This is a genomic window from Bradyrhizobium murdochi (assembly GCF_000472965.1).
GTDB classification, from domain to species: Bacteria; Pseudomonadota; Alphaproteobacteria; order Rhizobiales; family Xanthobacteraceae; genus Bradyrhizobium; species Bradyrhizobium murdochi.
Window position 1 is genome coordinate 114,587 of the sequence record NZ_AXAU01000019.1, and the last position, 43,754, is coordinate 158,340.

Annotated in this window: 37 protein-coding genes and 1 other RNA gene; 12 read left to right on the plus strand and 26 right to left on the minus strand. The window is 63.7% G+C overall.

Annotated features, from left to right (window positions below):
* Window positions 1-255 precede the first annotated feature (255 nt).
* From YUO_RS0128750 to YUO_RS41995, 6 genes are all read right to left on the minus strand, one after another.
* A complete protein-coding gene (locus YUO_RS0128750) occupies window positions 256-1,248 on the minus strand; it encodes a D-alanine--D-alanine ligase family protein (RefSeq protein ID WP_028350372.1) in 993 nt (330 codons plus the stop codon).
* Window positions 1,249-1,370: 122 nt separating this feature from the next.
* Complete coding sequence (murB, locus tag YUO_RS0128755; RefSeq protein ID WP_028350373.1) at window positions 1,371-2,291, minus strand: UDP-N-acetylmuramate dehydrogenase; 921 nt, start codon at window positions 2,289-2,291, stop codon at window positions 1,371-1,373.
* A gap of 304 nt (window positions 2,292-2,595) precedes the next feature.
* Window positions 2,596-3,999, minus strand: a complete 1,404-nt coding sequence (murC, locus tag YUO_RS0128760; protein ID WP_028350374.1) for a UDP-N-acetylmuramate--L-alanine ligase — start codon at window positions 3,997-3,999, stop codon at window positions 2,596-2,598.
* A 177-nt stretch (window positions 4,000-4,176) separates the two neighbouring features.
* A complete protein-coding gene (gene murG, locus YUO_RS0128765; RefSeq protein WP_028350375.1) occupies window positions 4,177-5,277 on the minus strand; it encodes an undecaprenyldiphospho-muramoylpentapeptide beta-N-acetylglucosaminyltransferase in 1,101 nt (366 codons plus the stop codon).
* Between the two features lie 38 nt (window positions 5,278-5,315).
* On the minus strand, window positions 5,316-6,467 hold the full coding sequence (ftsW, locus tag YUO_RS0128770; protein WP_028350376.1) for a putative lipid II flippase FtsW: 1,152 nt from the start codon (window positions 6,465-6,467) through the stop codon (window positions 5,316-5,318).
* Between the two features lie 277 nt (window positions 6,468-6,744).
* Window positions 6,745-8,187 carry a DUF5107 domain-containing protein gene (locus YUO_RS41995; protein WP_051379694.1) on the minus strand — a complete coding sequence of 481 codons (1,443 nt, stop codon included), beginning with the start codon at window positions 8,185-8,187 and terminating at the stop codon, window positions 6,745-6,747.
* A gap of 119 nt (window positions 8,188-8,306) precedes the next feature.
* Between YUO_RS41995 and YUO_RS0128780 the strand changes: the two genes are divergently transcribed.
* Window positions 8,307-8,801: a hypothetical protein gene (locus YUO_RS0128780; protein ID WP_028350377.1), complete on the plus strand. Its 495-nt coding sequence runs from the start codon at window positions 8,307-8,309 to the stop codon at window positions 8,799-8,801.
* A 42-nt stretch (window positions 8,802-8,843) separates the two neighbouring features.
* Here the strand turns inward: YUO_RS0128780 and murD are convergent, their stop codons facing one another.
* The 7 genes from murD to rsmH all read right to left on the minus strand — a co-directional run bounded on the left by murD (window position 8,844) and on the right by rsmH (window position 17,651).
* Window positions 8,844-10,244 carry a UDP-N-acetylmuramoyl-L-alanine--D-glutamate ligase gene (murD, locus tag YUO_RS0128785; protein ID WP_028350378.1) on the minus strand — a complete coding sequence of 467 codons (1,401 nt, stop codon included), beginning with the start codon at window positions 10,242-10,244 and terminating at the stop codon, window positions 8,844-8,846.
* Window positions 10,245-10,248: 4 nt separating this feature from the next.
* The gene (gene mraY, locus YUO_RS0128790; protein ID WP_028350379.1) at window positions 10,249-11,355 is read right to left on the minus strand and encodes a phospho-N-acetylmuramoyl-pentapeptide-transferase; all 1,107 of its coding nucleotides are present in this window, start codon (window positions 11,353-11,355) and stop codon (window positions 10,249-10,251) included.
* Window positions 11,356-11,512: 157 nt separating this feature from the next.
* Window positions 11,513-12,895 (minus strand): UDP-N-acetylmuramoyl-tripeptide--D-alanyl-D-alanine ligase, encoded by a 1,383-nt coding sequence (locus YUO_RS0128795; protein ID WP_028350380.1) that lies wholly within the window; start codon window positions 12,893-12,895, stop codon window positions 11,513-11,515.
* On the minus strand, window positions 12,892-14,349 hold the full coding sequence (locus YUO_RS0128800; protein WP_028350381.1) for a UDP-N-acetylmuramoyl-L-alanyl-D-glutamate--2,6-diaminopimelate ligase: 1,458 nt from the start codon (window positions 14,347-14,349) through the stop codon (window positions 12,892-12,894). The genes YUO_RS0128795 and YUO_RS0128800 overlap by 4 nt, the downstream gene beginning before the upstream one ends.
* Before the next feature lie 163 nt (window positions 14,350-14,512).
* Window positions 14,513-16,264: a peptidoglycan D,D-transpeptidase FtsI family protein gene (locus tag YUO_RS0128805; RefSeq protein WP_028350382.1), complete on the minus strand. Its 1,752-nt coding sequence runs from the start codon at window positions 16,262-16,264 to the stop codon at window positions 14,513-14,515.
* Complete coding sequence (ftsL, locus tag YUO_RS0128810) at window positions 16,261-16,653, minus strand: cell division protein FtsL (RefSeq protein WP_028350383.1); 393 nt, start codon at window positions 16,651-16,653, stop codon at window positions 16,261-16,263. Before ftsL ends, YUO_RS0128805 begins: the two co-directional genes overlap by 4 nt.
* A gap of 2 nt (window positions 16,654-16,655) precedes the next feature.
* Complete coding sequence (rsmH, locus tag YUO_RS0128815; RefSeq protein WP_028350384.1) at window positions 16,656-17,651, minus strand: 16S rRNA (cytosine(1402)-N(4))-methyltransferase RsmH; 996 nt, start codon at window positions 17,649-17,651, stop codon at window positions 16,656-16,658.
* Window positions 17,652-18,116: 465 nt separating this feature from the next.
* Between rsmH and YUO_RS0128820 the strand changes: the two genes are divergently transcribed.
* Window positions 18,117-18,983, plus strand: coding sequence for an N-acetylmuramoyl-L-alanine amidase (locus tag YUO_RS0128820; RefSeq protein WP_083754755.1), 867 nt, complete (start codon window positions 18,117-18,119; stop codon window positions 18,981-18,983).
* Window positions 18,984-19,113: 130 nt separating this feature from the next.
* Here YUO_RS0128820 and YUO_RS0128825 read toward each other — a convergent pair whose 3' ends face one another.
* From YUO_RS0128825 to YUO_RS0128840, 4 genes are all read right to left on the minus strand, one after another.
* Entirely contained in the window at window positions 19,114-19,551 is a 438-nt protein-coding gene (locus tag YUO_RS0128825) for a VOC family protein (protein ID WP_028350386.1), read from the minus strand.
* A gap of 96 nt (window positions 19,552-19,647) precedes the next feature.
* Window positions 19,648-20,883: an RNA polymerase sigma factor gene (locus YUO_RS0128830; protein WP_028350387.1), complete on the minus strand. Its 1,236-nt coding sequence runs from the start codon at window positions 20,881-20,883 to the stop codon at window positions 19,648-19,650.
* 137 nt (window positions 20,884-21,020) lie between these two features.
* Window positions 21,021-21,371, minus strand: coding sequence for a YciI family protein (locus YUO_RS0128835; protein ID WP_028350388.1), 351 nt, complete (start codon window positions 21,369-21,371; stop codon window positions 21,021-21,023).
* Window positions 21,372-21,524: 153 nt separating this feature from the next.
* Window positions 21,525-21,956 carry a PAS domain S-box protein gene (locus tag YUO_RS0128840; RefSeq protein WP_028350389.1) on the minus strand — a complete coding sequence of 144 codons (432 nt, stop codon included), beginning with the start codon at window positions 21,954-21,956 and terminating at the stop codon, window positions 21,525-21,527.
* A gap of 142 nt (window positions 21,957-22,098) precedes the next feature.
* Here YUO_RS0128840 and rnpB point away from each other — a divergent pair.
* Window positions 22,099-22,521: RNase P RNA component class A (gene rnpB / locus YUO_RS44000), an RNA gene on the plus strand.
* A 73-nt stretch (window positions 22,522-22,594) separates the two neighbouring features.
* On the opposite strand, the gene YUO_RS0128845 is transcribed toward rnpB, so the two are convergent.
* From YUO_RS0128845 to YUO_RS0128855, 3 genes are all read right to left on the minus strand, one after another.
* On the minus strand, window positions 22,595-23,323 hold the full coding sequence (locus YUO_RS0128845) for an alpha/beta hydrolase (protein WP_028350390.1): 729 nt from the start codon (window positions 23,321-23,323) through the stop codon (window positions 22,595-22,597).
* A gap of 100 nt (window positions 23,324-23,423) precedes the next feature.
* Window positions 23,424-24,389, minus strand: coding sequence for a helix-turn-helix transcriptional regulator (locus tag YUO_RS0128850; protein ID WP_028350391.1), 966 nt, complete (start codon window positions 24,387-24,389; stop codon window positions 23,424-23,426).
* A gap of 104 nt (window positions 24,390-24,493) precedes the next feature.
* Complete coding sequence (locus YUO_RS0128855) at window positions 24,494-25,210, minus strand: alpha/beta fold hydrolase (RefSeq protein WP_028350392.1); 717 nt, start codon at window positions 25,208-25,210, stop codon at window positions 24,494-24,496.
* Window positions 25,211-25,421: 211 nt separating this feature from the next.
* Between YUO_RS0128855 and YUO_RS0128860 the strand changes: the two genes are divergently transcribed.
* Both YUO_RS0128860 and YUO_RS42000 read left to right on the plus strand, forming a co-directional pair.
* Window positions 25,422-26,165, plus strand: coding sequence for a sulfite exporter TauE/SafE family protein (locus tag YUO_RS0128860; protein WP_028350393.1), 744 nt, complete (start codon window positions 25,422-25,424; stop codon window positions 26,163-26,165).
* Window positions 26,166-26,237: 72 nt separating this feature from the next.
* Window positions 26,238-27,170, plus strand: coding sequence for a DMT family transporter (locus tag YUO_RS42000; protein ID WP_051379695.1), 933 nt, complete (start codon window positions 26,238-26,240; stop codon window positions 27,168-27,170).
* Window positions 27,171-27,283: 113 nt separating this feature from the next.
* Here YUO_RS42000 and YUO_RS0128875 read toward each other — a convergent pair whose 3' ends face one another.
* From YUO_RS0128875 to YUO_RS0128885, 3 genes are all read right to left on the minus strand, one after another.
* Window positions 27,284-29,086, minus strand: coding sequence for an ABC transporter ATP-binding protein (locus tag YUO_RS0128875; RefSeq protein ID WP_028350394.1), 1,803 nt, complete (start codon window positions 29,084-29,086; stop codon window positions 27,284-27,286).
* 331 nt (window positions 29,087-29,417) lie between these two features.
* Entirely contained in the window at window positions 29,418-31,001 is a 1,584-nt protein-coding gene (locus tag YUO_RS0128880; RefSeq protein ID WP_028350395.1) for a DHA2 family efflux MFS transporter permease subunit, read from the minus strand.
* Between the two features lie 51 nt (window positions 31,002-31,052).
* Entirely contained in the window at window positions 31,053-32,351 is a 1,299-nt protein-coding gene (locus tag YUO_RS0128885) for an HlyD family secretion protein (protein WP_028350396.1), read from the minus strand.
* Between the two features lie 186 nt (window positions 32,352-32,537).
* On the opposite strand from YUO_RS0128885, the gene YUO_RS0128890 reads away from it, so the two are divergent.
* Window positions 32,538-33,179 (plus strand): TetR/AcrR family transcriptional regulator, encoded by a 642-nt coding sequence (locus YUO_RS0128890; RefSeq protein ID WP_028350397.1) that lies wholly within the window; start codon window positions 32,538-32,540, stop codon window positions 33,177-33,179.
* Window positions 33,180-33,206: 27 nt separating this feature from the next.
* Here YUO_RS0128890 and YUO_RS0128895 read toward each other — a convergent pair whose 3' ends face one another.
* Complete coding sequence (locus tag YUO_RS0128895; RefSeq protein ID WP_083754756.1) at window positions 33,207-35,471, minus strand: TonB-dependent siderophore receptor; 2,265 nt, start codon at window positions 35,469-35,471, stop codon at window positions 33,207-33,209.
* A 500-nt stretch (window positions 35,472-35,971) separates the two neighbouring features.
* Between YUO_RS0128895 and YUO_RS42005 the strand changes: the two genes are divergently transcribed.
* The 4 genes from YUO_RS42005 (at window position 35,972) to YUO_RS0128920 (ending at window position 40,804) form a co-directional block, all read left to right on the plus strand.
* Entirely contained in the window at window positions 35,972-36,388 is a 417-nt protein-coding gene (locus YUO_RS42005; protein ID WP_051379696.1) for a YunG family protein, read from the plus strand.
* 125 nt (window positions 36,389-36,513) lie between these two features.
* On the plus strand, window positions 36,514-37,197 hold the full coding sequence (locus YUO_RS0128910) for a TetR/AcrR family transcriptional regulator (RefSeq protein ID WP_028350399.1): 684 nt from the start codon (window positions 36,514-36,516) through the stop codon (window positions 37,195-37,197).
* Window positions 37,194-39,884, plus strand: a complete 2,691-nt coding sequence (locus YUO_RS0128915; RefSeq protein WP_028350400.1) for a molybdopterin-dependent oxidoreductase — start codon at window positions 37,194-37,196, stop codon at window positions 39,882-39,884. The genes YUO_RS0128910 and YUO_RS0128915 overlap by 4 nt, the downstream gene beginning before the upstream one ends.
* On the plus strand, window positions 39,881-40,804 hold the full coding sequence (locus YUO_RS0128920) for an FAD binding domain-containing protein (RefSeq protein ID WP_028350401.1): 924 nt from the start codon (window positions 39,881-39,883) through the stop codon (window positions 40,802-40,804). The genes YUO_RS0128915 and YUO_RS0128920 overlap by 4 nt, the downstream gene beginning before the upstream one ends.
* 150 nt (window positions 40,805-40,954) lie before the next feature.
* Here the strand turns inward: YUO_RS0128920 and YUO_RS0128925 are convergent, their stop codons facing one another.
* Together YUO_RS0128925 and YUO_RS45130 are read right to left on the minus strand one after the other, a co-directional pair.
* Entirely contained in the window at window positions 40,955-42,220 is a 1,266-nt protein-coding gene (locus YUO_RS0128925; RefSeq protein WP_028350402.1) for an extensin-like domain-containing protein, read from the minus strand.
* Window positions 42,221-42,605: 385 nt separating this feature from the next.
* Window positions 42,606-42,995 carry a DUF2147 domain-containing protein gene (locus YUO_RS45130; protein ID WP_083754757.1) on the minus strand — a complete coding sequence of 130 codons (390 nt, stop codon included), beginning with the start codon at window positions 42,993-42,995 and terminating at the stop codon, window positions 42,606-42,608.
* Between the two features lie 137 nt (window positions 42,996-43,132).
* Between YUO_RS45130 and YUO_RS45135 the strand changes: the two genes are divergently transcribed.
* Both YUO_RS45135 and YUO_RS45140 read left to right on the plus strand, forming a co-directional pair.
* Window positions 43,133-43,426, plus strand: a complete 294-nt coding sequence (locus tag YUO_RS45135) for a hypothetical protein (RefSeq protein ID WP_083754758.1) — start codon at window positions 43,133-43,135, stop codon at window positions 43,424-43,426.
* Window positions 43,427-43,584: 158 nt separating this feature from the next.
* Window positions 43,585-43,754, plus strand: a 170-nt coding sequence (locus YUO_RS45140; RefSeq protein WP_156908806.1) for a helix-turn-helix domain-containing protein, incomplete at its 3' end; no start/stop codon positions are given.

Consider the following 43,754-nt stretch of genomic DNA (forward strand, 5'->3'; position numbering starts at 1 on the left):
CTGGCCCAGATGACGTCTCGGCGTTGCCGGACTTAAGGGCTGACCGGAACTCGGAACAGCGCACACCCCGGCAGCCAAGCGCCACATGCGCCGCCAGCGTTAACCTTCGGACTTACTGGTAAACAAAGTGTAAAAACGCGGGGGTGCTGAAACGTTTTGGTGCGTCTTTTGAGTAGTTTGCCGGCCAACTGTTAGGATTTTGAAACAATTTTAGTGGTCGGGCCGTGTTCCCCGTTAACGACCGGCCGGGGCCGGTCACACCCGCTCCCGGCTGCGCCGTTCGGCCAAGGCGATCTGGTCACGCAGGAAATCCGGAAACTCGATCCCCTGGGCCTTGAGCGCCTTCGGGTAGAGCGAGGCCGCAGTCAGCCCGGGCAAGGTATTGGTTTCGAGGTAAACCGGCCCATTCGCCGAGACGATGAAGTCGGTCCGGGAATAGCCGCTGCAGGAGAGCGCTTTGTGCGCCCGCAGCGCGTGATCCTGCAGTTGCGCAGTGATGTCAGGAGAAAAGCGCCCCGGGCAGATCTCCTGAGTCGATTTGAGCAGATATTTGGCCGTGTAATCGAAGGTGCCCTCCCCCGGCACAATCTCGATCGGCGGCAGCGACATCACCGTGCCATCCGATTGCTCCAGCACGCCGCAGGTTGCTTCGACGCCGGCTATGAAGGGCTCGATCACATATTCTTCGATTCTAGCGGCGTTGCGGACCGCGACCAGGTCCTGGTTGGCGTTGACGAAGATCAGGCCGTAGCTCGAACCGTCTCGCGCCGGCTTTGCGATCAGCCTGCCGTATTCGGCAAACGCTGCGTCAAGGTTTTCCAGGGCGACGCCGGCCGGAGCCGCGACACCGGCAATCGCCACAAACCGTTTCGCCGCAACCTTATCAAAAGCGAGATTCGAAGACGCCGAGCCCGATCCAGTGAAGGGAATGCCGCGCATTTCGCACATCGCCTGCAGCTCGCCGTTCTCGGCACGGCCGCCGTGCAGCCCGAGCACCAGCACACGGTCTTCCGCGGTCGCCTTGTCGAGCGCCGCTTCCAGCGCGATGCCGCGATTGCCCGGCTTGAATTCATCCTCAAAGGGACGCGAATGCTCGAGCAGCGCCTTCGAACTGACCTCGTGAACGGTATCCGCCACATGCCAGAACCAGAGATCGGCTTCCGGCAACGCGCGGTGCAGCGCCTGCGCGGTCGCCACCGAAACCAGCCGCTCTTTATTGGTGCCGCCAAAGAGAATGGTCGTTCGCATGCTGCCTCGCTACCCCGCTGCTTCGTCATTCCGGGGCGATGCGAAGCATCGAACCCGGAATCTCTCTCTCCCATACCACTTCGAGATTCCGGGTTCGCGCTGCGCGCGCCCCGGAATGACGACTATGCGGAAATCCCGATCCGCTTGATTTCCCAGTGCAGCTCGATTCCAGAATTCGCTTTAACGCGCTCGCGCACGGTTTCGCCCAGCGTTTCAATATCATGCCCGGTGGCGTTGCCGGTGTTGATGAGGAAATTGCAGTGCATTTCCGAGACCTGCGCCCCGCCGACGCGAAGCCCGCGGCAACCGGCGGCGTCGATCAGTTTCCACGCGCTGTTGCCGGGCGGATTCTTGAACGTGGAGCCACCGGTCTTTTCGCGAATCGGCTGCGCGGTTTCGCGATGGCTCTGCACCTCGTTCATTCGCGCGCGAATGGTTTCGGCGTCCGTGATCTGCCCGCGAAAGCGCGCAGAGGTGAAAATGACTGAGGGGTCGACGCCACTGTTGCGGTAGACGAACTTCATGTCGGCATTGGAGAAGACATGCTTCGTGCCGTCACGGCCGATGCCGGTCGCCTCGACCAGCACGTCCTTGGTCTCGCTTCCATTGGCACCGGCATTCATCCGCAACGCGCCGCCGATGCTGCCGGGAATGCCGAAGAAGAATTCCATGCCGCCAATATTTGCGGCTGCCGCCGTTTCCGCCACGCGCTTGTCGAGCGCAGCCGTGCCCGCGCTCACGATATCGCCCTCGGGCCTGGTCTCGCCAAACGCCCGCGGCGACAAGCGGATCACCACGCCCGGCATACCGCCGTCGCGCACGATCAAATTGGAGCCGACGCCGACGACATAGACCGGCAATTCCTTCGGCAGCAGCTTTAAGAAATACGCGAGATCGTCTTCATCCGCCGGCGTGAACAACACCTGCGCCGGCCCGCCGACGCGAAACCAGGTCAATTCTGCGAGCGACTGGTTAGCCAACAGCCGCCCACGTAATTGCGGCAGCGCGGCTTTCAGATCGGGCGTGATGTCGGGAAAGGTCATGTCGCGCCAATCGCCTCGCGATATGATTTGAGAACGTATCGCGTTTCGGCTTGCACCAACGCCCGGGGCTTACCCCTCTCCCCAACCCTACCCCGCAAGGGGGGAGGGAGCCTGAACAGCGTGCTCACCTCACGGTGTCCGAAGGCTTCTCCGGAGTACTTTCCAGTTCGCGGTGGAATAGAGCAAGTGAGGGACGCGCTGGCGGCAGGGCTCCCTCCCCCCTTGCGGGGGAGGGTTGGGGAGAGGGGTGGTGGCCGCACACGCTGACGTTCATGGCTACACTCCACTGCGACAGTAGTCATCATCACCCCAACGCCTTCAATTCGCTGGGCAGTGCGTAGGCCCATTGCGTGATGTTGCCGGCCCCTAAGCAGACGACGAGGTCGCCGGGGTTGGCGATGCCGCGGACGACTTTTGCGAGTTCCGTCGAACTCGGCAGCGGAATCACCTCGCGATGGCCATGCGCGCGCAGGCCGAGCACAAAATGGTCGCGGTCGATACCTTCGATCGGCGCCTCGCCGGCCGGATAGACTTCCGCAACGATGACCGCATCGGCATCGTTGAAGCAGGTACAAAATTCCTCGAACAGCGATTGCAGGCGGGTGAAGCGGTGTGGCTGCACCACGGCGATGATCTTGCCGCCATAGGAATCGCGCGCGGCCTTCAATACCGCGGCGATCTCGACGGGATGATGGCCATAGTCGTCGATCACGGTGACGCCGTTCCACTCGCCGGTGCGGGTGAAGCGCCGCTTGACGCCGCCGAATGCCGCGATTGCCGTGCGGATCGCTTCGTCGGAGATGCCGAGTTCATGCGCCACCGCAATCGCTGCCGTCACATTCGACGCGTTGTGCCGGCCCGGCATCGGCAACACGATGTCCGTTATCTCGTGGGTGGCCTCCGTCTTGCGGTCGCGGATCGCAATCTTGAACTTCGATCCGCCGGCGATCGGCGTCAGGTCCATCAGCCGCGCATCGGCCTGCGGGTTTTCGCCGTAGGTGATGATGCGGCGATCCTCGATCCGGCCGACAATGCTCTGCACGACCGGGTGATCGATGCACATCACCGCAAAGCCGTAGAACGGCACGTTCTCGACGAAATTGCGGAACGCGTCCTGGATCGCCTCGAAGGTCTTGAAATGATCGAGATGCTCAGGATCGACATTGGTGACGATGGCGACGTCGGTCGGCAGTTTCAAAAACGTGCCGTCGCTCTCGTCGGCTTCCACCACCATCCAGTCGCCCGCTCCCAGCCGCGCATTGGTGCCATAGGCGTTGATGATGCCGCCATTGATGACGGTCGGGTCGAGATTGCCGCCATCGAGCAGCGCCGCGACCATCGACGTCGTTGTGGTCTTGCCATGGGTGCCGGCAATCGCGACGCAGCTTTTCAGCCGCATCAGTTCGGCCAGCATTTCGGCGCGGCGCACCACCGGGATGCGCTGGGCGCGGGCCGCCATCAGTTCGGGATTATCGCGCTTGATCGCGGTCGAGACCACGACCACGTCGGCGCCGTCGACATTCTCGGCGCTGTGGCCGACCGAGACCTTGACGCCCTTCTCCCGCAGCCGCGCGACATTGCCGCTTTCGGAGGCGTCCGAGCCCTGCACGGTGTAGCCGAGATTGACCAGCACTTCGGCGATGCCGCTCATGCCGATGCCGCCGATCCCGACGAAGTGAATGGGTCCGATCTCGCGCGGCAGTCTCATGAGTACGTCCTTGGCCGTCGTCGCCCGCCTTGTGCGCAATTGCGCACTGGGGCGGGGCGATCCAGTGTTCCGCGAAGCCAGTATTCCGAAGAGCCAAGGCTCAAATCAGGCGCCGCAGCTTACTGGATGCCCCGCTTTCGCGGGGCATGACAAGCGCTTTTTGGGCCGACGTGGACGTCAAGTTCCCGCCGTTTTCATCACCAAATCGGCCAGCCGTTCCGCGGCATCGAGCCGGCCGACCTGGCGGGCAGCGGCAGCCATCGCGGTCAGCCGGGCGGGCTCGGCGGCAAAGGCAGAGATCTCGGCGGCCAGCCGGTCGGGGGTGAATTCTCCTTGCGGAATCCGCAAAGCGCCGTCCACCTTCGCCAATACGCCGGCATTGGCGAACTGGTCCTGGTCGATCGCCCCTGGCAACGGCACCAAAATCGACGGCCGGCCGATCGCGGCGAGTTCCGCCACGGTGCCAGCGCCGGAGCGCGAAACCACGAGATGGCTGGACGCCAGCCGCGCCGGCAGGTCGGTAAAGAACGGCGCGAGCTCGGCCTTGATCTGGAGCCGGTCGTAGATCGCCCGCACCCGCGCCATGTCTTCCTCGCGCACCTGCTGCGTCAGGGCGATGCGGCTCCACAGCACCGGCTCGAGCCGTTCGATCGCGCCCGGCACGATGTCGCTCATCACCCGCGCGCCCTGGCTGCCGCCGACCACCAGCAAGCGCAGCGGCCCGTTCGGTTCCGGAGACGCAAACGGCTGCGCGGCGGCGGCAAGAATCGCCGGGCGCATCGGCGTGCCGACGGTAGTCGCCTTTCCCGCGAGCGAGGGATCGCGATCGAGCACGCCGGGCAGCGAGGTCGCGATCGCATTGACGCGCTTGGAGAGAAAGCGGTTGGCGCGGCCGAGCACGGCGTTGGCATCATGAATGATGCCGGGCACGCCGAGCAGCCGTGCCGCAATCAAAGGCGGCAGCGTCGGATAGCCGCCGAAACCGACCACGGCCGCGGGCTTCAGCCGCCGCACCAGGTTGAGCGCTACGACCGTTCCGTAGCCGAGCATGATAATGGTGCGTGCCAGCGACAACGGATTACGGCCGCGCACGGTCTCGCTCGGCACCACGTCGATATTGTCGCGGGTAAAGAGCCCGCTATAGCGCAGCGCGCGGGCATCTGTTGCAAGCCGCACGCGCAGGCCGCGCTTGATGAGCTCAACCCCGAGCGCTTCAGCGGGAAACAAATGGCCGCCGGTGCCGCCGGCAGCCAGCAGAATGAGAGGCGTAGTGTCCATGGCTTCAAATAGCCGACGCCGCGGCGCTAGTCACGCCCTCAGGCGTAGCCGCGCGCCACGCCGGCCGCGTTCATCGATTCCACTTCGGTGCGCGGGCGCTGCCGCGTCAGCGCCAGCATCATGCCGACGCCATAGGCCAGCGAAATGATCGACGAGCCGCCATAGGAGATGAAGGGCAGCGTCATGCCCTTGGCGGGGATCAGTTGCAGATTGACCGCCATGTTGATGGCAGCCTGCATGCCGAACAGGATCGCAAGTCCCGACGCCGCAAAGCGCGAGAACATGTCCTCGCTCGCGTAGGCCCGCGTCAGCGTGCGGATTACGACGAAAGCGAACAGCCCAACCAGCGCCAGGCACAGGATGATGCCGAATTCCTCCGCCGCCACCGCAAATACGAAATCGGTGTGGCTGTCCGGCAGGCTGCGCTTGGCGATGCCTTCGCCGGGGCCGAGCCCGAACCAGCCGCCGTTCCAGAACGCTTCCATTGCCATGTCGACCTGGAAGGTGTCGCCGGATGCCGGATTCAGGAAGCGCCTGATGCGGCCCGCGACGTGCGGAACCAGCAGATAGGCGCTGAACAACCCGGCCATCGCGACGCCGGCCAGGCCGACCACCCAGATCATCCGCATGCCTGCGATGAAGAACAGCGCGCCCCACACCATCAGGATCAGCATGGTCTGGCCGAAATCCGGCTCCATCACCAACAGCGCCACCAGCGTCAGCAGCAGCACCATCGCCATCGAGGTCGCCGGCATTTCCGGCCGCTTGGTCGATTCCGCAAACAGCCAAGCCGCCATCACGACGAAGGCAGGCTTGGCGGATTCGGAAGCCTGGATGTTGACGCCGAGCAGCGTGATCCAGCGCCGCGATCCCTTCACCTCGGCACCGAAGACGAGCGTCGCGACGATCAAGAGAACGCTCACCACGAACACCAATAGCGCAAGACGGCGGATCTGCCTGGGCGACAGGAACGATACCCCAATCAGCACCAGGAGAGACGGCAGCAGGAACAGCATGTGCCGGCTGAAGAAGTGGAACGGATCGAGCCCGATCCGCGTCGCCACCGGCGGGCTCGCCGCCAGCGACAGGATGACGCCGCCCAGCATCAGCGCCATGATCGCGCCAAGCAGCAGCTTATCCACGGTCCACCACCAGTCCGAAAACGGGGTGCGTTGGTCACGGGCGAGCATGGGCGTTCCCAAAATGGCAGAGGTAACGCCCATTGGTGGGGCAGGATGGTTTATGGGGGGTTAATGAGATGGGTAACTTTTGAGAAAGCGCGCTCTCGCGCCTCACAATAAGTCGTCATACCCGCGAAGGCGGGTATCCAGTACGCTGCGGCTTCTCGGTTCAATCACCAGCGTCTCTGGAATACTGGGTCACCAGCCGGAGCCTGTCATCGGGCGCGCATTCGCGCGACCCGTTGGCGGGTGACGACAGTTGATAGGTGGAACGAAGCGATAGCCATCATTTTATTCTTGTCTCGGCTGCGATCAGCTCTTTGCCGTCCATGGTCGTGATCGTCAGCCGCACCTGATCGCCGCTGCCGCCGGCAGGGATCGGCGCGGAAATGCGATTTCCGTTGTTCGGGTCGGCTTCCACGGTGTCGTTGAACAATATCGCATCGCCGTACTTCAACGCTACGCGCAACGGCGTGGTCGGTTCGATACTGAAGAATTGAAGATTCACGCCCGAAGCTGCAGCCGAGAAATTGACCAGGATATTCTCGTTCGCATCCGTCACGTCGCTCATGCCGACGGTCGGGCTGTAGGTCTCCGTGACAGACACTTCGCCCCGTGCGGGAAGCTTGGCGCGGTGGAAAAACTGGTCCGACACGCCCGCCCACAATTCGACGTAAGGCCGCGCTTCGCTCGGGTCCTTGCGTGCGTCGGTTTCGTTGGTGAACGACGGAAATCCCCACGTCCACATCTTCAGTCCCCGCGTGACCGTATTGTCGGCGATGCGGATGATCCCCTCCTCGTTGTCGTGATTGATCACACCCCAGAAGTTTCCGCCCTGCATATCGGGCGCCGCGTACGCGATGCCCATTGTCGGCCAGTTCTTGAAGTAGCGCAGTTTTTCGAAACGGCTCTTGCCTGGACCAAAGCTCTCATCACCTTCGGACAGATTGGCCGACCAGGCAGGCGTGCTGTAGGCCTCGATCGGCGCAATGATTTCGGCGCCGCCGGTCGTCTTGGGGTTCTTCGGGTCCGAGCCCGGCGCCAGCGTCGTGCACGTCCAGTACTCGTAATCGATCATCTGGGGTTGCGGATTTTTCAGGACCACGCGCGCATCAAGCGCGGCGCGTTTCGCTTTCAGCGTGACGTAGTAAGTCGCTTCGATACCCGTCGGCCCCTTGAGGAACTGCGTTGGTGCCGCGGAATACGCGACATCATCCTTGAGCGACATCGACACCGTCACTTCGCCGGCACTCTCCTTCACGACCTTAAAGTCCCACGGCTTCAGCCACGTCTTGCCGTGCTCGGGATCCGGGAAGGTGGGGAAGATGCCGCCATACACCATCAGCCAGTCGTAATAAAAGACGCCGGCCTTCATCCCGTAAGGCACGCCTACTTCAGTGCGATAAAGTTGTTCGTGGCCAGTCGGCTTGTAAATGATGGAAAGAATGCGTCCGCCAAATTCAGGCAACAGCGTTACCTTCAGGTAACGATTCTCGAGCACGTAGGTCCTGAACGCACGATCGACGATGGTTTTCTTGTCGAGCGACCCGTCGACGAATCCGTTCTCCGCAGAGGTCGCGTAGCTGACGGTGCTCCAGGTGATCGTGGACTCGCTGAGAGATACGGTGTCGGGCGGCGCCGAATACACGACAGCAGGAAGCGCACCGGCCGCCAATACGACGGCAACCACGAGGCTGATACGGCGATGTCGGAAAGCTTGAATTGCCATTTCCGTGGCCTTCGAACGGACCTGATACCATTCTAGAGTAAAATCTTCACCTATATGGAGGGCGTGTCCACGCAATATCTCCGAAACATGGAAATCACTCTATCTGAAGGGCTTTGACGATGGGCGACGTGACGGAGAATTTGCTTCAGAGCCGATGGTCAGAGTACCAGCGGCTGCTTGCGGTCCACGCGTCTTATGCGGCACTCGTCCGGCTGGCCGAAATGGATAATGTCCTGAGCCAAGAGGGTGCGACTTGGCCGATTCCACACAAGTGGGTAGTGATCGTTCAAAATGAGACGATACCCGATGAGTTATACAGGAAGGCCCTCGCTGAGGCGGAGCAAAATGTCTCGCGCTTGAAGCGGATACTGGGTGTCGGGACCAACTTCACGCATGAGGAGATGGTGCTCGCTATCACCCTCCGCGTTGAACTTCAGTTACTGGCTGAACTTTTATTAAAAAGACGCGGGGCAATCGAGTTTGCCCCCGATTTGGCCGACGAGGATCTCCGAGAAATTTCCAGATATTCCCAGAATGTCTCCGCATTTCGTGCCGCCAAGGCGACAGCAAAGCGAAACTGGGGGATTCCGATCCGGTCTTCTTGGTTTGAGTAAAGGGCACAGGTTTCTTCCTGCCACCCGCCAATTAAGAAGCCCTCACACCACCGGCTTCACGCCGGGCATCGCCGTCACGAGATCGCGGAACGCGGCGCCGCGGATTTCGAAATTGCGGTACTGGTCGAACGAAGCGCAGGCCGGCGACAATAGTACCACGGGATCGACCAGCCCCGACGCCTCGGCATCGCGCGCCGCGTTCGCCACTGCCACATCGAGCGTCTCCGAAATCTCGTGCGGCACGCGCTCGCCCAGCGTTCCCGCAAACTCCTGCGCGGCTTCGCCGATCAGATAGGCTTTTCGGATGCGCGGAAAGTATTCGGCGAGCCCGGTGATGCCGCCCTGCTTCGGCTTGCCGCCGGCGATCCAGAAGATGTCGGCGAACGACGACAGCGCATGGGCGGCGGCATCCGCGTTGGTGCCCTTGGAGTCGTTGACAAACAGCACGTTGCCGCGGCGGCCGACCTGCTCCATGCGGTGCGCCAGCCCTGGAAAGCTGCGCAGACCGTTTTGCAGCGTATCGGTGGAGATACCCATCGCCAGCGCGCAGGCCGAGGCGCATGCTGCGTTCTGCGCGTTGTGCAGGCCGCGCAGCGAACCGATGCCGCCCAGCCTTGCGACCTCGTTGCGCGCGCCGCCGGAGGCCTGCACGACGGTTTCGCGCTCGACATAGACGCCGTCGGGCAAGGGATTCTTCACGGAGATCCGCACCACGCGCCTTCCCGCCTGGTCGAGCCGGTCGGCGATGTTGCGACACCAGATGTCGTCAACGCCGACGATCGAGGTGCCCTGCGGCTGCACGCCGGCAACCAGCCGCGCCTTCACCGCGGCATAGTTTTCCAGCGTGCCGTGGCGATCGATGTGGTCTTCGCTGACATTGAGCAGGATCCCAACGGATGGATCGAGCGAAGGTGCCAGATCGATCTGGTACGACGACATCTCGACCACATGCACGCGTCCCATCCGCGGCGGCTCCAACGAGAGGATCGCGGTGCCGATATTGCCGCCCATCTGGGTATCGTAGCCGGCGACCTTCATCAGATGCGCGATCAGCGCCGTCGTAGTGGACTTGCCGTTGGTGCCGGTGATGGCGACGAAGGGCGCCTCGGGCGCGTGACGGCGGCGCTCCCGGCAAAACAGTTCGATGTCGCCGATCACCTCAATGCCGGCCTGCCGCGCCATCAGCACGGACCAATGCGGCGCCGGATGCGTCAGCGGCGCGCCGGGGGTGAGGACCAGGGCCGAGAAATTCGACCACGATACGGTGCGCAGATCGGCCGTGGTGAAACCAGCCTGCGCCGCCTTGGCGACATTGTCGGCGCTGTCATCGCCCGCGATCACTTCCGCGCCGCCAGCCTTGAGCGCGTGGCAACCCGCCAGCCCCGAACCGCCGAGGCCGAACACGGCGACCGTTTTGCCTGCGAAGGAAGTGATGGGAATCAAGCGATCACCGCAGCTTCAGCGTGGAGAGGCCGGCGAGTGCCAGCATCACCGAGATGATCCAGAACCGGATCACGATCTGCGGCTCGGTCCAGCCCTTCTGCTCGAAATGGTGATGCAGCGGCGCCATCCGGAACACGCGTTTTCCGGTCAGCTTGAACGATGCCACCTGCACGATGACGGAGACGGCTTCCAGCACGAACAACCCGCCAATCACGGCGAGCACGATCTCGTGCTTCACCGCGACCGCGGTCGCGCCGAGCATGCCGCCGAGCGCGAGCGAGCCGGTGTCGCCCATGAAGATCGAGGCCGGTGGCGCGTTGAACCAGAGGAAGCCGAGGCCGGCGCCAAGCACCGCGCCGCACAGCACCGCGAGCTCGCCGGTGCCGGCGACGTAGCGGATCTGCAGATAATCGGAGAACACCGCATTGCCGGTCAGATACGAGATCATGCCGAAACTGGCGGCGGCGATCATGACGGGCACGATCGCAAGCCCGTCGAGACCGTCGGTCAGGTTCACCGCGTTGCCGGCGCCGACAATGACGAAGGCGCCGAAGATCACGAAGAACCAGCCGAAATTGATCGCGACGTCCTTCAGGAAGGGCACCGCGAGCGAGGTCGATGTCGCATCGCGGCCGAGCCGCACCAGCGCGTAGCAGGCCGCGAGCGCAATCACCGCTTCGATCAAAAGCCGCAGCTTGCCGGCAAAGCCGCTATGGCTCTGTTTGGTCACCTTCAGATAGTCGTCGTAAAATCCGACGAAGCCGAACCCGAGCGTCACCGCGAGCACGATCCAGACATAGGGGTTGAGCGGATTGGCCCACAACAGCGTCGCCACCACGAGGCCCGACAGGATCATCAGCCCGCCCATCGTCGGCGTGCCCTTCTTGGAGATCAGATGCGACTGCGGGCCGTCGGTGCGGATCGGCTGGCCCTTGCCCTGCCTGAGCCGCAAGTGATCAATGATCCAGGGCCCGAACAGGAAGACGAATAGCGCGCCCGTCACCATCGCCCCTCCGGTGCGAAAGGTGATGTAGCGAAACACGTTGAAGAAGCCGCGGAAGATGCCAAAACCGGGAACAGTATTGGAAAGCTCGATCAGCCAGTAAAACATTCAGGTAGGCCCTATCACGCGGCTTGGTTGCGCCGTCTTTGGCGGAAAGCGCTCCGGAAGCGCCTTGATAATCGTTTTCATCCTCAAACCAAGCAAATCTTGGTCAAGCATAAGGTATTGACGAATCGCCTCTCGCGGAAGCAACGGGCGCGCTAGTTTACGCCTTTGCCTGCAAGGCGGCCAGCAGCCTGGGCACAAACTTGTTCACCCAGAACATTTTTTTGCTGCCCTTGACCACCACGACGTCCCCGTCCCGCAGCAATGCGGCGATTTGTTGGGGATCGAGCGTCGCCGGGTCTTCATGCCAGCCGAGCGCCCGCTCCGCTGGCACGAGGTCGTACAGATGGCGCATCAGCGGGCCGACGCAGTAGATGCCATCGAGGCCCGGCAGGTCCTTCGCGAGTTTCTCGTGATAGGCCGGCGCATCGGCGCCCAATTCCAGCATGTCGCCGAGAATGGCGATGCGCCGGCCTGATTTCACCGGCCGCGCCTTCAGGCTGCCGAGCGCGGCCACCATGCTGGCCGGGTTGCCGTTGAAACTGTCGTCGATCACGGTCACGCCATGGGCCACCTGCTCCACGCCGCGGCCGGTCATGATGCCGACATCGCCAAGTTCCTTCGCCAGCGCCGCCGGATCGAGCCCTGCGGCATGGATCGACGCCAGCGCGGCCAACGCGTTCTGCAAACGATGCGGCGCACCGGGCGTCAGGCCGAATTCGATCCGGCTGCCGTTCACCTGCGCGGCGACGTTCCAGCTTTCGTCTTCCGGCGTATGCCTCAATGCGTGAATATCCGAACCTTCGCCGAAGCGAACGACCTTGCCGTTCCATTCCGGCGCCTCGACATCTTCAGGCAATACCAGCACGCCATCTTTCGGCAGGCCCTGCGCGATGCTCACCTTCTCACGCCGGATCGCCTCCAGGCTGCCGAGCTTTTCCAGATGCACCGGCTGCACGTTCACCACGAGCGCGACCGTCGGTTTTGTCAGCTCGCTCAGCCGCGCGATCTCGCCCGTTTGGTTCATGCCCATCTCGACGACCCACACGCTCGCTCGCGGGCCGGCGTTGCACAGCGTCAGCGGCACGCCCCAAAAATTGTTGAAACTGCTCGGGCTGGCATAGGCATTCGGATACGCGGCGAGGAACTCCTTGGTGCTGGTCTTGCCGGCGCTGCCGGTGAGCCCGATCACCGGCCCGGCAAAGCGTGCCCGCGCGGCGCGCGCCAGCGCCCAAAGGCCATCGATCAGCGTATCCTTGACGATCAACTGCGGAACGCGGACGCCGTCGATGGCGTGCGGGACGATCATCGCCACCGCGCCGGCCGCTTCGGCCTTATCGGCGAATTCCCAGCCGTCGCGGGCGCTGGCGAAACTGGAGATGAAGCCGCCGCTTGGCGTGCCGCTCAACGCCACGAACAGGCTTCCGGGCTTCACCAGCCGGCTGTCCTGCGTGACGAAATCAATCGGCGTGTCCGGATATTCACCCGACAGCCCCAGCGCGCGCGCAACCTCGGCAACCGTCCACAATGGTGTCGCGCTCATGCCATCCTCGCTGCGAGCGCGGCCGCCACCGCCTCATGATCGCTGAACGGCAAAACCTTATCGCCGACGATCTGGCCGGTCTCGTGCCCCTTGCCGGCGATCAGGAGCGCATCGCCAGGCTGCAGCGCCGCGATCCCTGCCCGGATCGCCTCCGCGCGATCGCCGATGTCGGTTGCACCTTTCGCCGCCGCCAGAATGGCGGCGCGGATCGCAGTCGGATTTTCGCTGCGCGGATTATCGTCGGTAACGATGACCTGATCGGCATTCTCGGCCGCGATCGCGCCCATGATGGGACGCTTGCCGGCATCGCGGTCGCCGCCGGCGCCGAAGATGACGACGAGCTTGCGCTTCGCATAAGGCCGCAGCGCCTGCAGCGCCTTGGCCAGCGCGTCCGGCTTGTGCGCGTAGTCGACGAAGATCGGTGCGCCATTGTGCTCGCCGACCCGCTCCAGCCGGCCCTTGGCGCCTTCGAGATGCTCGAGCGCGTCGAACACCGCGGCCGGCTCGCTGCCGGTGCCGATCGCGAGACCCGCGGCAACCAGTGCATTCTCGATCTGGAATTCGCCGACCAGCGGCAGCTTGACGATGTAGTTGCGCCCGCGATGCGTCAGCGCCAGATCTTGCGCGAATCCTTCGACGGTCGCACCAACAAGGCGGATCCCTTCGCCGGCGCCATCCACGCTGCCGCCGACGGCGATGATCCGCAAGCCCCGCGCCTGCGCCGCCTCGATCACTTGCTGCGAACAATCATGATCGGCCGAAATCACGGCCGCGCCATCCGGCACGACGAGATCGCGGAACAGTCGCAGCTTGGCAGCAAGGTAATGCGCCTCATCCGGATGGTAATCCATATGGTCGCGCGAAAGATTGGTGAAGCCGCCGGCGGCGATGCGCACGCCATCGAGCCGGAACTGGTCGAGCCCGTGCGAGGAGGCCTCGAAAGCCAGATGCGTCACGCCGTCGCCCGCGATCTCGTCGAGTTGCCTGTGCAGCGCGATCGGATCCGGCGTCGTCAGCGAGCCGTAGACCGTGCGCTTTTGCGACACCAGACCGATGGTGCCGATGCTGGCGGAGGCGTGGCCGAGCCGTTCCCAGATCTGGCGCGTGAACGCCGCGACCGAAGTCTTACCGCTGGTCCCCGTCACCGCCGCGATGGTCGCGGGCTGACGCGGATAAAATCTCGCCGCCGCCAACGCCAGCGCGCGGCGCGGGTTCGACGTGGCTACAAAGGGAACGCGGGCGTCCGAAGAGATGCGTTCGGCGGCGACCGCAACTGCGCCCGCCTTAACCGCGGAATCAATGAAGCGCGAGCCGTCGGTTTTGGTCCCCGCGAGCGCGAAGAACAGATCACCGGGCTTCACCGCGCGGCTGTCGACGCTAAGGCCTTTCACATCGACAGCTTCCGCCTGCGGCTCGATCGCAGCGTCATCGCTGAAGAGGTCGCGAAGTTTCATCTTGTTCCAGTCCGGCCCGGCGCAGTTTGGCGCGCGTGGATCATGATCCGATTTGGATCATGATCTATCTCTATTTTGGGAGCATGATCTCCGCGCAAACGCTTCGCGTTTGTCGCGAGGGAAAACCGGTCTCCACTTTTCCGGATCATGCTCCTCCTACGCCTTACTGGGTTGTCTTCGATGCTGCAAGAATAAGGCGGTCGGACGGCGGCAGGTCGAAGCGCGGCTCAATGCCCAGCAGCGGACCGATGCGGGCAATCACCTTGCCGCCGGTCGGCACTGCGTTCCAGCCCGACGTGATGAAGCCATGGGTTTCCGGCAGCGCCTTCGGCTCGTCCAGCATGACCAGCAACTGATACTGCGGATTATCGGCCGGGATGATCGCGGTGAAGGAATTGAGCACCTGCTTCTTGGAATAGCGGCCGTTGACCACCTTTTCCGAGGTGCCGGTCTTGCCGCCGATATAGTAGCCCTTCACGTCCGCCTTCTTGGCGGTTCCGATCTCGGCGTTCAGCCGCATCAGATAGCGCATCTTCTCGGAGGTTTCGGTTCGGAGCACCTTCTTCGCGATGGCCCGCGCCTCCTCTTCCGACCGCTTGAGGAAGGTCGGGGGAATCAGGAGACCGCCATTGATGCAGGCATTGATGCCCATCACCGCCTGCAGCGGCGCCACCGCGATGCCATGGCCGAACGAAGCCGTGATGGTGTTGAGCTCGGTCCAGCGCTTGGGCACAATCGGGGATGCGCTTTCCGGCAGCTCGGTGCGCAGCCGGTCCATCTGGCCGAGCTTTTTCAGGAATGCCTTGTGGGCTTCCACGCCTTGCGCCAGCGCGATCTTGGCCGCGCCGACGTTGGAGGAGAAGGTGAACACTTCCGACAGCGTGATCGCGCGGCCGACCGGATGGGTGTCGTGAATGGTGAACTTGCCGAACTTCAGCGTCCCGCGCCCGTCATAGAGCGTGTTGAGGTTGGCCTTGCCCGAATCCAGTGCCATCGCCAGCGTCAGCGCCTTGAAGGTCGAGCCCATTTCGAACACGCCCGTAGTCAGGCGATTGATGCGTTCGGGGTCGTGCGCCTCTTTCGGATTGTTCGGATCGAAATCCGGCAGCGACACCAGGGCCACGATCTCGCCGGTCCTGACATTGGAGACGAGGCCGGAAGCTGCCTTGGCCTTGTACTTCTCTTTCGCCTTCAACAATTCGTCGCGCAGCGCGTGCTCGACGCGCAGGTCGATCGACAGTTCCACCGGCTTTTGCAGCCGGTCGGTGGCGAAGCCGGCGCGGTGCAGATCGGCCAGACCGTTGTTGTCCAGCCACTTCTCCATCCCGGCGATGCCCGCGTTGTCGATGTTGACGAGGCCGATCAGATGCGCGACCGCAGCACCGGTCGGATAGACACGCTTGTTCTCGCGCAGGAAGCCGATGCCGGGAATGCCGAGCTTGTGAATGTCGTGCTGCTGTTTTGGCGTGATCTCGCGCTTCAGCCAGACAAATCCCTTGCGCGACGACAGGCGCGTGCGCGCCTCCGCGGTGTCGAGGTCCGGCAGCGCCGCCGTCAATAGTTCGATCGCCTCGTCCTTGTCGATGATGCGCCTGGGTTCGCCGAACAGGCTCGGCGCCTTGACGTCGGTCGCCAACACCTCGCCGTTACGATCGACGATATCGGGCCGCGCGGTTGCAATCGCGTCCTGCGAGGCGGCGCGGCGGCCGCCGTGGCTGTCGGCGCCGACGGCGAACATCACCAGACGTCCGGCCAGCACAGCATAAATTGCCGCAAACAGCAGGATCGCAAGGCCCACCCGCGCCCGCGCCTTGACGGCGCGGTCGACATTGCGCCCATAGAGCAGGCTGCGGATCAGCCGCCGCCGCCACGGTTCCGCGGGCCTCCTGGAGTTGGCAAGCGCGCGGCCGGTCATTGCTGATCTCCCGGTGCGGGCACGGAGCCGGTTGTGGATGGCGCTTCGGCTGCAGCCTCGATGGTGTTGATCATCGCGCCGATCGGATCGGGCGCACCCGGCCGCGCAAAAGCTGGCGGCCGTTCCGGCAAGCTCTTCAGTTGGTCATATTGCGTGGCGACCAGTGGCTTCAGGCTGAGATGGCGCTCGGCAAGTCCCTGCAGCCGCAGCGGCGCATCGAGCTTGGCCCATTCCGCGCGCAGCGCCGCAATCGCATCGCGCTGCTCGCGTATCTCGGCGTTGAGCCGCAGCACACGCTCGACCCGCGCGGTCGATTCCATCTTGATCCGGTAGACATAGGCGGCTGCGAACACCAGCGCGCCGATGACGAGGAAGTGGATGATCCGCATGATCAGCCTCCCCTCATCACGTCGGCAAGGGTCGGCCACGCCGGCAGGCGGCCTGCTGCATGCGCCGGCGCTGCGGTGCGCTCGGCAGCGCGCAGTTTCGCCGATCGCGCGCGCGGATTGGCGGCGAGCTCGGTTTCACCGGGGGTAACCGGACGCTTCGTCAGGATCTGAAAACTCGGCGCCGCCTGCGCCACTTCGGGCAAATGCCGCGAACCACCGCCAGCCTTGCCGCGCGCGTTGAGGAAATCCTTGACGATGCGGTCTTCCAGCGAATGGAACGAGACGACCACCAGCCGCCCGCCGGGCTTCAGTACGCGCTCCGCCGCTGCCAGCGCGAGATGCAGTTCGTCGAGTTCGGCGTTGACGAAGATCCGCAATGCCTGGAACGTACGCGTCGCCGGGTGAATCTCGTTGGGCTTTGAGCGCACCACCCTGCCGACGATATCGGCCAGTTGTTGGGTGGTCATAATCGGCGCCTCTTTCCGCGCCGCCACGACGGCGCGCGCGACGGCGCGGGAATGGCGCTCTTCGCCGAAGATATAGATGATGTTGGCAAGGTCGCTCTCGGAGGCCTTCGCCACCACATCGGCCGCCGTCGGCCCGTCGCGACCCATCCGCATGTCGAGCGGGCCGCCGAGCCGGAACGAGAAGCCGCGCTCGGCCTGATCGAGTTGCATCGAGGAAACCCCGACGTCCATCACGACGCCGTCCACCGCAGGCACACCTTGCGCCGCGCAGATTTCGGCAAGGTTGGAGAATCGGTCCTCGACCAGGGTCAGCCGACCGCCGGACTGCTCGACCAGGTCGAACCCGCCGGCAACCGCCGTCCGGTCGCGATCGATGCCGATGACCTGTGTTCCCGGGATGTCGAGAATCGCGCGGCTATAGCCGCCGGCGCCGAAGGTCGCGTCGACATAGACCCCGCCGTCCCTGGGATCGAGCATCTCGACCGCCTCGCGGCCGAGCACCGAGATGTGGGGCGGCGCAGCCGGGGTCATGCGTCGTCCTCTGGCGTTTTCCAGTTTGTGGTACGAAAACTGGACGCGAACGGGCCCATTGCGCCTCAAATCTCTGCGCTTCGCCGGGCTTTTCCGGCCAAATGGCCGCGAACAGGTGGGATTGCCGCCTCTCGCCCGGCCCCGCGACCCCTCATTTCCAGACGGAATTTGCTGGGTTGCCATGGCAATTTCGAGCGTGAAAGAGGGCCTCGGCCGTCCCCAACCCGGTTCGGCTATTCACCACTTAGTAACGGCACTTAGCGTTAAGAAAGCGTTGATGGTCGGCCGCGGGTTTTCCGCGCTTTCGAGATACCGAACAAGGGTGATGCGCCCCGCCCACACTCGGTCAAAATACGAGAGGGAACTCGGCCGCCGCATTGCGCGGGCACGCGGTAAATGAATAGTAAACGATATTGCCGTTCGAACACGATGTTGCCGCTCTGCCGCCCGGTTTGGGTTTAAAAAATGGCTTCTGGTTCGTTCACATCTGCTGGTATTGATTCGAGGCGTCAACGCGCCCTTCCCGTTCCCAGGGCCAACGCCGACATGAAGATATTTACCCCGGATTCCTCGATCGCATCCGACGTCATCCCGTCGCCGAACTATGGCGACCGCAACAACGGCCGCGTCGCCGATATGATCCTGCTGCACTACACCGGCATGCCGGATGTGGAAGGCGCGATCGCCCAGCTCTGCACCCCCGGCACCGACGTCTCCGCGCATTACATCGTGCTGGAGGACGGCCGCATCGTGCAGAGCGTGCCGGAAGCCAAGCGCGCCTGGCACGCCGGCGTATCCTCCTGGGCCGGCGAGGAAGACATCAATTCCTGCTCGATCGGCGTCGAGATCATCAATAGCGGCCACGACTGGGGCTATCCGGATTTCCCGTCGCGCCAGATCGCCGCCGTGATCGCGCTGTGCCGCGGCATCATGCTCCGCCGCAAGATACCGGCGCATCGCGTGCTCGCACATTCCGACGTAGCGCCGGCGCGCAAGAAGGATCCCGGCGAAAAATTCCCGTGGCACTTGCTGGCGAATTCCGGTGTCGGCCATTGGGTGCAGCCGGCGCCGATCGTGCGCGGCGAAACGCTCAAGCTCGGCAGCATATCAGACGGCGTCGCCAACATGCAGGCGGCGCTCGCCAAATACGGCTACAACATCCCGACCCACGGCAAGTTCGACGGTCCGACCATGCAAGTGGTCACCGCGTTCCAGCGCCACTTCCGCCCCGCGCGCGTCGACGGCATCGCCGATCACTCGACCATGAGTACGCTGCACGCGCTGTTGGCGAGCCTGCCGGCGGAGGCGATGACGACGGTGGCGGCGAGGTGATTGCACTCCCTCGCCCCGCTCTTGCGGGGTCGAGACGAGCGAAGCTCGCTCTTAGGCGGATCGGCCTCGGACGCGCTCGCTGACATTGGTCGCTCCTCGCCATTTGTCTTCGTATTGCTTCGTATTGCGCTCAGCTAAGTTCTTGGGCGAGTCCGATGAGAAGCCCTTCAGGCCCACGGATGTAGCAGAGGCGATACGCGTCTTTATACTGAACTACTTCGCCTACGAGCTGCGCGCCGCGCGTGCGGAGCCTTTCAAGCGTCTCGTCGATGTCGTCCACGGCGAACATGACGCGGAGGTAGCCCAGGGCGTTGACCGGAGCGTTCCGGTGATCTGCGACGACAGGCGGCGTGAGGAAGCAGGAGAGCTCGAGCCGGCTGTGGCCGTCCGGTGTACGCATCATGGCAATCTCGACGCGCTGATCGCCCAGACCAGTGACGCGCCCGGCCCATTCTCCTTCGATCGTAGCCCGCCCTTCGAGCTCGAGGCCGAGTTCGCGAAAGAAATCAATCGTCCCTCCGAGGTCTTCGACGACGATTCCTACGTTGTCCATCCGCTTGAGCGCCATGTTTCCAATCTCCAACTCACCCGAATTGCACCGGACGATGCTTCGCATCGCTGAGGCAATCCGATTTCTCCCCGCAAGAGCGGGGCGAGGTTAGTCCTAACCCATCTCTGCAATCCTTCGCGCATACAGTCTTCGCAACGGCTCCAACTGCGTCGCAGCCGTCGCCTCCTGATACGCCTCCCGCGCCGCGTCGTGCCGGCCGAGCCGGCGCAGCAAATCAGCGCGGACGGCCGGCAGCAGCTCATAACTCTTCAGCCCACCGCGCGCTTCCAGCGCATCGACCAGATCGAGCGCCCGCGCCGGCCCATCGACCATCGACACCGCAGCAGCGTGATTGAGTTCGATCACCGGCGACGGGCTGATCCGAAGCAGCACCTCGTAGAGCCCGGCGATCTGCCGCCAGTCGGTGTCTTCGTAACTGGGCGCGCGCGCATGCAGAGCGGCAATCGCCGCCTGCACCGCATAGGATTGCGGCCGGCCCGGCACCCTCAGTGCCTCCTCCACAAGAAGCAAGCCTTCCGCTATCTGTGCACGATCCCATAGCGTGCGGTCCTGTTCTTCCAGCAGCACGATGTCGCCGCCTGCGGTCTGGCGCCCGGCGCGCCGCGCATCATGCAGCAGCATCAGGGCGAGCAGGCCCTTGATCTCGCCGCGTCCGGGCATCAACCCATCGAGCAGCCGCGCCAGCCGGATCGCCTCGCGCGCGAGATCCGGCCGCATCAGGCCTTCCCCTGACGTGGCCGCGTATCCTTCGGTGAAGACGAGATAGACCACCGCGAGGACGCCGCGCAGCCGCGGATCCAGCGCCTCGCGCTCCGGCACCTCATAGGGAATGCCCGCAAGACGGATTTTTTGCTTGGCCCGCAGCAGGCGTTGCGCCATCGCATCTTCGCTGGCGAGAAAGGCGCGCGCGACCTGCGCCGTCGTGAGCCCGCATACCGTGCGCAGCGTCAGCGCGACCTGCGCCTCGGCGGCAAAGGAGGGGTGACAGCACGTGAAAATCAGCCGCAGCATGTCGTCGTCAAGCGCGCTGTCGGCGTCCTCGCATGGTTCGGACGCGTTGAGCAGCAGCTCATGCGTCAGCTCTTGCTGCTTGCCGCGAAATGCAATGTTGCGTCTGATGCGATCGACCGCCTTGTTGCGGCCGACATTGACCAGCCAGGCGCGTGGATTGGACGGCAGGCCCGCGGTCGGCCAGCGTTCCAGCGCCACCGCGAACGCATCCTGCAAGGCATCCTCGGCCAGATCGAAATCGCCGACGAGACGGATCAGCGTGGCCAGCGCCCGCCCCGTCTCGTCGCGGAATGTTTTTTCGATCTCGCGTGGTGTCATGCGATCTCAATGGTTGTCATTCCGGGGCGATGCCAAGCATCGAACTACGATGCGCAATTGCGCCTCGGAGAATCTCGAGCTTCCCCAATGTGCAATTGCACATTGGGGTTCGCGCTTTGCGCGCCCCGGAACGACGCCTAATCATAGACCATGATCGGCCTGACCTCGATCGAACCAACCCTGGCGGTGGGAATTCTGGCGGCAATGCCCAGCGCCTCATCGAGATCCTTGGCCTCGACCAGATAATAACCGCCGAGCTGCTCGCGCGTCTCCGCAAACGGACCGTCCGTCGTCAACATCTTGCCGTCGCGGACGCGCACGGTCGTGGCGGTCGTCGTCGCCTGCAGCGCGTCGCCGGCCTTGAAATTGCCGCTCTGGACGATGGATTGGGTGAATGCGCGGTACTCCGCCGTCAGCTTCTGGAGCTCGGAAGCGTCCATCTTTGCCTGCTCGGCTTCGTTTCGGTAGATCAACAACAGATACTGCATCTTTGAAACTCCTTTTGACCGGCTGGATCGCCGACACCCAGTCGGGTGGGCCCCCCGCAAAACGACATCGCCACGGAAATTTATTTTTGGCGGTAGGGCGGCCCCTTCCGGGAAGCTGGGATATAGGAAGCATGAACATTTGCCACCGGATATTCAGGACTTCCCGCCGGCCTCCGCAAGCTTCCGCCTCAGCTCCCTGACTTCCTCAAACCGTTTCGTCACGTCTCGCATGACCGCCACGGTGCCTGCGACCTCCTGCGACTCGTCTCGCAGCAGCACAATGGTGAACTCGACCGAGATCCGCCGACCATCCTTGGTCAACCCGGGCACGGACAACAGGTCGCCGTGGCCGTAGCGGCTCGTTCCCGTCGCCATCGTGTGTCGAAAGCCTTCCCAGTGCCGTGCGCGCAAATTCTCAGGGATAATCAGGTCGAGCGATTGGCCGATGGTCTCTCCAGCCGGAAATCCAAAGATCCGTTCGGCGCCGGGATTCCAGAACGTGATGCGGCCCTCGCGATCGGTCGCGATAATTGCGTCGGAGGCGCTGTGCAGCAGCGCTTCGCCAAGACCGGCAGGAATGTTCATCGCGCCTCCGCTACCGATCCTCAAAATCGATCAGTCAGCATCAAATGCCGCCATGCCGCTTCTGTCAAAATCGCGCATATGGAACCCGATTAACCATTGCTTTTCCTTGACGCGGCGCGCCGGAATCCCCATTCGTAAGGCATCAGTCGGCCGGACGGCCGCTCCCGCTACGGTCGAAAGGCTGCGGGGGAGGAAAGTCCGGGCTCCATCGACATGCGGTGCCGGATAACGTCCGGCGGGGGTAACCCTAGGGAAAGTGCCACAGAAAACGAACCGCCTTCCTTCGCCTTCGGGCTTCGGAGGGTAAGGGTGAAAAGGTGCGGTAAGAGCGCACCGCGTCTCCGGCAACGGAAACGGCATGGCAAACCCCACCGGGAGCAAAACCGAATAGGGACGGCAACGCGGGCTGTTCGCGAAAGCGATAACGCCGCAGGGCGATGTCAGGCTCGCCGTCCGGGTAGGTTGCTCGAGGCCATGTGCGAACATGGTCCCAGAGGAATGGCCGTCACGTATCATTCGAAAGAATGGTGCCCTACAGAACCCGGCTTACAGGCTGGCTGATATGTTATGAATGAGGGGGGCTCGGCGCGAACACGCCGGGCCCCTCGCCATTTTGTTTGACGTCGCGCAAAACAATCTCAATCGCGCCCCGCCTCCCCGATCGCCTGCGCCAGCCGCGCCGGGTTGCTGAAGAACATCTCATGACTGCCGTCGCATTCGACCAGCCGGAACAGGCCGAGCCGCTCCGACAAGCGCGGATGCCATGGCAGGCCGTGCGGCAGGGCAATGTCCTGCCTGCAATTGACATAGGACTTGCCGACCGGCAGCTCCGCCAGGGGACGCTTCAGCGCGATCTTGTCGGTGAACGTCTTATACGGATGCAGATTGAGTTTGGCGTAGGCGGATTTCGCCAGTTCGAGATCGGCGTCGTTGATGAAGGCATCGCGCCAGATTTCGAACGGCAGCATCACCGCGTTGTTGTTGGCAGCGGCCACGGCATCGAACAGGCCGACATAGTGCGGCGGCACCATGTCGTTGAGGCACTGCCCATCCAGCGGGACAAAGGCGTTGACGTAGATAAGGCGTTTGATCCTGTCAGTTAGACGGTCGGCAACGCCGGAGATCACCATCCCGCCGTAGGAGTGGCCGACCAGCCTGATATCGCGGAGATTGTTCGCCTCGATGTAAGCGACGACGGACGAGATCGCCTGCTCGAGTCCTGTTTTCTCGCGATCGTCATCCTTGTCGTTGCCGGCGACCGTCGGGCAATGCACGACGTGGCCGCTCTTGCGAAGATGTCCGGCCACCGCTTCCATCTCGGCGCCGGTATGCCACGCGCCGTGAACAAGAACATAGATGTCTGACATTCCGTTTCCCCCTGATTTTCTGGAAATCAGACATTGATAGGGACGGCTATTCCCGGATGGCCGGATTCGGCCACCGTTATCGCCTGATTGCGCCAGGCTCCTAGCGCTGCTGCCGGAAGGCGCCTGGCGTCATGCCGAGGTATCTGCGGCATTGGCGGATGAAGTGGGACGGATCGGAAAAGCCGACCCGCAGCCCGATTCCGCCGACGCTGATGCGATCGAAGCGCTGCTCGCTCAGCATCCTGCGCGCCGCCGTCATGCGGCAATCGTTGAGCAGTCCGCTGAACGTCAGGCCGGCTCTGTTGAGACAGCGATGCAGGGTTCGTTCCGAGACACGCAGATGTGCGGCGATGGTCGCAGCCGTCAAACCGGGTTCGGCGTAGCGCAGCCGGATGGCCCGGCCGATCTGGTCCAACAGCTTCGCCGCATCGCGCTGCTCGGAGGGAGCGGCCGGAATCTCGCTTCCGAACGCGAGCGCCAGCAGCGATCCGAGCTGGTCGGTCAGAACCTGTGCAGGAAGGGGCCGCTCGATCGCCAGTTGCGGCGTCAACTGGCAAGCAAACGCGCTGAGCGCCGCGCCCCAGCCCGCGCGCCCATCGATACGATGCCCGATGCGCTGCTCCGGATCGGTGATCCAGGATTCGACCCACGCGATCGGCAGCTCCAGCGAAAGCGTGTTCGAGGTCAGCGGAAAGTTGAACTCATAGCAGCGCCGGGAGTCCAGCAGCACGAGATCACCGGGCTGCAGGCGCGACGCGTGGCCGTTCTGCATGGCGGTCCAGTCATTGTCGGTCTTGCACAGCAGGTAATAGTAGTTCGATGCACTGCGCGCGAGGCTGGCTTTCCTGCGGTAGACGTGCTGCGCCGAGCCCTCGACGCGGTTGATGCCGATCGTGTCGAGTTGCCCGCGCTGAACGGAGCAGTCGAAGCCCGACCGCACCGGCGTCGTGATATCCATTTCGAGAAAACATTCGCAGACGGCGCCGATCCAATAGTCCAGGCGCCGTTCCGGCTCGACCAGGCCGGTTGACCACGTCTCGATGACTGAAGTCGTTCTGGCCGCCATGGCCTGCCCTCCGCGATCGATGTCGACCACCGGTTTGCCAGCTTGTTGGGCGCGTGGCGGAGAGTCAATCCGCCTGCGACATCTCGTAGATGGGGATAACGGGCCTACGCCACGATCTTCTGCAGCAGCGCCATCAATGCCTCCGGCGCGGTGACATTCGGCGCATGGCTGGCGTCGATCTCGTAGTAGCTCCAGGCGGGATCGCCCTTTGTCATTTTGGCGAACGGTCCGAACGTATCGGCCGGCGTGATGCGGGTGGCGTAGATGTAGCTGCGTGGCAGCGTCAGCGCGCCGCCCTGCAGCTTGAGCCTGGTCTCGAAACACTTGATCGGCATGTCGACGCGACGCGCGTTGAGCCATTCGACGTCGGCGGGCGACGTATCTGGCGGCGTCGGGTTTGGCGGCACGCGCCAGCCGTCACCGCTCCTCGAAAGCTCCTGCATCCGCGCCCGTCCCGCCTCGTTCAAATCGAGCAGCGATTGGCCGTCCTGCGGCACGAAAGCGTCGATATAAATGAGCTGCTTGACCTTGTCGCGCGCCCGGTCGGCGACGCCGGTCGCGACCATGCCGCCGTAGCTGTGGCCGATCAGCACGAAGTCGCGCAGGTCTTCATACTTAATGACGGCAAGTACGTCTTCGATATGCGAATTAAGATCGATGCCTGGATGCGCCAGATGCGCGCGCTCGCCGAGACCGCTGTAGGTTGGCGTGATCAGGCGATGCCCGGCGGTCTGCATCAGCGGATGCATCTTCTTCCAGGCCCAACCCGCGGACCACGCGCCGTGACAAACGAGAAAGGTTTTCGAGGCAGTTGCATTCATCGGGCCGTTTCCACCGGGTTATTGTTGAAGGCTTCGATTGCGATAGTACCTGCCCGGTCCCTCGTGTAAACGTCGGCACCACGTCGGCGCTACATTCGACGTCATTCCGGGGCGCATCGAAAGATGCGAACCCGGAATCTCGAGATTCCGGGTTCGATGCTGCGCATCGCCCCGGAATGACAGGGGAATATAATGACGGGGGAAGAAAAGAGTGGAATTAGCCACCTACGCCATCCTGCTTGCCGGCGCGCTCGCCGGCGGTTTTGTCTCCGGACTTTCCGGTTTCGGCACGGCGCTGATGGCGCTCGGGATCTGGCTTTACATCTTGCCGCCGGCCATTGCCGTGCCGCTGGTCCTGATCTGCTCGGTGAGCTCGCAGATCTCGACATTGCCGTCGATGTGGAAAGTTCTCGACTTCAAGCTGGCGTGGCCGTTCGTCGCCGGCGGTCTTGTCGGCATGCCGATCGGGGCGCTGCTGGTCGCGCGCGCCGACCCGCAAAACTTCAAGCTCAGCGTCGGCGTGATGCTGCTGGTATTTCCCACCGCACTCTATTTCATCCGCAAGCCGATGGCCTTCTGCTTCGGCGGCCGGGTAGCAGACGCAGCCATCGGATTTGCCGGCGGCATCCTCGGCGGCCTTGCCGGCCTGTCGGGCCCGCTGCCGACCTTGTGGGCCAGCATCCGCGGCTGGACCAAGGACCAGCGCCGCGGCGTTTTCCAGATCTTCAACGGCAGCGTGCTCGGTGCCGCGCTCATCCTGCAGATCGCCAGCGGCTTCGTTGAATTCGACGTGTTCTGGCTGGCGATGCTGGCGCTGCCCGGCACGCTGGTCGGCGCCCGTCTGGGCATGCGCACCTATCACGCCCTCAATGATCGAAACTTCTACGACGTCGTGCTGGCTCTGCTGTTTTTGTCCGGGGTCGGATTGGTGTGGAGCAGCATTGCTCCGAGATAGGCGTGCATAGCCGCCATGTGCTCCGAGTAGATTGCTGTACGCTGACCTGCAAAGCGGCTAACCAATCGCGTCATGAGCTCCCCTGCTTCGCGCGAGCGCCTCGGCCTGTTGCTGGGCTTCATCGGCATGGCGATCTTCGGCGGCACGCTGCCGGCGACGCGGATTGCGGTTGCCGAAATTGATCCGATTGCACTGACCGCGCTGCGCACCGCGATCGCCGGGCTGTGCTCGCTGGCGCTCCTTCTCGTGTTGCGCCGACCGCTGCCGCCCCGCCCACTGTGGCTGCAACTGATCATTGCGATGCTTTGCGTCGCGATCCTGTTTCCGCTGTTGATGTCGATGGGCATGCAGAGGGTCGACGCCTCGCATGGCGGCGTGGTGCTGGGCGTGCTGCCGATCGCCACCGCGCTGGTTGCCGTCGCCATCACTCATGAGCGGCCGCGGTCGCTGTTCTGGATCGCCTCCGTGGCCGGCGCCGCGCTGGTGATCGCATTCGCATTGCGGCTAGGCGGCGGCGCGCTTGTCGCCGGTGATTTATTCCTGTTCGCATCGGTCGCCGTCGCCGCGATCGGCTACGCATTCTCCGGCCGGCTCACCTCGCAAATGCCCGGCTGGGAGGTCATAAGCTGGATTCTGGTGATTGCGCTGCCGCTGTCGATCCCGGCAGCCGTGCTGACCATGCCCGCCGATATCACCCACATCGCGCTGAAACCCTGGCTCGGGCTACTCTACGTCGCATTGTTCTCGCAATGGATCGGCTTCTTCGCGTGGAATGCGGGACTAGCGATGGGCGGCATCGCGCGGGTTTCGCAGATCCAGTTGCTGCAACCCTTCATCACCTTTGCGCTCGCGGCGTTCTTCAACGACGAGACCATCACGCTGCAGATCCTGCTGTTCGCTGCCGCCGTCGTGGTGACGGTGGCCATTTCGACGCGCACGCGGGCTAGGCCTGCGCCCTCACTGCCGCAGCGAGATCGCGAGCCGCCTCAGCTCGCGGCGTCCTGATCGGTCAGGACCTGATTATCCGCAATCAGTTCGGTCCCGGCCGCGTCGCGCGAGCCCCTCTCGATGCCGGAAAACATATTCCGACATCGATCGGGTTCGCAACAATACGGCTCTCACTCCGCCGCCGAAATGCGGCTGAACTCGGTGGCCTGCAGCTCGAACAGCCCGCGATAGATGCCGCCGGGCCGCGCCGTCAGCGCCGCATGCGTGCCCTGCTCGACGATCTCGCCGCGGTCGAACACCAGGATGCGGTCGAGGCTGCGCACCGTCGACAGCCGGTGCGCGATCACGATCGAGGTGCGCCCCTTCATCAGCCGCTCCATCGCCTGCTGGATCAGGCCCTCTGACTCTGAATCGAGGCTGGAGGTTGCCTCGTCCAGGATCAGCACCGGCGCGTCCGCCAGGAACGCGCGTGCCAGCGCGACACGCTGCCGCTCGCCACCCGACAGCTTGACGCCGCGCTCGCCGACCAGCGTGCCGTAGCCCTTCGGCAGCCGCAGGATGAAGTCATGCGCGTTGGCAAGCCGCGCCGCCTGCTCGATCGCCGCCATGCTGGCGCCCGGCCGGCCATAGGCGATGTTCTCGGCCAGCGTACGGTGAAACAGAATCGGTTCCTGCTGCACGATCGCGATCTGGCTGCGCAACGATTGCTGCGTGGCTTTCGCGACATCCTGACCGTCGATCAGGATTTTCCCGCCGCCGATATCGTAGAGCCGTTGCACCAGCTTGACGAAAGTGGTCTTGCCGGAGCCGGAGCGGCCGACCAGGCCGACCCGTTCACCGGCGCGGATCTCGACCGACAGTCCGTCATACAGCGGCGCGCGGTGACCGCCGTAATGGAACGTCACGTCGTCGAACACGATGCGGCCGCCCTGGATGTCGATCGGCTTGGCATCCGGCGCATCGGCAATGCCGATCGGCTCGTCGTGAATCGCGACCAGCTCCTCCATGTCGTTGACCGAGCGCTGCAGGTTGTTGATGTGCATGCCGACGTCACGCAGATAAGCATGAATGATGTAGTAGCTGGTCAGCACGTAGGTGACGTCGCCCGGCGTGGCGCGGCCGGCGATCCACAACAGGATCGCCCCGCCGATCACCGAGCCGCGAAAGCACAACAGCACCGCAAGTTGCGCCGTCGAGGTGTAGTTATAGCGGTACCACGTCCGACGCACGCGGGTGCGCCAGCGTCCGACGACGCCGGCCAGCCGCGCATCCTCGCGCGCTTCCGCGCCGAAGGACTTTACCACCGCGTTGCAGGTCAAGGCATCCGCCAGCGTGCCGCCGACCTTGGTGTCCCAGGCGTTGGAGACGCGCGCAGCCGGTGCGATGTAGTTCACCGAGAACGCCATCGTCATCGAGACATAGATCACGGTGCCGACCGCGATGACCGCACCTAACACCGGCCAGTGCAGCCCGAGCAGGATCATCGAGCCGACCAGCACCAATAGCGACGGCAGTAGCGCCATCAAGATAGTGTCGTTGAGCAGGTCGAGCGCCCACATGCCGCGCGTGATCTTGCGCACGGTCGAGCCGGCAAACGAGTTGGCGTGCCAGTCGGTCGAGAAGCGCTGCACGCGCGCGAAAGCGTCGCGCGACACGTCTGACATGGTCGTGAGCGTGAACGGCACGATCGCCTGCAGGCCGGTCAGGCGCAGGATCATCGATATGAGGCCGAGCGCGACGATCCCGCCGAAGGCTGTAAACGCAGCCTGTCGCGCGCCTGGATCGGAGGTGCCCAGCGTCAGCGCATCGACCAGCCGGCCGGAGAAGATCGGCATGAACAGGTCGGCCGCGGTTGCTCCCAGCAGGCCGCCGGTTACGACGGCAACGCGGCCGGGCTGTTGCAGCCAGTGGCGGAACACGAACGGGATCACCACGCGTATCGCCGCGGGACGTTTGTCTCTTTGAACGGTCATGGCGTCATCCGGCTGCGCGAAAGGCGCAAACCGGCTCCATCTGGGTTTGACGCGCGGGCAGCCTCGGGCCGAACGCATGCGTCGTTGAAAACTGTCGTTAAGTCGTTGGGAAGTTTGGAAAGATCGGGGTCAGGCCCGATCAGGGCCGGCGGAGATCGCGCTCAGCGACGCGACCGAAAAACCAGCACCAGCGTCGGACGCGAGGGCGCGATCTGCGAATACATCGAAATCATGCAAATCTCCCCGGTTCGAGCGACAATGCGCAGCTTATAAATGCATCGCGGGTGATTTGCAACATGACAAGGACGTGAACAGCGTTGTCACGCCGCTTTTAATGCGCGTCGCCGCCGAGCGCCGCTGCTGAAGGCTTTTCCAGAACCATCACCAGCAGGCTCAGGGCGAAATAGAACACGGCCAGCATGAAGAAGGCGTCGCCATAGCCCATCACGACGGCCTGGCGGTGCACGATCTGCGACAATTGCTTCATCGCCATCAGCGCGGCGTCACCCATGCCCTGCATGCGCTGGGTGAACATGTTGAGGGTATCGACCGCAGCGGCGTTGCCCCAGGTGACGCGGTCGTGCAGGCGCGAGATATGCAGGTCGGTGCGTTCGTTCAGCACCTGGTTGATGACGGCCAAGCCCACCGCGCCGCCGAGATTGCGCGTCAGGTTGAACAGGCCCGAGGCGTTCTTCACCCGCTCCGGCGCCAGCGTGCCGAGCGCGATCGTGTTGGTCGGCACTATCACCAGCATCAAGCCGGCTCCGCGCAAAATCTGCGGCAGCAGCAATTCGTAGAAATCATACTCTTTCGTCATCCAGGTCATCTGGTACGAGCCGAGCGCGAACAGCACCAGACCGATCGCGATCAGGTAGCGCACGTCGTATTTCGCCATCAGCCGCCCCACGATCGGGGCGGTGAGGAACATGGCGATACCAGAGACGAACATGGTCTCACCGATCATCATCGGGCTATAGCCGCGCACTTCGGCGAGGTAACGCGGATACATGTAGGTGAGGCCGTAAAGGCCGACGCCGACGCAGAACGAGATCAGGCAGCAGAGGCTGAAATTGCGGTCGGTGAAGGTCCTGAGGTCGACGATCGGCTCTCGCACGCTGAGCACGCGCCAGAAGAAGGCGATCGCCGAGATCGCGCAGATCGCGGCGCAGACCGCGACCGACGTGTCTTCCAGCCATTGCGACTGCGGCCCCTCTTCCAGCACATATTCGAGCGTGCCGAGGAAGCCGGCCATGAACAATAGGCCCCACCAGTCGAAATGCTCGAGCAGCGCGAAGTTCGGCTTGTCGAAATCGCACAGCACCCACACGCCGATGGTGATGCCGATGCCGGGAACGATGTTGATGAAGAACAGCCAGTGCCACGACATCGTGTCTGTAATGAAACCGCCGACCGTCGGCCCGATCGTCGGCGCCAGTGTCGCGACCAGGCCGATGATCGGAGCGACGATATGGATTTTCGAACGCGGAAACACCGTATAGGCGGATGCGAACACGGTCGGGATCATGCCCGCGCCCAAAAATCCCTGGATCGCGCGCCACACGATCATCTGCTCGATGGTCGAGGCAAATCCGCAAAAGAAGCTCGCGACGGTGAAGCCGGAGGCGGAAATCGCAAACAGCAGACGCGTGCCGAACGCGCGCGACAGGAAGCCGGAGAGCGGGATCGCAATCACCTCGGCGATCAGGTACGAGGTCTGCACCCATGACACTTCGCTGGAACTGGCAGAAAGTCCTGCCTGAATCTGCTGTAGCGACGCCGAGACGACCTGGATGTCCAGGATCGACATGAACATCCCGAACACCATGATGAGAAACGCAAACAGCCGCCGCGGCGGGATGCGCTCGTCGGCCGCTGCGTTCATCAGCGAAGGCGATGCGGTGGTGGCGTCGGCCATGGTCAGCTCGGCACAGGCGCCGGGCTTTCGCCCGGAGGGATTCAAGAATAATTACTGCGGTTGAACCATCCCGGGCGCATCGAGGTCGGCCTCGCTGTCGGCGTCGGCTGCGCCCTCGCGGGTGTCGACGGTGGTGTAGACCGACATGCCGGCGCGCAGCAGGTTCTGCTTTGCGACTTCCTTCGGCACGCGAATGCGAACCGGCAGCCGCTGCACGATCTTGGTGAAATTGCCGGTGGCGTTGTCCGGCGGCAGCAACGTGAACACCGATCCTGCCGCGGGTGAAATGCTGTCGACGACGCCAGCGAACTTGCGGTGACCGTAGGCGTCGACGGAGATCTTCACCGGCTGGCCGGGACGGATGCGCTTGAGCTGGGTTTCCTTGTAATTGGCGTCGATGAAGACGTCGTTGAGCGGCACCACATTGGCGAGCCGCTGCCCGGCCTGGATGAAATCGCCGGCATTGACGAGCCGATTGGAGAAGGTGCCGTCGACGGGCGCGCGCACCGAGGTAAAGGCAAGGTCGCGCTCTGCCTTGGCAAGCTGGGTCTGCAATTCCACGAGCTGCGCGCGCGCCTCGGCCTGCTGCGCCTTCGTCACCTCGACATTGTCGCGCGCGGCATCATAGGCAGCCTGCGCCGATTTCACCGCGGCGAGGCTCTGGTCGCGGCCGGCTTCTGAGACCTCGAAGGCGGCGCGTGAGGCAAAGCCCTTGATGCTCAGCGCCTGCTGGCGGTCGAAGTCGAGGCCTGCGCGCTTCATCGCCGCTTCCGCGGAAGCGAGCTGCGCCCTGGTCTGCTCGACGGCGCTTTCCAGCGCCGTGACCTGACGGCCGATACGGTCGATGGTGGCCTGCTGGGTCGCGATCTTGCTGCGCGCGGCTTCCACCGCGATGCGGTAGTCGCCGTCGTCGATCCTGAAGATCACGTCGCCGGCGCGAACGAGCGAATTGTCGCGGGGCAGGATAGCCGCGACATGGCCCGATACCCGGGCGCCCAGCGTGGTGTTGTTGGCGCGAACGTAAGCGTCGTCCGTCGAGACATAGAAACGCCCGACTAGGACGAAGTAGACGGCGTAACCGATCGCGGCCAGCGCGAGCAAGCCAAGCACAGCGATCATGACGAACTTGCGCTTGCCCGGTTTCGCGGCCGATGCATCGACGGACGCCGCGGCTGGCTTTTCAGGTGCGGGAGCACCGGGCGGCTCCGCGGGGCGACGCCTGGTTTCTTCCGCGATCTGGGACCGCAACTGATCGGCGAACTGAGAGCCGGCCTCGGGCGCGGCTTCATCCTGCGCCCCATCCGGTTCGGCGCGAACGACGCGTGCGGCCTGGTCTCTCGCTGCGGCCATTACCGGCCTCCCATTCAAATGTCGCGATGCATGAGGCCACAGAAACCGGCCGCAGTGGTGCCTTAAACTCAAAATATCATTGACCGAACGGTTCGGTCAAGCTAGGTTGCTACCATACCGATCATAAAGCGAGAAAAGACTTCCTGCTATATCCCGGGTTGAATTCCCACGGGAGAAGATAAACCAATGGTTGCACCCACGGCAAACACGATTCATCCCTTAGGCGAGGAGGACAGTTCGAAGCGCCGCCAGATTTTGGACGGCGCGCGAAAGGTGTTCATGGATCTGGGCTTTGATGGGGCCAGCATGAACGAGATCGCGCGGTCGGCCGGCGTCTCCAAAGGCACGCTTTACGTTTACTTCGCCGACAAGAGCCGGCTGTTCGAGGCCATCGTCGAGGACGATGCGCTCGAAAAAAGCAAGATTGCGTACAATCTCGATCCCAAACGCGATGTCGAAACCACGCTGCGCGAATTCGGCCGAACCTATATCGGTTCGATCTGCCGGCCGGGCGGCGGTTCGTCGATCCGTACGGTAATGGCAATCGCCGAGCGGATGCCGGAGGTCGGACGCCAGTTCTACGGGAACGTGCTGGCAAAGACGATCAACCGCCTCGCCGAATATCTGCAGGCGCATGTCCGATCGAACGATCTTGCGATCGACGATTGCGGCCTCGCCGCCGCGCAGTTCCTGCAGATGTGCCAGGCGACGCTGTTTCTGCCGTTCGTGTTTCAGGCCGAGCCGGCGCCATCGGCGGAGCGCATCGCGCGCGTGGTCGACAGCGCGACGCGGGTGTTTCTGGCGACCTATCGGACGAAGCCGGGGTAAGACCGGCCTCGCCTTTTCCGGACCAACCTAGAACCTGTACGTCGCGCTGCCCAGCACCGTGCGACCGATGCCGAAAAAGCAGTCGCCGCGCGCAAGGCACGTCGTAACATGGCGCTTGTCGGCAAGGTTGTTGGCATTGACCTGAAACCGCCATGGGCCGGTTTCGTAGCGGATCATCGCGTCGAACAGCGTGTAATCGGGCGTGCTAAGCGTGTCGGTGCCATCCCAGGACTCGCCGATGTAGCGCACGCCGCCGCCGATAGTCAGGCCCGGCAGGCCGAGTGTGGTGAGACGGTATTTTGCCCATAGCGAGGCCTGATGATCGGGAACGGTTTCGACACGCTTGCCGATATTGTCCCCGCTTTCCACCCGGGCATCGAGGTAGGAATAGGCGCCGATCAGATCGAGGTCTGGCGTCACGCGGCTGATCACCTCGAGTTCGGCGCCGCGAATCCGCACCTGGCCGGTCTGGACCGAGAACACGGAGCCACCGGGATCGCTCGCCAGCCGGTTCTTCTCGGTGGTGTCGAAGATCGCACCGTTGATCGCCGTGCCGGCAAGCGGATTGTACTTGAATCCGAGTTCCACCATTTCGCCCTGCTGCGCCTTGCAGGTACCGCCGACGCAGGCGGAGCCGAAGACCGGCGTAAACGACTGCGCATAGGTGACGTAGGGCGTCAGCCCGAACGGCAGTTCGTACATCAGTCCTGCGCGGCCGGTGGTCGCCTTGGTGTCCTCACTCGGCGATCCCTGCACATTGTTGCCGACGAAATCCTGACGAACGCCGAGAACGGCCAGCCACGGTCCGAGCCGCATCTGGTCCTGCGCATAAAGCCCAAGCTGGCTTTGCCGCAGGTCAGGCTCCGGCGAAAGCACTGGTGGGGTCAGAGCCGTATAGACCGGAGCGTAGAGGTCGAACGGCGTGGTGTCGTAGCCGTAGCCGGATCGCGCGCGCTCCTTGAGAACGCGGTAGTCGAGGCCGACCAGCGCCTTGTGGAGCACCGGGCCAGTGCCGAATTTCAGCTCGACATTGCTGTCCGAGGTCAAACTGTCCTTGCTGGTTTCGCGGCTGGAGATAAACCGCTCCACGGTGCGCCGCGTTGAATCGAGAAACGGAAAATTCGGATTTGGCGGATCGTACGGATCGCCATAGACGTTCGGATAGGCCAACCTGTAAATGCCTTCGACATGCGCGAAGCGAACGTTCTGCCGGATCTTCACGGCGTTGTTGACGCTATGCTCGAACAGGCTGGAGACCGCGCCGGTCTCGGTCTGGTACTTCTCGAAGTTCGGATCGCTGGCAAAGCGCCGCACCGGGATCAGGCCGTTCGGCCCGGGATACAGAGTGCCCTCATGCGGCAGGAATGCCGTGGAAACGCCGCTGTTGTCCTTCTGATAGGTGCCGAGTACGGTCCAGCTGGTGTTGTTGGTCGGCCGCCAGGTCAGCGATGGCGCCAGTACGATGCGATCATCAGGTACGTAATCGGTCTGCGTGCCGCTGTCGCGGAGCACGCCGATGAAGCGGTACAGCCACTCGCCGTCCTTGGTCAGCTTACCGGTCGAATCGAGTTGCACCTGCTTGCGGTTGAAGCTGCCATATTGCACGCCGACCTCGTTGAAGCTTTCCGCCTGCGGCCGCTTCGAGATCAGGTTCAACAGGCCGGCCGTCGAGGTGTCGCCATACAGCACTGACGCCGGCCCGCGCAGCACCTCGATGCGCGAAAGCGTGTAGGGTTCAGGCCGCCATTCGTTGAACTGCCACGTGTTCACCATCCGCGTGCCGTCGAGATAGATATTCGGATCCTGGCCGCGGATGCGCGGATAGTCTCCGCGCGAATCCGGGCCATAGGCGTCGGCGAACACGCCGGGCACGTAGCGCAGCGATTCCTGCACGGTGAGCGCGCCCTGGTCGGTGACGCGGTCGGCGGTGACCACCGTGATCGATTGCGGGGTCTCACGCAGCGGCGTGTCGGTCTTGGTGCCGGTGCCGCTCTGGTTGGCGAGATAGCCGCGCACCGGACCAGTCCCCGTTTCCGCGCGTGCGCCTGCGGCCGCTGCGGCATCTGAAGTCACCGCCCCGCGCTGGGCGGTGCGACGGCTCGCCGCCGACGCGGCTTGCCGTCTCGGTGCGGGACGCGAGCGCGCGGCCGGCGGACGTAAGGGCTGGTCGACCACGACGGCCGGCAATTCTCGCGCGGACGATTGCGCTTCCGCCGGTGTCACATCGATCATCGCAGCGAGCATCGGCAGCGCGGCGCCGAGCCAGCCCGCGGTCTTCAAGCATGCAGTCATTTCCAGTCCTCATCGCTTCGCGCGGGACCAGTAACAAGCGGGACTGCGGTGATGAAAGTGCACGAAGGATGAAACGGCGAGTGAATCACTAGTTTAGAATTAGTATTGGTCCAAGCGAACAACGCGGCAGTTGTGATGAATTAGCGATACGTGACTCTTGCGCGAGTACGCTGATGCGCCTTTATTGCCGCCATCGCATGAAACAACGAGCGAGCCATCCCCCACCATGCTGTGGCGCAGCAGCACGGTCGCGCTTCGCAAGGGCGCCAACAAAAAGGCCGTGGCGTAGGAACCAGAGTTCCACTGGATAGTTGATCCCCTCCTCGGAGGGGCATGGATGATGTCCGTAAAGAGCGCACTTTTTTGGATGACCGGCGTTCCGCTATCGATCATTCTGCTGCTCGCACTCTTCCTGCATCCCGGCTGACTCGTTCATTGGGGCGGCCGCGGGTGACCTGCTAGAATGGCGGGAACACCATTACCACACCCACGGGGTATTGATGACGACAGGCTGCCCATCCCTGATCGGTCTCTATCGCAAACTGCGCGACGCATGGTCGGCCGAGACGAGCAGCCAGTGGCGGTCCGACAATCCCGCGGCGGGGCAATGCTCGGTGACGGCGCTGGTGATCCAGGACGAACTCGGCGGCGCGATACTGAAGACGGACGTCAACGGCGCCTGGCAGCGGCGCGTCGATTTCACGATGAGCCAGTTCGACAGCCCAATCGGGTATGATGACCTGCCAAGCAACCGGCAGGAGGCGCTCGATGACACGTCCATGAAGCAATACGAATTGCTTCTCGAACGGATTCGATCGGGTCGACTGCCTTCGGAACCTGTCGCGCCTGTCCCGGACGCGATGCAGCGCGCCAGCGGTGCGGCGCAGAACCGGGACCCATCATCGCGCGGCAGATAGTGGGCCCCGGCTCTGCGGCGCACCACTTCGTGGTGCATCGCGTCTGGGGCATGGTAAGCGGCCGCGGTACGCCCCGGCGGCCGGCATGTCTTGACATTTTGTCTAATTTTGTCAAAATCGTCAAAATGAGCGCCCGTACCCGCATTCTCGATGCCGCGATGCTGGTGTTCCGCCGGCACGGCTTTCGGCGCTCGTCAATCGAGCAGGCCGCCGATGCTGCTGGGCTGACGCGACAGGCGCTCTATCACCACTTCAAATCCAAGGAAGCGCTGTTCCGCGCTGTCATCGAGCGGCTGCATGAGGAGGCGCTTGCCGCCGAGATCGCCGCAGCAAGCGCCGCGGAGAAGGCCGGCGGCAGCCTCGCCGATATTCTCGTCGCGTCCGTTTCCGCCAAGCTCGGACAGATGGCCGCTTCGCTCGACGGCTCGCCCCATGTCGAGGAGCTGTTCTCCGAACATCTGCTGCAGGCCCGCGACCTCTACCAGAAATATACCGCTCTCTATGCGGATCAGCTCGCCGCGACGATCACGCGCGTCTGCCGCAAGCAGGGCCTCGTTCTCAGCGCCGGCATGACGCCGCGCGAGCTTGCGCGATGCGTTGAGATGGCGGTCAACGGCACCAAGTCCGCCTACCCCGCGCTGCAGCCGCCCGGTGCCTTTCTGAAGGATCTGGAAATCATGCTGCGCACGCTGATCGCCGGGGCCATCGGCCCGGCGAAGCAGCCGCGCGCGGCCAAACCGAAGCCAGCCAAGAAATCTGACAAGAAACCCGACAAGAAATCCGCCCGCAAACCTGGAGATCGCAGATGAGCACCATGACGATCAACGGCAAGCTCGCTCCCCTCCCCGACGATCCCGATGCGCTGCTGGTCGACGTCGTGCGCGACGCGCTCGACCTCACCGGCACCAAGCTTGTGTGCGGGGCCGGCGTCTGCGGCGCCTGTACGGTGCTGGTCGACGGCGAGCCTGCCGTGAGTTGCCTGATGCCGGCGCGCACCGCCGCGGATCGAAGCGTGACCACGGTCGAAGGCATCGGCGCGGAAAAACTTCACCCGGTGCAGAAGGCCTTCATGGCGCACGACGCCCTGCAGTGCGGCTTCTGCACGCCGGGCTTCATCGTCGAGGCTGCGGCGTTCCACGATTCCTGGCGCGCGGCCAAGGGAACGGCGGTGCCCTCGCGCGAGGAGATCGGCGCGGCGCTGTCGGGGCATCTCTGCCGCTGCGGCGCCTATGACGGGATCTTTCGCGCCGTGGCGGATGCCTGCGCCGGCCGCTTCGACGGCGAGGCGTTCGTTCCGCCGCGCATGGAAGCGCGCGACAAGGTGACGGGATCGGCGAAGTATACCGTCGACATCCATCATGACGGACAGCTCGAAGGCGTGATCCTGCGCTCGCCGTTCGCGCATGCGCGCATCGGTGAGCTCGATCTCACCGCGGCGCGCGCCATGTCGGGTGTGAGCGCGGCGATCTCGCTGCTCGGCGACGACCGCATCGTCCGCTTCGTCGGCGAACCGATCGCGGCGGTCGCGGCCAGAGATCGCAAGACGGCGCTCGCCGCCATCGCTACCATCAAGCTCGTAAGCGAACGCCTGCCGTCGGTGATCGGGCTCGACGAAGCGCGCAGGGCCGATGCGCCCGTCGTGTTCGAAAAATCCACGCGCAAGAAGGCCGGCAACGTCTCCGAAGGCGCCGGTGCGCCGGCTTCCTGGAAAGGCAACATCCGTGGTCCCTCGTCGGCGTTTTCCAAGAAGCCGAAGAAGGTGCGAAGCTGGATCGACAGCGCGCGCGCGGCGAATAGCCCACTGCTGGTGGAGGGCACCTTCCGCACCGGCACGCAACAGCATGCCTGCCTCGAGCCGCATGCGGCGGTCGCGCGTTTCGACGGCGACCGGCTCACCGTGCATGTCTCGACGCAGGCAGTGTTTCACCTGATGGAGCTGATCGCCAAGCGCTACAAGCTCGACCACGACAAGGTGCGCGTGATTGCCGACCATGTCGGTGGCGGCTTTGGTTCAAAGGCCGCGCTTGGCGTGGAAACCACCACCGCAATCGAGCTGGCGCGCGAAGCCAAGGCGCCAGTGCGCATCGCCTACGATCGGCACGAAGAGCTTTCGGTCACCGGCTATCGACCGGCGGCGGAGATGAAGATCGCACTGCTGCCGTCCGACCAGGGTGAATTGAAAGCGCTTTCGTTCACCGCTTATGCCGATACAGGAGCTGCGACCAATTCAACCATCGCGGCACTTGCCCGCCTGATCTATCCGGCGGAAGGAAAGGAGCTCGCCGATTTCGACGTCATCAGCAATTTGCCGGCCGGTGCTCCTTTCCGCGGCCCCGGCGGGCCGCCGATGGCGTTTGCGCTGGAGCAGGCGATCGACGAAGCGGCGGTGCGCATGAACATCGATCCCATCGCGCTGCGTAAACGCTGGGATCCCGATCCCAACCGCCAGCGGCTCTACGATTGGGCTTCGAGCCTCGAGGTCTGGCGCAACCGCAAACCAGTCGCCGCGCAAAGCGGCCGTTATCGCCGCGGCGTCGGCGTCGCCACCGGCTACTGGCTCTATCTGTGGCAGCCCGGCTCGAAGGTCGAAGTAGCTGTGAAGGGCGGGCGTCTGATCGCGAGCACCGCGAGGCAGGATATCGGCACCGGCACCCGCACCGTGATCGCCAATACGCTCGCAGGCGAATTCGGGCTGGAGCCGCATGAGGTCGAGGTCCGGATCGGCGATTCAAAACTGCCGGAAGGGCCGGGTTCGGGCGGCAGCCGCGTGACGGCTTCGGTGATCCCGCCGATGCTGCTCGCCATCGAGCAGTTGAAAGCCGCAATCCAGCAAAGCGCGAAACGCCAACCGGTCCGCGGCTCCAACGCGCCGTGGCGCGAAATGCTGGCGGCCTCCCCTGACCTCAGCGTTTCCAGCGTGCGGCCGGAAGATTCCAGGCCGATGGCGCCGGGCATCCAGTCGCCGCTCAAGCAGGCCGGCTTCATGGGTTGGATCTTCGGCTGGATGATGCGCCGGTTTTCCAATCTTGCGATCGGTGCGGGCGTGCCGAGCTCAGTGCAGGTTGTCGAAGTCGAAATCGATACCTGGCTCGGCCATATCAGCGTCGTCAACGTTCACACCGGCATCGCGGTCGGCAAGATCGTGGCGCCAGCGCTGGCGCGAAGCCAGGCCACCGGCGCGGTCATTCAAGGCATCGGCTACGCGCTCTATGAAGCACGCGAGGTCGATTCCCGCACCGGCGACGTGCTCAGCGGCGGCATGGAGGACTATCGCATTCCCGGTATCGCCGACACGCCCATGATCGACGTGCATTTCGACCAGCGCGGATTCGATCATGTGCTCGGCGGCAGCGTCGGCATCGGCGAGGTCGCAACCGTGCCGACCTCGCCCGCGGTCGCCAATGCCATTCACCACGCGACCGGCGTTCGACTGACCGAACTGCCGATCCGCCCCGATCGTCTCATCGCCGCGCTCAAAGGGAGGGCCGCCGCATGACACCGACAGCCATGACCGCCACGCAAGCCGGCGAATTCCGCGCCGCTGGCACCGACCTCTCCGAGCGGCGCCGCAGCGGAGTCTCTAAGGGGCCGTTGATCGATATCTCAGCCACATCAGACACGATCGGGATGCATTGGGACACCGATGGCAGTTTGCGCATTGGTGCCTTCACTACCATTGGCGCCATCGCGGCCGATGCCCGCCTCGCTGCGGCCTATCCGGGCATCGCCGCATCCGCACAAGGATTGGCGACACCGCAGGTCCGTCACTTCGCCACCCTCGGCGGCAATCTCGCGCAACGTTCGCGCTGCTGGTATTTTCGCAATCCGCACATCGCCTGTCTCAGGAAGGGCGGACCGGATTGTCCCGCGCGGTCCGGCAATCATCTCTACCACGTCGCGTTCGACCTCGGCCCCTGCGTGGCGCCGCATCCCTCGACCATGGCGATGGCGCTGCTGGCCTATGATGCGAAAGTGATGACCGACCAGCGGAGCTCCCTGACGATCGGCGCGCTGCTCGGCGACGGCCGCAACGGCGGCTCCGACAACGCGCTGCAGCCGAGCGAGATGATCAAGAGCGTCGCACTTCCCTCACCGCTGCAAGGCGAGCGCGCGCTCTACAAGCGCGCGATCAGCCGCACCCATGCCGAATGGCCGCTGGTCGAAGTCTGCGCTCGCGCCGTGGTAAAGGACGGCACGTTTCAGTTCGTCCGCCTAGCCGCCGGCGGCATCGCCCCGGTGCCGCTGCGGCTTGCGGCTGCGGAAGCGGCGCTGCAGGGCAAGGAGGCCAGCGCAGCGAATATCGCTAGCGCCGCCGAGCAGGCGACGGCAGGCGCCAAGCCGCTGCCGATGACGGGCTACAAGCTCGATCTGCTGAAGGGCGTGGTGCGGGATTTGTTGGAGAAGATTGCAGAGTGAGCGTGAAGATCTCGTAGGATGGGTAGAGCGAAGCGAAACCCATCGTTACGCTTGTCGGCATTGATGGGTATCGCGGAGTTTATTATCGGGCCGGCCAAAGGCCGGACCCGTTGGCTCCACCCATCCTACGCCTTGGCAATTCGCTCAACGCTAATGATGATGATCCTCGTACTCGTCTTCCTCGTTGACCTTGCTGTTGCCCCTGAACCAGCGGGAGATCGATTTCTTGGCTCCGAGCGATCCCGTCGAATAGGGATCGCGTGACGCGTAAGGGTTACGCTGGGCGCGCGCGGCGACCTGTTCGCCTGATACCGCGGCGGGCTGACAGATGGTGCGGCGGGAGGGGCGGCGCATCAAGTCGACGTGAATGTGATCCTCGTGGTGGGAGTTGGAGCCCGGCGCGAGCACGGTGTTGAACTGCTGGCAGGCGGCCGCCTGCACGTCGCGCAGAAAGCCCTGCTCTTCCGGCACACCGCGCCAGCCGCCCTTCACGGTGATGCGCCTGCCGTCGGCGAGCGTGAAGGCTGCGATGTCGAGCGCATTGCCGAACGCGTGCTCGGAAATATGCGCATGCGGATTGCCATTCATGCCGCGGCAGGAATAGGCCGAGATCTGCTTGATCTCGACGACGCGCACGCCGAACCAGCGCATTGCCGCCGGCTGCACGGAATCGGTGAGCCAGCGGTCGAGCGCGGAGACGATCGGACATGCCAGCGTCGCCGTCGGCTTCATCGAGACCTGACCGAAGGCGCTGACGGCATTGCCTTGCGGAGGCCCGAGCCGTGGCGCAGCCGGCGATGGCGGATAGGATGGCGGCGCATACGGCGCAGAAGACGGCGCGGTGTACCGGTCGCGCGGCGGATAGGATGGTGGCGCCGCGTAACCGCCGCCGTGCGGCGTCGGCACCCCTTCGGGCGGCAGATCGATATCATCCTGCTGCGAGGCGACACCCGGCGCAGAGAGCGAGATCAGACCGTTCGACGGCGCCGCATAGTTCGGCTGGCGCGGCGCCGGATAGTTTCCTGAATGGCTCCCGGGATAGTTTCCAGAATAGTTCCCAGAATGGTTGACTTGGGGCGGAGCTGCCGCCGGGGCGCGCGCGATCGGCCAGCGCGGCTGATGGCCGATGTTGGCGGGCGGCCGCAGGCTTTCGTCGGCAAAGCCGAAAGAGGTGATGTTTTCGCCGAGCGCCGCCACTTTCAGCGGGTATTCTGCGCCGCACACGCCGGGACCGGAGATCGGATCGATCCGGACCAGCTCTGGGCTCTCCTTGACCGCGCCGGACTTCAGGCAAGCGATCTCGGCCTCGGTACGCCACGGTTCGCGCTCGGCGGACTGAAAAAATCCGCGGCCACAACCCGCAAGCGAGACGAGGACGAAGGAGCCGACGAGATACAAACGAACTCCGCGCGTCATCCCGCGCACGTTCAACCAATTTATTTAAAGACTCTTCAACATGTTGATTTAACGAATTTTTTACCACGTTGCCGGGCTGCCGGCCGTCGAGAGTCCGTGGATGGACAGCGGCGCTGACTTTTTGGGCCGGGAACGCTTTGCTAACCTTAAGTGTTAGGTGCGGGCAGACGTGAACCCAGGGAGCCTTCCCAATGGATTTCGTAAGTCCTCTCGTCAGCAGACTTGGCGTTGTAGCTGCGTATGTTGCAATTGCCTTCGTCGGCGCGATTGTGCTTGGCGTGTTCTAGACTACTACCCGTCCAGACAATGGACCCGAACGCCTGGTGGCCAAGTCACCGGGCGTTTTCGCGAGCCATTCATGAGCGCGGCTCGGCGGATACCATCGTCAGGCTGTCGGCGCGGCGCCGATACGGCTCCAATTGTTGCCGGAGCAGTAGAAGCGGAGAAGCGCGCAGGCCTCGACGCGAAGCGTATCGACCCCCTTCATTGACATCGTGCCGTAATACGTCTCGCCGCTATCCTGACTGTAGACGCCGCCGGTCCATTGCCTTTCCGTCTTCGGCTTCATGTTGATCAGAATAGCCTCACCCTTCTCGTTCGACGATGAGTTGAGCACATAGCCGCACAGCGCGCTGCCGCATTTTCCGATCCGCACCCTTCCCTTGCCTTCCGTCTGCCAGTCGCCGATCGGCGAATCCGATGGCTCTTGCGCGGCGCGGACGCGAGACGTGTTCGGCCTGTAGCGCAGGCTGGACAGTTTCGGACGGCTTCGCAGGCGGGGGCGGCGGCGGCAATGGAATCGAAACCTGCTGAGCCGGCGGGGGCGCGGGCGGCGGAGTTGGCGGCGGCGCCGCGACGATTTGCGTCATCGATGCCGCCGGGGTGTAGACGGCCGGCGGGGGCGCGGCGACGATGGCCTTGGGCGGCGCCGCAGGCGGCACAGGCGGCGAAACCGTCTGTGGTGCAGGCTTCGCCGGCATGGACCTATCGCGATCATCGTCGTGGCGGTCGCGCTTGTGGCGCCAGTTGAGGCTTCTGGAGACCGACATCGAGGCACAGGACGTCGAACGGCAATGCCTGGAGGATTCGATGTGCACCCGATGGCTGCCGATCTTGAATGAAATCGCGCCGGCATGGGCTGAAGAACCAAGCAGCATCAGCACGGCGAGAAAACAAATCTGTTTCATCGAAGCCTCCCGCGGATGATCGCGGAAAATTAGTCGCCGGGAACTTCGGCTGGATGTGATTTGAATCACCGAGCCACTTCGGCGCTGCCTAGATGTGAGCTTTCAGGAGGTTGTCCATTCGGCCCTGACCGAGGAAGCTGAGGTTGCTGAAGCTTCAGATTCTGAGGGGAGAACCGAATGGACACCCATAAGAATGCGCCTCTGACACCGAAAGGTCGAGAGGCGATGGCGCGGAGCGTAGTCGACGGCGGGCTGAGCAAGGCCGCGGCCGGCCGTCAGTTCAACACCACAGCGAAGACGGTCGCCAAATGGGTCGAACGCTTCCGCGCGGAAGGTGTCGATGGTTT

What these genes read in the sequence shown, in the direction of transcription:
- YUO_RS0128750 (WP_028350372.1), bottom strand. Translation starts at nt 1,248, where the DNA reads ATGCGAACGACCATTCTCTTTGGCGGCACCAATAAAGAGCGGCTGGTT.
- murB (WP_028350373.1), bottom strand. Translation starts at nt 2,291, where the DNA reads ATGACCTTTCCCGACATCACGCCCGATCTGAAAGCCGCGCTGCCGCAA.
- murC (WP_028350374.1), bottom strand. Translation starts at nt 3,999, where the DNA reads ATGAGACTGCCGCGCGAGATCGGACCCATTCACTTCGTCGGGATCGGC.
- murG (WP_028350375.1), bottom strand. Translation starts at nt 5,277, where the DNA reads ATGGACACTACGCCTCTCATTCTGCTGGCTGCCGGCGGCACCGGCGGC.
- ftsW (WP_028350376.1), bottom strand. Translation starts at nt 6,467, where the DNA reads ATGCTCGCCCGTGACCAACGCACCCCGTTTTCGGACTGGTGGTGGACC.
- YUO_RS41995 (WP_051379694.1), bottom strand. Translation starts at nt 8,187, where the DNA reads ATGGCAATTCAAGCTTTCCGACATCGCCGTATCAGCCTCGTGGTTGCC.
- YUO_RS0128780 (WP_028350377.1), top strand. Translation starts at nt 8,307, where the DNA reads ATGGGCGACGTGACGGAGAATTTGCTTCAGAGCCGATGGTCAGAGTAC.
- mraY (WP_028350379.1), bottom strand. Translation starts at nt 11,355, where the DNA reads ATGTTTTACTGGCTGATCGAGCTTTCCAATACTGTTCCCGGTTTTGGC.
- YUO_RS0128795 (WP_028350380.1), bottom strand. Translation starts at nt 12,895, where the DNA reads ATGAGCGCGACACCATTGTGGACGGTTGCCGAGGTTGCGCGCGCGCTG.
- YUO_RS0128800 (WP_028350381.1), bottom strand. Translation starts at nt 14,349, where the DNA reads ATGAAACTTCGCGACCTCTTCAGCGATGACGCTGCGATCGAGCCGCAG.
- YUO_RS0128805 (WP_028350382.1), bottom strand. Translation starts at nt 16,264, where the DNA reads ATGACCGGCCGCGCGCTTGCCAACTCCAGGAGGCCCGCGGAACCGTGG.
- ftsL (WP_028350383.1), bottom strand. Translation starts at nt 16,653, where the DNA reads ATGCGGATCATCCACTTCCTCGTCATCGGCGCGCTGGTGTTCGCAGCC.
- rsmH (WP_028350384.1), bottom strand. Translation starts at nt 17,651, where the DNA reads ATGACCCCGGCTGCGCCGCCCCACATCTCGGTGCTCGGCCGCGAGGCG.
- YUO_RS0128820 (WP_083754755.1), top strand. Translation starts at nt 18,117, where the DNA reads ATGGCTTCTGGTTCGTTCACATCTGCTGGTATTGATTCGAGGCGTCAA.
- YUO_RS0128825 (WP_028350386.1), bottom strand. Translation starts at nt 19,551, where the DNA reads ATGGCGCTCAAGCGGATGGACAACGTAGGAATCGTCGTCGAAGACCTC.
- YUO_RS0128830 (WP_028350387.1), bottom strand. Translation starts at nt 20,883, where the DNA reads ATGACACCACGCGAGATCGAAAAAACATTCCGCGACGAGACGGGGCGG.
- YUO_RS0128835 (WP_028350388.1), bottom strand. Translation starts at nt 21,371, where the DNA reads ATGCAGTATCTGTTGTTGATCTACCGAAACGAAGCCGAGCAGGCAAAG.
- YUO_RS0128840 (WP_028350389.1), bottom strand. Translation starts at nt 21,956, where the DNA reads ATGAACATTCCTGCCGGTCTTGGCGAAGCGCTGCTGCACAGCGCCTCC.
- YUO_RS0128845 (WP_028350390.1), bottom strand. Translation starts at nt 23,323, where the DNA reads ATGTCAGACATCTATGTTCTTGTTCACGGCGCGTGGCATACCGGCGCC.
- YUO_RS0128850 (WP_028350391.1), bottom strand. Translation starts at nt 24,389, where the DNA reads ATGGCGGCCAGAACGACTTCAGTCATCGAGACGTGGTCAACCGGCCTG.
- YUO_RS0128855 (WP_028350392.1), bottom strand. Translation starts at nt 25,210, where the DNA reads ATGAATGCAACTGCCTCGAAAACCTTTCTCGTTTGTCACGGCGCGTGG.
- YUO_RS42000 (WP_051379695.1), top strand. Translation starts at nt 26,238, where the DNA reads ATGAGCTCCCCTGCTTCGCGCGAGCGCCTCGGCCTGTTGCTGGGCTTC.
- YUO_RS0128875 (WP_028350394.1), bottom strand. Translation starts at nt 29,086, where the DNA reads ATGACCGTTCAAAGAGACAAACGTCCCGCGGCGATACGCGTGGTGATC.
- YUO_RS0128880 (WP_028350395.1), bottom strand. Translation starts at nt 31,001, where the DNA reads ATGGCCGACGCCACCACCGCATCGCCTTCGCTGATGAACGCAGCGGCC.
- YUO_RS0128885 (WP_028350396.1), bottom strand. Translation starts at nt 32,351, where the DNA reads ATGGCCGCAGCGAGAGACCAGGCCGCACGCGTCGTTCGCGCCGAACCG.
- YUO_RS0128890 (WP_028350397.1), top strand. Translation starts at nt 32,538, where the DNA reads ATGGTTGCACCCACGGCAAACACGATTCATCCCTTAGGCGAGGAGGAC.
- YUO_RS0128895 (WP_083754756.1), bottom strand. Translation starts at nt 35,471, where the DNA reads ATGACTGCATGCTTGAAGACCGCGGGCTGGCTCGGCGCCGCGCTGCCG.
- YUO_RS42005 (WP_051379696.1), top strand. Translation starts at nt 35,972, where the DNA reads ATGACGACAGGCTGCCCATCCCTGATCGGTCTCTATCGCAAACTGCGC.
- YUO_RS0128910 (WP_028350399.1), top strand. Translation starts at nt 36,514, where the DNA reads ATGAGCGCCCGTACCCGCATTCTCGATGCCGCGATGCTGGTGTTCCGC.
- YUO_RS0128915 (WP_028350400.1), top strand. Translation starts at nt 37,194, where the DNA reads ATGAGCACCATGACGATCAACGGCAAGCTCGCTCCCCTCCCCGACGAT.
- YUO_RS0128920 (WP_028350401.1), top strand. Translation starts at nt 39,881, where the DNA reads ATGACACCGACAGCCATGACCGCCACGCAAGCCGGCGAATTCCGCGCC.
- YUO_RS0128925 (WP_028350402.1), bottom strand. Translation starts at nt 42,220, where the DNA reads ATGACGCGCGGAGTTCGTTTGTATCTCGTCGGCTCCTTCGTCCTCGTC.
- YUO_RS45135 (WP_083754758.1), top strand. Translation starts at nt 43,133, where the DNA reads ATGGCCTTGGGCGGCGCCGCAGGCGGCACAGGCGGCGAAACCGTCTGT.